This is a genomic window from Mesorhizobium sp. B2-3-5 (genome assembly GCF_006442395.1).
In the GTDB taxonomy this organism is placed as follows: domain Bacteria; phylum Pseudomonadota; class Alphaproteobacteria; order Rhizobiales; family Rhizobiaceae; genus Mesorhizobium.
Map to the genome: position 1 here is coordinate 1 of NZ_VFVX01000032.1, position 55,878 is coordinate 55,878.

The 55,878-nt window shown below is 60.7% G+C and carries 58 protein-coding genes and 4 tRNA genes (1 of these 62 only partly in view); 32 read left to right on the forward strand and 30 right to left on the reverse strand.

All coding sequences use genetic code 11. The features are described from left to right. Nucleotides 1-120: 120 nt before the first annotated feature. Nucleotides 121-564 carry a transposase gene (locus FJ958_RS25700; protein WP_140746946.1) on the reverse strand — a complete coding sequence of 148 codons (444 nt, stop codon included), beginning with the start codon at nt 562-564 and terminating at the stop codon, nt 121-123. Nucleotides 565-1,047: 483 nt separating this feature from the next. Here FJ958_RS25700 and FJ958_RS32225 point away from each other — a divergent pair, with 483 nt between their 5' ends. The 4 genes from FJ958_RS32225 to FJ958_RS25720 all read left to right on the forward strand — a co-directional run bounded on the left by FJ958_RS32225 (nt 1,048) and on the right by FJ958_RS25720 (nt 4,378). Continuing rightward, the gene (locus tag FJ958_RS32225; protein ID WP_246679759.1) at nt 1,048-2,421 is read left to right on the forward strand and encodes an integrase family protein; all 1,374 of its coding nucleotides are present in this window, start codon (nt 1,048-1,050) and stop codon (nt 2,419-2,421) included. An 85-nt stretch (nt 2,422-2,506) separates the two neighbouring features. Next, complete coding sequence (locus FJ958_RS25710) at nt 2,507-2,902, forward strand: hypothetical protein (protein WP_140746949.1); 396 nt, start codon at nt 2,507-2,509, stop codon at nt 2,900-2,902. A gap of 114 nt (nt 2,903-3,016) precedes the next feature. Further along, a complete protein-coding gene (locus tag FJ958_RS25715) occupies nt 3,017-3,811 on the forward strand; it encodes a GNAT family N-acetyltransferase (protein ID WP_140746952.1) in 795 nt (264 codons plus the stop codon). Nucleotides 3,812-3,997: 186 nt separating this feature from the next. Then, on the forward strand, nt 3,998-4,378 hold the full coding sequence (locus FJ958_RS25720) for a hypothetical protein (protein WP_246679760.1): 381 nt from the start codon (nt 3,998-4,000) through the stop codon (nt 4,376-4,378). Nucleotides 4,379-4,391: 13 nt separating this feature from the next. Here FJ958_RS25720 and FJ958_RS25725 read toward each other — a convergent pair whose 3' ends face one another. Further along, nucleotides 4,392-5,132, reverse strand: a complete 741-nt coding sequence (locus FJ958_RS25725) for a TetR/AcrR family transcriptional regulator (protein ID WP_140746958.1) — start codon at nt 5,130-5,132, stop codon at nt 4,392-4,394. A 240-nt stretch (nt 5,133-5,372) separates the two neighbouring features. Between FJ958_RS25725 and FJ958_RS25730 the strand changes: the two genes are divergently transcribed. From FJ958_RS25730 to FJ958_RS25760, 7 genes are all read left to right on the forward strand, one after another. After that, nucleotides 5,373-6,899 carry an efflux transporter outer membrane subunit gene (locus tag FJ958_RS25730; RefSeq protein WP_140746961.1) on the forward strand — a complete coding sequence of 509 codons (1,527 nt, stop codon included), beginning with the start codon at nt 5,373-5,375 and terminating at the stop codon, nt 6,897-6,899. 13 nt (nt 6,900-6,912) lie between these two features. Continuing rightward, nucleotides 6,913-8,148, forward strand: a complete 1,236-nt coding sequence (locus FJ958_RS25735) for an efflux RND transporter periplasmic adaptor subunit (RefSeq protein WP_140746964.1) — start codon at nt 6,913-6,915, stop codon at nt 8,146-8,148. 17 nt (nt 8,149-8,165) lie between these two features. Beyond that, on the forward strand, nt 8,166-8,855 hold the full coding sequence (locus tag FJ958_RS25740; RefSeq protein ID WP_140746967.1) for an ABC transporter ATP-binding protein: 690 nt from the start codon (nt 8,166-8,168) through the stop codon (nt 8,853-8,855). A 29-nt stretch (nt 8,856-8,884) separates the two neighbouring features. Continuing rightward, a complete protein-coding gene (locus FJ958_RS25745) occupies nt 8,885-9,997 on the forward strand; it encodes an FtsX-like permease family protein (protein ID WP_210243477.1) in 1,113 nt (370 codons plus the stop codon). Nucleotides 9,998-9,999: 2 nt separating this feature from the next. Beyond that, the gene (locus tag FJ958_RS25750; RefSeq protein ID WP_140746973.1) at nt 10,000-11,178 is read left to right on the forward strand and encodes an ABC transporter permease; all 1,179 of its coding nucleotides are present in this window, start codon (nt 10,000-10,002) and stop codon (nt 11,176-11,178) included. 141 nt (nt 11,179-11,319) lie between these two features. Further along, nucleotides 11,320-11,922 (forward strand): VOC family protein, encoded by a 603-nt coding sequence (locus tag FJ958_RS25755; protein WP_140746976.1) that lies wholly within the window; start codon nt 11,320-11,322, stop codon nt 11,920-11,922. A gap of 133 nt (nt 11,923-12,055) precedes the next feature. Then, a complete protein-coding gene (locus FJ958_RS25760) occupies nt 12,056-12,448 on the forward strand; it encodes a response regulator (RefSeq protein ID WP_140746978.1) in 393 nt (130 codons plus the stop codon). A 26-nt stretch (nt 12,449-12,474) separates the two neighbouring features. Here the strand turns inward: FJ958_RS25760 and FJ958_RS25765 are convergent, their stop codons facing one another. Next, nucleotides 12,475-13,062, reverse strand: a complete 588-nt coding sequence (locus tag FJ958_RS25765) for a recombinase family protein (protein ID WP_348642222.1) — start codon at nt 13,060-13,062, stop codon at nt 12,475-12,477. Nucleotides 13,063-13,261: 199 nt separating this feature from the next. On the opposite strand from FJ958_RS25765, the gene FJ958_RS25770 reads away from it, so the two are divergent. From FJ958_RS25770 to FJ958_RS25780, 3 genes are all read left to right on the forward strand, one after another. Beyond that, nucleotides 13,262-14,002, forward strand: a complete 741-nt coding sequence (locus tag FJ958_RS25770) for a hypothetical protein (protein ID WP_140746981.1) — start codon at nt 13,262-13,264, stop codon at nt 14,000-14,002. Between the two features lie 31 nt (nt 14,003-14,033). Next, the gene (locus tag FJ958_RS25775) at nt 14,034-14,435 is read left to right on the forward strand and encodes a hypothetical protein (RefSeq protein ID WP_140746984.1); all 402 of its coding nucleotides are present in this window, start codon (nt 14,034-14,036) and stop codon (nt 14,433-14,435) included. A 141-nt stretch (nt 14,436-14,576) separates the two neighbouring features. After that, the gene (locus FJ958_RS25780) at nt 14,577-14,855 is read left to right on the forward strand and encodes a DUF2285 domain-containing protein (protein ID WP_140746987.1); all 279 of its coding nucleotides are present in this window, start codon (nt 14,577-14,579) and stop codon (nt 14,853-14,855) included. Between the two features lie 127 nt (nt 14,856-14,982). Here FJ958_RS25780 and FJ958_RS25785 read toward each other — a convergent pair whose 3' ends face one another. Both FJ958_RS25785 and FJ958_RS25790 read right to left on the reverse strand, forming a co-directional pair. Next, a complete protein-coding gene (locus FJ958_RS25785; protein WP_181176521.1) occupies nt 14,983-15,588 on the reverse strand; it encodes a hypothetical protein in 606 nt (201 codons plus the stop codon). Next, the gene (locus FJ958_RS25790) at nt 15,561-16,928 is read right to left on the reverse strand and encodes a ParB/RepB/Spo0J family partition protein (protein ID WP_140746993.1); all 1,368 of its coding nucleotides are present in this window, start codon (nt 16,926-16,928) and stop codon (nt 15,561-15,563) included. Before FJ958_RS25790 ends, FJ958_RS25785 begins: the two co-directional genes overlap by 28 nt. A 422-nt stretch (nt 16,929-17,350) precedes the next feature. Between FJ958_RS25790 and FJ958_RS25795 the strand changes: the two genes are divergently transcribed. Continuing rightward, on the forward strand, nt 17,351-17,938 hold the full coding sequence (locus FJ958_RS25795) for a hypothetical protein (protein WP_140746996.1): 588 nt from the start codon (nt 17,351-17,353) through the stop codon (nt 17,936-17,938). A gap of 197 nt (nt 17,939-18,135) precedes the next feature. Continuing rightward, entirely contained in the window at nt 18,136-18,543 is a 408-nt protein-coding gene (locus FJ958_RS25800) for a hypothetical protein (protein ID WP_140746999.1), read from the forward strand. Nucleotides 18,544-18,987: 444 nt separating this feature from the next. On the opposite strand, the gene FJ958_RS25805 is transcribed toward FJ958_RS25800, so the two are convergent. Next, entirely contained in the window at nt 18,988-19,695 is a 708-nt protein-coding gene (locus tag FJ958_RS25805; protein ID WP_140747002.1) for a hypothetical protein, read from the reverse strand. A 353-nt stretch (nt 19,696-20,048) separates the two neighbouring features. Here FJ958_RS25805 and FJ958_RS25810 point away from each other — a divergent pair, with 353 nt between their 5' ends. After that, nucleotides 20,049-20,273, forward strand: coding sequence for a hypothetical protein (locus FJ958_RS25810; protein WP_140747005.1), 225 nt, complete (start codon nt 20,049-20,051; stop codon nt 20,271-20,273). A 33-nt stretch (nt 20,274-20,306) separates the two neighbouring features. Here FJ958_RS25810 and FJ958_RS25815 read toward each other — a convergent pair whose 3' ends face one another. Next, complete coding sequence (locus FJ958_RS25815) at nt 20,307-25,583, reverse strand: ATP-binding protein (RefSeq protein ID WP_140747008.1); 5,277 nt, start codon at nt 25,581-25,583, stop codon at nt 20,307-20,309. Between the two features lie 296 nt (nt 25,584-25,879). Between FJ958_RS25815 and FJ958_RS25820 the strand changes: the two genes are divergently transcribed. The 3 genes from FJ958_RS25820 to FJ958_RS25830 all read left to right on the forward strand — a co-directional run bounded on the left by FJ958_RS25820 (nt 25,880) and on the right by FJ958_RS25830 (nt 28,895). Further along, entirely contained in the window at nt 25,880-26,164 is a 285-nt protein-coding gene (locus FJ958_RS25820) for a hypothetical protein (RefSeq protein WP_140747011.1), read from the forward strand. Further along, nucleotides 26,164-27,063: a nucleotide-binding protein gene (locus FJ958_RS25825; RefSeq protein ID WP_140747014.1), complete on the forward strand. Its 900-nt coding sequence runs from the start codon at nt 26,164-26,166 to the stop codon at nt 27,061-27,063. Before FJ958_RS25820 ends, FJ958_RS25825 begins: the two co-directional genes overlap by 1 nt. Before the next feature lie 95 nt (nt 27,064-27,158). Next, nucleotides 27,159-28,895, forward strand: a complete 1,737-nt coding sequence (locus FJ958_RS25830; protein WP_140747016.1) for a hypothetical protein — start codon at nt 27,159-27,161, stop codon at nt 28,893-28,895. Between the two features lie 83 nt (nt 28,896-28,978). Here the strand turns inward: FJ958_RS25830 and FJ958_RS25835 are convergent, their stop codons facing one another. Continuing rightward, nucleotides 28,979-29,335 (reverse strand): DUF2958 domain-containing protein, encoded by a 357-nt coding sequence (locus FJ958_RS25835; protein WP_140747019.1) that lies wholly within the window; start codon nt 29,333-29,335, stop codon nt 28,979-28,981. 9 nt (nt 29,336-29,344) lie between these two features. After that, nucleotides 29,345-29,560, reverse strand: a complete 216-nt coding sequence (locus FJ958_RS25840) for a hypothetical protein (RefSeq protein ID WP_140747021.1) — start codon at nt 29,558-29,560, stop codon at nt 29,345-29,347. 928 nt (nt 29,561-30,488) lie between these two features. On the opposite strand from FJ958_RS25840, the gene FJ958_RS25845 reads away from it, so the two are divergent. The 4 genes from FJ958_RS25845 (at nt 30,489) to FJ958_RS25860 (ending at nt 36,083) form a co-directional block, all read left to right on the forward strand. Beyond that, complete coding sequence (locus tag FJ958_RS25845) at nt 30,489-31,361, forward strand: phage integrase N-terminal domain-containing protein (RefSeq protein WP_140747024.1); 873 nt, start codon at nt 30,489-30,491, stop codon at nt 31,359-31,361. After that, complete coding sequence (locus FJ958_RS25850) at nt 31,361-31,663, forward strand: hypothetical protein (RefSeq protein WP_140747027.1); 303 nt, start codon at nt 31,361-31,363, stop codon at nt 31,661-31,663. Before FJ958_RS25845 ends, FJ958_RS25850 begins: the two co-directional genes overlap by 1 nt. Nucleotides 31,664-31,941: 278 nt before the next feature. Continuing rightward, entirely contained in the window at nt 31,942-33,666 is a 1,725-nt protein-coding gene (locus FJ958_RS25855) for a type IV secretory system conjugative DNA transfer family protein (RefSeq protein ID WP_246679762.1), read from the forward strand. Next, nucleotides 33,663-36,083: a M48 family metalloprotease gene (locus FJ958_RS25860; protein WP_140747030.1), complete on the forward strand. Its 2,421-nt coding sequence runs from the start codon at nt 33,663-33,665 to the stop codon at nt 36,081-36,083. The genes FJ958_RS25855 and FJ958_RS25860 overlap by 4 nt, the downstream gene beginning before the upstream one ends. Nucleotides 36,084-36,093: 10 nt before the next feature. On the opposite strand, the gene FJ958_RS25865 is transcribed toward FJ958_RS25860, so the two are convergent. From FJ958_RS25865 to tuf, 7 genes are all read right to left on the reverse strand, one after another. Further along, complete coding sequence (locus FJ958_RS25865; RefSeq protein WP_140747033.1) at nt 36,094-36,543, reverse strand: hypothetical protein; 450 nt, start codon at nt 36,541-36,543, stop codon at nt 36,094-36,096. Between the two features lie 21 nt (nt 36,544-36,564). Further along, nucleotides 36,565-36,879 carry a hypothetical protein gene (locus FJ958_RS25870; RefSeq protein WP_140747036.1) on the reverse strand — a complete coding sequence of 105 codons (315 nt, stop codon included), beginning with the start codon at nt 36,877-36,879 and terminating at the stop codon, nt 36,565-36,567. Nucleotides 36,880-36,917: 38 nt separating this feature from the next. After that, on the reverse strand, nt 36,918-37,982 hold the full coding sequence (gene mobQ / locus FJ958_RS25875; protein WP_140747039.1) for a MobQ family relaxase: 1,065 nt from the start codon (nt 37,980-37,982) through the stop codon (nt 36,918-36,920). Between the two features lie 222 nt (nt 37,983-38,204). Continuing rightward, complete coding sequence (locus FJ958_RS25880) at nt 38,205-39,419, reverse strand: site-specific integrase (RefSeq protein ID WP_140747042.1); 1,215 nt, start codon at nt 39,417-39,419, stop codon at nt 38,205-38,207. 111 nt (nt 39,420-39,530) lie between these two features. Further along, nucleotides 39,531-39,606, reverse strand: a tRNA-Trp gene (locus FJ958_RS25885). 375 nt (nt 39,607-39,981) lie between these two features. Beyond that, nucleotides 39,982-40,467 (reverse strand): group II truncated hemoglobin, encoded by a 486-nt coding sequence (locus FJ958_RS25890; protein WP_140747044.1) that lies wholly within the window; start codon nt 40,465-40,467, stop codon nt 39,982-39,984. A 392-nt stretch (nt 40,468-40,859) separates the two neighbouring features. After that, complete coding sequence (gene tuf, locus FJ958_RS25895; protein WP_010909256.1) at nt 40,860-42,035, reverse strand: elongation factor Tu; 1,176 nt, start codon at nt 42,033-42,035, stop codon at nt 40,860-40,862. A gap of 294 nt (nt 42,036-42,329) precedes the next feature. Here tuf and FJ958_RS25900 point away from each other — a divergent pair, with 294 nt between their 5' ends. Next, entirely contained in the window at nt 42,330-43,217 is an 888-nt protein-coding gene (locus FJ958_RS25900; RefSeq protein ID WP_140747046.1) for a DMT family transporter, read from the forward strand. Nucleotides 43,218-43,443: 226 nt separating this feature from the next. On the opposite strand, the gene FJ958_RS25905 is transcribed toward FJ958_RS25900, so the two are convergent. Continuing rightward, nucleotides 43,444-43,701 carry a GlsB/YeaQ/YmgE family stress response membrane protein gene (locus tag FJ958_RS25905; protein ID WP_140747049.1) on the reverse strand — a complete coding sequence of 86 codons (258 nt, stop codon included), beginning with the start codon at nt 43,699-43,701 and terminating at the stop codon, nt 43,444-43,446. A gap of 129 nt (nt 43,702-43,830) precedes the next feature. On the opposite strand from FJ958_RS25905, the gene FJ958_RS25910 reads away from it, so the two are divergent. Then, nucleotides 43,831-44,283, forward strand: coding sequence for a YidB family protein (locus tag FJ958_RS25910; protein ID WP_140747051.1), 453 nt, complete (start codon nt 43,831-43,833; stop codon nt 44,281-44,283). Nucleotides 44,284-44,355: 72 nt separating this feature from the next. On the opposite strand, the gene FJ958_RS25915 is transcribed toward FJ958_RS25910, so the two are convergent. Together FJ958_RS25915 and FJ958_RS25920 are read right to left on the reverse strand one after the other, a co-directional pair. Next, nucleotides 44,356-44,429, reverse strand: a tRNA-Gly gene (locus FJ958_RS25915). 91 nt (nt 44,430-44,520) lie between these two features. Next, nucleotides 44,521-44,605: transfer RNA gene (locus tag FJ958_RS25920), tRNA-Tyr, on the reverse strand. A 200-nt stretch (nt 44,606-44,805) separates the two neighbouring features. Between FJ958_RS25920 and FJ958_RS25925 the strand changes: the two genes are divergently transcribed. Continuing rightward, the gene (locus FJ958_RS25925) at nt 44,806-45,654 is read left to right on the forward strand and encodes an RNA methyltransferase (RefSeq protein ID WP_140747054.1); all 849 of its coding nucleotides are present in this window, start codon (nt 44,806-44,808) and stop codon (nt 45,652-45,654) included. A gap of 132 nt (nt 45,655-45,786) precedes the next feature. Here FJ958_RS25925 and FJ958_RS25930 read toward each other — a convergent pair whose 3' ends face one another. From FJ958_RS25930 to gcl, 3 genes are all read right to left on the reverse strand, one after another. After that, nucleotides 45,787-46,704 carry a 2-hydroxy-3-oxopropionate reductase gene (locus FJ958_RS25930; protein WP_140747057.1) on the reverse strand — a complete coding sequence of 306 codons (918 nt, stop codon included), beginning with the start codon at nt 46,702-46,704 and terminating at the stop codon, nt 45,787-45,789. Between the two features lie 190 nt (nt 46,705-46,894). Beyond that, a complete protein-coding gene (gene otnI / locus FJ958_RS25935; protein WP_140747060.1) occupies nt 46,895-47,692 on the reverse strand; it encodes a 2-oxo-tetronate isomerase in 798 nt (265 codons plus the stop codon). A gap of 9 nt (nt 47,693-47,701) precedes the next feature. Then, nucleotides 47,702-49,483: a glyoxylate carboligase gene (gcl, locus tag FJ958_RS25940; RefSeq protein ID WP_140747063.1), complete on the reverse strand. Its 1,782-nt coding sequence runs from the start codon at nt 49,481-49,483 to the stop codon at nt 47,702-47,704. A gap of 215 nt (nt 49,484-49,698) precedes the next feature. Between gcl and bhcR the strand changes: the two genes are divergently transcribed. Then, entirely contained in the window at nt 49,699-50,517 is an 819-nt protein-coding gene (gene bhcR, locus FJ958_RS25945) for an HTH-type transcriptional regulator BhcR (protein WP_140747066.1), read from the forward strand. A 213-nt stretch (nt 50,518-50,730) separates the two neighbouring features. Next, nucleotides 50,731-51,165 (forward strand): hypothetical protein, encoded by a 435-nt coding sequence (locus tag FJ958_RS25950; RefSeq protein ID WP_140747069.1) that lies wholly within the window; start codon nt 50,731-50,733, stop codon nt 51,163-51,165. A 75-nt stretch (nt 51,166-51,240) separates the two neighbouring features. Here FJ958_RS25950 and FJ958_RS25955 read toward each other — a convergent pair whose 3' ends face one another. The 3 genes from FJ958_RS25955 to FJ958_RS25965 form a co-directional block, all read right to left on the reverse strand. Continuing rightward, nucleotides 51,241-51,546 carry a BA14K family protein gene (locus FJ958_RS25955; RefSeq protein ID WP_140747072.1) on the reverse strand — a complete coding sequence of 102 codons (306 nt, stop codon included), beginning with the start codon at nt 51,544-51,546 and terminating at the stop codon, nt 51,241-51,243. Nucleotides 51,547-51,771: 225 nt separating this feature from the next. Continuing rightward, nucleotides 51,772-51,996 carry a hypothetical protein gene (locus tag FJ958_RS25960; protein WP_140747075.1) on the reverse strand — a complete coding sequence of 75 codons (225 nt, stop codon included), beginning with the start codon at nt 51,994-51,996 and terminating at the stop codon, nt 51,772-51,774. Nucleotides 51,997-52,213: 217 nt separating this feature from the next. Then, nucleotides 52,214-52,381 carry a hypothetical protein gene (locus FJ958_RS25965; protein WP_140747078.1) on the reverse strand — a complete coding sequence of 56 codons (168 nt, stop codon included), beginning with the start codon at nt 52,379-52,381 and terminating at the stop codon, nt 52,214-52,216. A gap of 277 nt (nt 52,382-52,658) precedes the next feature. Here FJ958_RS25965 and FJ958_RS25970 point away from each other — a divergent pair. After that, nucleotides 52,659-52,734: transfer RNA gene (locus FJ958_RS25970), tRNA-Thr, on the forward strand. 32 nt (nt 52,735-52,766) lie between these two features. Then, nucleotides 52,767-53,255 carry a hypothetical protein gene (locus FJ958_RS25975; protein WP_140747081.1) on the forward strand — a complete coding sequence of 163 codons (489 nt, stop codon included), beginning with the start codon at nt 52,767-52,769 and terminating at the stop codon, nt 53,253-53,255. Nucleotides 53,256-53,293: 38 nt separating this feature from the next. Here the strand turns inward: FJ958_RS25975 and FJ958_RS31690 are convergent, their stop codons facing one another. Together FJ958_RS31690 and FJ958_RS25980 are read right to left on the reverse strand one after the other, a co-directional pair. Then, complete coding sequence (locus FJ958_RS31690) at nt 53,294-53,470, reverse strand: hypothetical protein (RefSeq protein WP_181176522.1); 177 nt, start codon at nt 53,468-53,470, stop codon at nt 53,294-53,296. Between the two features lie 10 nt (nt 53,471-53,480). Next, complete coding sequence (locus FJ958_RS25980; RefSeq protein ID WP_140747084.1) at nt 53,481-53,864, reverse strand: hypothetical protein; 384 nt, start codon at nt 53,862-53,864, stop codon at nt 53,481-53,483. Nucleotides 53,865-54,026: 162 nt separating this feature from the next. Here FJ958_RS25980 and FJ958_RS25985 point away from each other — a divergent pair, with 162 nt between their 5' ends. Beyond that, complete coding sequence (locus tag FJ958_RS25985) at nt 54,027-54,212, forward strand: hypothetical protein (RefSeq protein ID WP_140747087.1); 186 nt, start codon at nt 54,027-54,029, stop codon at nt 54,210-54,212. Here FJ958_RS25985 and FJ958_RS25990 read toward each other — a convergent pair. From FJ958_RS25990 to FJ958_RS26000, 3 genes are all read right to left on the reverse strand, one after another. Further along, complete coding sequence (locus tag FJ958_RS25990) at nt 54,209-54,436, reverse strand: hypothetical protein (protein ID WP_140747090.1); 228 nt, start codon at nt 54,434-54,436, stop codon at nt 54,209-54,211. The two genes, FJ958_RS25985 and FJ958_RS25990, sit on opposite strands and share 4 nt — an antisense overlap. 14 nt (nt 54,437-54,450) lie before the next feature. Further along, the gene (locus tag FJ958_RS25995; protein WP_140747093.1) at nt 54,451-55,155 is read right to left on the reverse strand and encodes an SOS response-associated peptidase; all 705 of its coding nucleotides are present in this window, start codon (nt 55,153-55,155) and stop codon (nt 54,451-54,453) included. Nucleotides 55,156-55,382: 227 nt separating this feature from the next. After that, nucleotides 55,383-55,878, reverse strand: the 3' portion of a protein-coding gene (locus tag FJ958_RS26000) for a hypothetical protein (protein WP_140747096.1). 1,046 nt of this gene lie beyond the right edge of the window; the window shows 496 of its 1,542 coding nt (coding positions 1,047-1,542); its start codon lies off the right edge, out of view; it ends in the stop codon at nt 55,383-55,385.

Below are 55,878 nucleotides of genomic sequence, written 5' to 3' on the forward strand. Positions count from 1 at the left end.
CGCCGCTGAACGGATCGGCGCTCATCGTCTCGCGCACCAGCGCGGCCAATCCCTCAGCACCCTTACGGAAGTCCACCTGCTTCGTCGCCACCATGACCTTGACCGCACCCGTCGGCCCGATCACGACGTAGCCTTCAGCGCGCGGATCACCGCCGCAACAGTCCTGGCGTCAGCGCCACGGCCGACCCGCATGGTGACGCCGTCGATCTCCAGTTCGATCATGCCGGCATCGCGGGCGGCGTTCCGTTTGCGTTGTGGCTGCCGTTTCCCCGTCGGTTCCGACTCCGGAGCCGCCACCACTGCCGGCACGAACAACGGTTCCGGTGCCAGCGTTTCCGCCAACGGCACACGAGCGGCCCGACGCCAGGCAAACAGCTGCTGCGGGGACAATGCATATCGCCGGGCCACCGCACTCACAGTCTCGCCGGCATCGTAGCTTTCCGCCACGATCCGCGCCTTCTCCTCCGGCAGCCATTCCCGCCGACGACCGGAACCCGTGAACACCTCGAACCGGCGCGCAGGCTCGGGATCGCTGGATTTAAGCGTAAGCTCTGAAATCGTCATGTGTCGAAGCCCTCAAAGGCTCCAACATCCTCGCTCAGGCCGACCTCCGAAAGGTGCCGCCGGAACAGCGCTTACTTTTGGTGGGTAATTTCATCCGAAGAACATCCAGCGCCACTCTTGAGTGTGTGCTCGCACAGTTCACAGCTGACCTTGGGTTTGAGCAATAGGCGCAGATGCTCGGGTGTGTTCCAACGCCAGTCCGGCGGTTTCCACATACGAGGTCAAAGCCCCGGTTACATCAAAGTTACATGGTGAATAAATAGCTGGGCAAATTCCGTCTAAGTGTATGAAAAAATTGGTGGGCGGTATAGGATTCGAACCTACGACCCCTACAGTGTGAAGGCCATCCATACGATAATACGGTATAATCGAAATATGTAATCATTTGTATTTTGGCTCATTTTTTGGTCGTTGGTATTCATCATTACTTCACTTCCCATGTAACATTTGCTATAAATTCGTTACATGGAAGTTACATGAAATATGCCAAAATTATTCTTTACCGATGACCTTGTTTCCATCGCAGATTGCCCCTCCGAGAAGGACCAGGAAATCTATTGGGATCACCCCGTCGGACGGGATGGTCGTATTCGCAATGGCTCCGTCTCCGGTCTGGGTCTGCGGGTCACCGCATTAGGACACCAATCCTTCGTCCATGCCTACCAGTTCAATGGCAAACGGTACCGCAAAGCGCTTGGATCCACCATCGTGCTCAACGTTGCGTCCGCGCGCCTGCTGGTGGGCCAGCGGCAACGCCAGTTGGAGGCTGGCGAAAACCCAGACTTTGATGACCGCGACACGCGGCGAGCCCACCTCCTGACCGTACGGGAAGCAATCGACCGCTATTGGGAAACCCATATCCAGACGCTCTCTGCTGGGTATCAGACTAATTTCGCCATGTTCGTGGCCGGATGGCACCGGAAACGACCAAAAACGTCGTCACGCCGCGGTCACAACATCCGCAAGCCCTATCAAGATTTCGGGTCGATATTTGCGGACCGGCCGTTCTCCTCCATCAAGCCGTTGGACGTTGAGCGGTTTCAGAGGCAGTTCGCCTCGGGGTACAGTCACAACGGCGCGCTTATGCACGTCACGGCCCTGTTCAATTGGGCCATCCGCATGCAACTCGTCGACATGCGCAATCCCTGCAGCCCGATCCGCGCCCGCAAAGTGGTACGCCGCCGCCGGGACTACTCCACCGAACAGATCCGGCAGATTGCGGCCCATATCTTTTGTCCCGTGTTCGAAGTGCCGCCCGACACGGCGAGCCTGGAAGGCTTCGCCAGGCGGGACATGGCATTAGCCAAGGGCAATGTGACCACCGCCAACGACCAGACGCAGGAGCTCTGCAATTTCATGGGCATCCTGTTCCTGACCATGGCCCGCCCCAGTGATCTGGCCAAGGCGGAATTCGACCATTTTGATTTGGAGAAGCTTGTCTGGCACAAGCACAACACCAAGGGCATCAAGCTGTCGCGTTCGCTCTATGAATACGCCTACCGTTCGGTGCCGATCCACTCCCGGGTTGCCGATATGGTCGAGGCCCAGCGCCTTCGCTGGCCTGAAAGCAAGCTATTGTTTCCGTCGCATACCGACATGACCCAGCCGCGCGACAACTTCCGCAAAGGGCTGGACAGGTTCAAGGCCTTAGCGGGAGTACCCGACTACTTCCAATTGTACGACCTGAAGCGGATCGCGATTTCGCTGATGCTGACTGGCCAGGGCGTGTCGCACGAAGCCATATCCCACTACGTCGATCACAAGGGAAACCTTGAAACCACCATGATCTACGACCTCGGCCTGGTGGATCCGCTGCGCCCGGTGACCGAACGGCTGGGTGTCCTGCTCGGCATCTAGCGCTTGACGTCATTTTTCCTGTGTGAGGCAATGGGCCTGGCGGCAATCTTCAACCGCGCCCAATCCCACAACGAAAGCCATGCCCATGGAAGCCATGCAGGCGCTTGTGCTGACCAACGCCCAACTGCGCGACATGCTGACGGAAGCCGCCCGCGAGGGTGCGAGCTTGGCGGTTGCATCATTGCGTGCTGAGCTCCACCAGAGCCCCGACGACGCTGCCCTCCAAAAACTCCGTGCCTACCTGGCGGACTCGTCCTCCGTTGCCAATCCACAAGACCAGTGGGCGCATAGCGGCCTCATCTGCCAGATCGAACCGACGCCGCGCGGCAAGCCGAAATCTGCTTCGTGGTTCATGAAGTTCTGCCGTGAAACCGGGCTTAACGAGTGCTTCACCCGTCCAAGCGCTGCATTTGGTCGACGCAGGGAATGGGCTTTCACGGATATTAAGCTGGCTTGGGATACCTATTACCGCAGGCGGTAGCAACGAACGCCTTCAAGTCCATTGACCTAGCCAGAGGCCGGCGTCTTCAATAACAGCGCAAAAGCAGCTAGGCCTCCGCCCGCAGCAGAAGCTCGCTCAAACAGGATTGAAAGTATGTTGGGTCTGTTTGGAACTGAACATCAACGGGCGCTGCAGCAGCGCACCCATGAAATGAGCAATTGGATCGCGGCGACCCCCGGCATCTACAACGCCGGACGCTTCATGGGGATTGATGATCCGGACACTCAGCCCTGGAGCGCGATGGAGTCGATGCTGGGGCGGGACGGACTCCTGGGCCTCAGGATGATCACACCGCAGCAGGTCGCCAAGTTTTTTCCATTGCTGGAGGCTGCGGGTTGCCGAATCGACACCTGGGATATCTTTGTCGGCGAGCCGCAGGACGCTGGCGTGCAGGCACAAGCCATCGTCGACGGGGAAATGCCTGTCGGGATCGCGATCCGACCGCCGCTCGCGGATGCGGAAAGTGCAGAAACCCGTGAGGTCCAGCAGTTCCTTGCCGCGAGTGGCCTCGCGCCGTTTCCCGGAACGATGCTGGCGGTCCGGCCTCCCTTGGGAAAGACGATCGTGCTCGAGGACGAAAGCGGGGCAATAGCCGCGACCGGCCACGCCTATTTCCCCCACAACACGCATAGCCCGTTTCACAAGCATGCCTGGATCGGCTTAATCGCCGTTGCCGAATCCTGCCGCGGCAGGGGTCTCGGCCGCTACGTCAACGCCCTGCTCGTGGATTGCGCGTTCGGCGAGCTCGGAGCGCGGGCCGTCTATGAGATGGTCGGACCCTCAAACGCGACGTCCCGGCGGATGGTCCTGGGCTGCGGTCTGCACCTGGCGCCGGACCTTCGCTGCGGAGTTGCCGTGCCGTCAGATGCGGCAAGGTTCACGCGTTAACGGTTAGCCGCCAAGCTGTCTCCCCACGAGGAACGGCATCGTATCAATTTGACGGACGTCCAGAGGGGTGCTAGATAATGCAACGACATCGTTTCATTATCCGCTACGGCGCGAGTCCGAGCAACGTCTATGAACCCCGCTTACATATCGGCCGTTTCGGCACTGGCCGGCTCCTCGATCGGGGCCATGGCTTCGATCGCCGCCACCTGGCTGACCCAAGCCTCCCAGAACCGAAGCCAGCGGTTCCTGCAGGAGCACACGCGGCGGGAGCGGCTGTTTGGTGAGTTCATCGAAGAAGCCGCCAAGAGGTATGCCGACGCCGTCGTCGGCGAACCCAAGACGTTCGTCCCGCTCTTCGAGCTTTACGCCATCCTGGGGAAGCTGCGGCTGTTTGCATCCGACCCCACGCTCAAGGCCGCTGACCGGGTGATGGGAACCATCGGGGTGGCCTATCGCAGCCCGTCCATGGATCCTCCCGATCCCGACAACCCGGACGGCTCCCGCTATGATTTTCTCCGGAATTTTACGGATGCCTGCCGGTTTGAACTGATGGGGATCGCGCCCTGAGGGTGGTCGAGGCCTAGGCCGGACCCTTGCGGTGGCTGTCGGCCGGGCCCGCCGTGGGCACCGGCTCACCGGGTTCCGGCGGTTGGCGACATGCTGCCAGGAAAAAGGCCACACCCTCCCGGACGTGGGTCGGCAAGTCCGCGCGGAGCTTTTCCAGCGGCTCGCCGAGGAGCGCACGCATCAGCACGCGGGCGACAACCAGGTCCGCGAAGAACCGGCCGCTCGAGGGAAGAAGCTCCGGGGAAAGGCGCGGATAATCGTGGGTCTCCTCCGAGTGAGCCACTGTCCCGAGCGCGTCCATGATTGCCTTCACGCCCTGGGCGCGGGCCTGACGCCCGAAGTTCGACAGCTGCGGCAACCGGCGAGCCTCGGCCGCGGATAACTGCATGAAAGCAATATTGTCATTGTCGAGCAGGCGCTCGAGGACGGCGAGGCCGACGCTGACAAGCCGCTCCTGGAGGGTTGATCCGGACGGCGCGAAGTCCTGGAACCGCGCGACCACGGTAGCGGCATTACGCATGCCGACGGCGGCGAACAACTCTTCCTTGGAATGGAAGCGCGCGTAGATGGTGCGCTTTCCGGCACGCGAGAGCCGGGAGATCTCATCGATGCTGGCGCCGCCGAGCCCATACTCGAGGAAGACGGATTTCGCGGCATCAAGGATACGTTCGTCAACCTCATGGGCGAGGTCGCGCGGCGGCCGACCCAGACGCACGTCGTAGCCTGCCGTCCCCCCTTCTGCCCCCTGCGCCATCGATACCTCTCAACATCTGTTTGTAAGACGCGGGCATGTGGCCGGCATCGTCCTTGCGCCCTTTGTAGCGCGCTTGCGCGGGCTTGTAAATAAAAAGGAACGGTATCGTTCATTTTTGTTGACGACCTTCCGGAGCCGTGTTAGCCAATAATGCAACGGCATCGTTTCATTATGGTCGACGCCTCAACAAAGGACCCGATCCCATGCCGCAATGCAGCTCACCAGATTGGCCAGCCAGCCATGCGTAGCCCTGCCCATTCCGTCACCGCGGCGCGCCTGAGCGCGCTGCTGTGCACCACCTTGCTGGGTGCCTGCTCCGTGGGTCCGGACTTCCTGCGACCGGCGTTGCCGGAAGCGGCGGGGTTCACGTCAGAGAGGCATGGCCCCGCAGCGTTTGCAGCTGCCGCTCGGGGCGTCGATGCCCAGCAATTCCTGCACGGGGCCGACGTGCCGGGACAATGGTGGAAGCTGTTTCACTCGCCGGCGCTCGACGCCTTGGTGGACGAGGCGCTGGCAGCCAATCCCGATGTGGCGGCGGCGCAGGCGGCGCTGTTGCAAGCCAACGAAATGGCATCAGCCGGCCAGAGCGATCTCTTTCCGACGCTCAGCGCGAACGGTTCACACACCCGCGAGGAGCAGCTCGGCAACCGGACGCTGGGGGTCAGCACGGCCTCGCTCAACGTCTCGTACGCGCTGGATGTGTTCGGTGGCGCGCGCCGCGCGGCGGAATCCGCCGAGGCCCAGGCGGATTATCAGCGCTTCCAGTTGGAGGCTACCTACCTCAGCCTGACCACCAATGTGGTCAATGCAGCGGTCGCCATCGCCTCGCTTACTGGCCAGATCCAAGCCACCAAGGACGTCATCAGGGCCGAAACCGACCAGCTCGGCATGATGGAGGAGTCCTTCAAGGCCGGCGCCATCGCCCAGCCTGACCTGCTGACGCAGCAGTCGACCCTTGCCCAGACCCGCGCGCTCCTGCCGCCGTTGGAAAAGCAGCTTGCCCAGGCGCGCAATCAACTGATGCGGCTGCTCGGACGCTTCCCCAATCAGGACAAGGGCGAAACCTTCAGCCTCGCGGCGTTGAGGCTGCCCAAAGATCTTCCGGTCAGCCTTCCGTCCAGGCTCGTCGAGCAACGGCCCGACGTCAGGGCGGCGGAAGCGCAACTGCACGAGGCGGGTGCCGATGTCGGGGTGGCGATCGCCAACCAGCTGCCGCAGTTCACCATCACGGGCGACGTGGGCAGCAACGCGGCCAGCCTCGACAAACTGTTCACGTCGGGTACGGGTGTCTGGAGCCTCGCCGGCTCGGCCGCCCAGACGCTGTTCGACGGAGCGGCCCTCGAGCATCGCAAGCGCGCGGCCGTTGCCGCCTACGACGGTGCGAAGGCGCAATACAAACGCACCGTGCTTTCCGCGTTCCAGGATGTCGCCGACGCGTTGCGGGCGTTGGAAGCCGATGCCGATACCCTCGACGCCCAGATCCTGGCGGAAACGGCCGCCCGGGAAACCTTCGAGCAATCCCGCACGCAATACCAGCTTGGCGCGATCACCTATCTCACGCTGCTCAATGCCGAGCAGACTTACCAGAATGCCATGATCAACCGCATCCGGGCGCAAGGCGCCCGCTACAGCGACACGGCGGCGCTGTTCCAGGCGCTGGGCGGTGGCTGGTGGAACCGCACCGACGTCGCGCCCGAGAGCAACGGCAGCTCGGTTCGTTTTGCCCTGCCGCCTATCCACGAAATCAAACTACCGGGCATCCGGTGAAGGAGTCCCAGCCATGAAACACGACAAGATTGATCTTCTCGACACCCTGCGCATCGATCGGGTGCCCGAGGTAATAGCTGCGCCCCGCACGATTTCCTGGTGGAGCACCATCGCCGTTGGCGTGGTCCTCTTGACGGTGCCGTTGGCGTTGGGTTGGTCCGGCCTGCTGGGCAAGGAATTTCCCGGCGTATCGTTTCTTCAGTCGACACCCTCCGTTCGCGTCGCCACCGCACAGCCGCTTGCGCAGCAGAGTAGTGCCACTGCAGGGACCGCACTCCTCAATGCCACCGGCTACGTGGTTGCCCGCCGGGCGGCCACGGTCGGACCGAAGGTCGCCGGCAGGTTGAAGGATGTGCTGGTGGACGAAGGCATGCATGTCGACGCCGGACAGGTGATTGCCCATCTCGATGATTCCAATGCCATTGCCGATCTCAACCAGGCCAAGGCGACACTTAATCAGGCCATGGTTGCGGCGACCGACGGCCGACCGGCATTTGAGCGTAGCAAGGCCCTGCTTGCTAAGGGGCTGACCAGCCAGGAGGCATTCGATACCGCCAAGGCGACCTACAACCAGGCAAACAGTGCCGTGGCCGTCGCCCGGTCGGCCGTGGCGGTCGCCCAGCAGAATCTCGACGACACCGTCATCAGTGCGCTGTTCGCGGGCGTGGTGACGGTCAAGGCGGCGCAGGCCGGCGAGATCATCTCGCCGATGTCGGCAGGCTCCGGCTTCACGCGTACCGGTGTGGCCACGATCGTCGACATGGACTCCCTCGAGGTCGAGGTCGACGTCAACGAGAGTTTCATCAACCGCGTCACTCCGGACCAGGGCTGCAAGGTCACTCTCAACGCTTATCCGGAATGGCAGATCCCGGGCCACGTGATCGCGGTGGTGCCGACGGCCGACCGCACCAAGGCGACGGTCCGGGTGCGGGTCGGGTTCAACATCAAGGACCCGCGGATCCTGCCCGAAATGGGCGCCAAGGTGGCCTTCCTGGCCGATGCCAAGGCCCAGCCCGAGGAGGCCCCGCCGTCCGGCGTGATCGTCCCGCCCGAGGCCATCCTGTCCAGCGGCGCCGAGAATGTCGTCTTCGTCGTGCGCGACGATCACGTCGAACGGCGGACGGTGAAGCTGGGGGCGCAGGCAGCCGGCAACCAGGTCGTGCAGTCCGGGCTCACGGCCGGCGAAACCGTGGCCGTGACCAATCTCGACAAGCTGTCGAACGGACTCAAAGTCAAAACCGAACAATGAAATCAGGAGATCACCAAGTGACTGAAGCAATATCACTGGTCAATGTCGTCAAGGCATACCGGCGCGGCGGGGAGACGGTTGAGGTCCTCCACAACCTCAACCTCTCGATCCCGGAAGGCGAATTCGTCGCCATCATGGGCCCCTCCGGCTCCGGCAAATCGACGCTGTTGAACATCATCGCCGGCATAGACCGCGCGAACTCCGGCGCCGTGACGGTGGCCGGGCACAGGATCGACCAGATGTCCGGCAGCGAGTTGACCCGCTGGCGGTCCGCCAACATCGGGTTCATTTTCCAGTTCTACAACCTGATGCCCGCCTTGAGCGCGGAAGCCAATGTGGAGCTGCCGCTGCTGCTCCTGCCGCTCTCCAAGGCAGAGCGCCGGGCAAGGGTTGCGGCAGCCCTTGAGATCGTCGGACTGTCGGAGCGCGCCCGCCACAAGCCGTCGGAGCTTTCCGGCGGCCAACAGCAGCGCGTCGCGATTGCGCGCGCGCTGGTTTCCGACCCGCCGATCCTGGTCTGCGACGAGCCCACCGGTGACCTCGACCGCGACACCGCCACCGAGGTGCTCGAGCTCCTGCGCGCGCTCACCCTGCGACGTGGCAAGACCATCATCATGGTGACCCACGACCAGCGTGCGGCCGATACCGCGACCCGCCAGTTGCATGTCGACAAGGGCCAGCTGGCCAAGACGGAGTTGGCCCTATGAAGTACCTTCCCCTCATCTGGGCGGGGCTGATGCGCAAGAAGCTGCGCACCGTGTTCACGCTGCTCTCCATTCTCGTCGCGTTCCTGCTCTTCGGCATGCTGCAGGGCGTCAACGCCACCTTCAGCCGTGGTGTGGAGGGCGCGCACCTCGATCGCCTGATCGTCCAGGGCAAGGTCAACATGACCGACCAGTTGCCGCTGGCTTACCGCGAGCGCATCGCATCGGTGCCGGGCGTCACCGGCATCACCGTCGCGAGCTGGTTTGGCGGCTACTACCAGGACACCAAAAACAGCATCTTCTCGTTCCCGGTCGACGCAGCCACCTACTTCGACCTGTTCCCCGAGATCGTCCTGCCGAAGGCCCAGCTCGAGGCGCTGCAAAAGACACGCACCGGGGCGGTCATCGGCCGCAAGCTGGCTGAGACCTACAATTGGAAGATCGGCGACACCATCCCCATCAAGTCGACGATCTGGACCAAGGCGGACGGCACCTCCAACTGGGAATTCCAGGTCGTCGGCATCTTTGAAAACCCGCAGGATACCTCGCAGGAGCAGCGGCTGTTTTTCAACAACGACTATTTCGACGAGGCCCGGGGCTTCGATAAAGGCCTGATCGGCTGGTACAGCGTCCACATCGACAATCCCGCCCACGCCGGCGCGGTGTCCAAAGCCATCGACGACCTGTTCGCCAACTCCGACCACGAGACGAAGACCGTCACGGAGAAGGAGTTCACCCAATCGTTCCTGAAACAGCTCGGCGACATCAACTTCATCGTCAGCGCCATCATCGGGGCGGTCTTCTTTGCCCTCCTTTTCCTGACCGGCAACACGATGATGCAGTCGGTGCGCGAGCGGATCCCGGAGTTCGCGATCCTCAAGACCATCGGCTTTCCGAACCTCACGGTCCTCGCCCTGGTCGTGGCTGAAGGCCTGGTGCTGTCGATCATCGCTGCGGCCCTGGGGCTTGCAGGTTCGGCCGCAGCCTTTCCGCTGCTGGAGGGTGTCGTCGGTGTCGCCCACCTGCCGGCCAGCGTGCTGGCGCTCGGGCTGTTCTATGCCGTCCTGCTCGCCCTGGTAACCACGTTGCTGCCCGGCCTTCGAGTTGCGCGGCTCAATCTCGTCGATGCCTTGGGAGGACGCTGATCATGCTCAGACAAGCCATTGCTGTAACTATCCTGAACCTCAAGACGCTGCCCACGCGCTTCTGGAGCTCGTTGGTGATCATCCTCGGGGTTGCGGGGGTCGTGGGCGTGGTCGTCTCCGTCCTCGCCATGGTGACCGGACTGAGCTCGACCATGGCCCATGCCGGGCGTGAGGACCGCGCCATCATCCTGCGCGGCGGGTCCGACACGGAACTGTCGAGCACATTGTCTCGCGATGCGGTGAATATGATTCTCGACGCGCCGGGCATCCGCCGGGGCGCCACGGGACTGACCCTCGGTTTCCCGGAAGTGGTGCTGATCCTGACCCGCCCGATGCGGAACGGCGGCACCGACGCCAACGTCACACTGCGCGGCGTTGGTTCGCAGGGGCTCGCCCTGCGGCCGGAGCTCAAGCTTGTGCAAGGCCGCTGGTTCAAGCCGGGGCTGCACGAGCTGGTGGTCGGCAAGAGTGCCCAGCGCCAGTTTGCGGGCCTCGACGTCGGCAGCCAGATCACCTTGCGCGACAAGGAGTGGACCGTCGTCGGCACGTTCGAGAGCGACGGTGACGCCCATGAATCCGAGATCGTCACCGACGCCGATACCGCGCTCGAAGCCTACCAGCACACGCTGTTCCAGAGCGTGACCGTGCAGCTCGAATCGCCGGCGTCGTTGCCGCAACTCGAGGCCGCCCTGACCGCCAATCCGCAGCTATCGGTCGAAGTGCACCGCGAGACCGAATACCTGGCCAAGCTCTCGGCGAACCTGACCAAAATGATGACGCTGATCGCGACCGTGGTCGGCAGCATCATGGCGATCGGCGCCGTGTTCGGATCGCTCAACACCATGTACTCGGCGGTCAGCGCGCGAAGCCGGGAAATCGCGACGTTGCGGGCCATTGGGTTCGGTGGCGTGCCGATCGTCGCCTCGGTCATGACCGAGGCGATGGCGCTCTCGCTGCTCGGCGGCGTGACGGGAGCGGTCACCGCCTGGCTGCTCTTCAACGGCCACGGCGTCAACGCCCTGGGCGGGAACTTCACCCAGCTGGTGTTCCGTCTCACCGTGACACCAGGACTGATGCTGCAGGGCATCAGCTGGGCTCTTGCCATCGGCTTTCTGGGCGGGCTGCTTCCTGCTCTGAGGGCCGCGCGGCTGCCGGTCGTGGAGGCGCTCCGGACGCTCTGACGAGGACAGCGGCCTGTCGGCGCTTGCCCGGCGGCCCCGAGTTCAGAGCCACACCACGCCGGGTCGCCTGCCGCATCCCGAGGGCGACCTGCACCCTAAAATGCAACGATAGCGTATCTTTAACAACCAAGGAAGACTGCCATGAATACCGAACAGATCGCCCACCCGAAGCTCCAGCACTTCGGCCTCACCACCTCCAACCTCAACGAAATGATCAACTGGTACCGCAAGGTGCTCGGCATGACCGTCAACCACCGCGCGCAGATCGACGGCCCGCAGAACAGCCCGTGGTTTTCGGCCGCGTTCGTCAGCAATGACGAGTGCAATCATCGCATCGCAATGTTCGAGATGCCGGACCTGGAGGTCGACCCGGACAAGAAGCGCCATGCCAGAATCCAGCACGTGGCCTTTGCCTACAACACGCTCGACGACCTCCTCGGCACCTACCTCCGCCTGAAGGGAGAAGGCATCCTGCCGGTGATGGCGGCCGACCAGGGCATCCAGATGGTGCTCTACTACTGCGACCCGGACCAGAACAGCGTCGAGCTCAACGTCAACAACTACAGTGATGAGTGGATCGCGACCGAGCACCTGCGCACTGCACGGTCCAACCTTGCTTTCTTCGACCCCGAAAAATTGGTGGCGGCGCGCAAGGCCGGCGCATCTCCATGGGAGCTGCATGAACGGGCCGTGGCGGCCGAGTTTGCGCCCGACCAGCCCTACGATGGCCGCAAGCTGCTCTGACCGCGCATTCCGGGGCGGCCTGGCTCACCGCAGGGCCGCCCCGGCTGACTTAAACGCCCGCCAACCTTGGCTGGCTTTCATTAGATGTAACTGAAATAATCGGGCTGCGTTGGGGCGAGCCCTATGGGGTATCATGACAACGAATGCGGTTCTTGTGGTCGAAGACGAACCTTTGATCCAACTTGACCTAGAAACGGCTCTGGTGGAGGCGGGCTTTGACGTTGTCACAGCTAATAGCGCAGCCCAGGCCATCACCCTTTTCGACGCTGGTCCTCAAAGGTTCAAGGCTTTGCTAACCGACATACGGCTGGGCCCGGGCCAGACCGGATGGGACGTCGCCCGCCATGTCCGAAGGGAGATTCCGACCTTTCCGGTTGTTTATCTGAGCGGCGATGGAGCCATCTACTGGGGATCTGAAGGGGTTCCGAACAGCATCATGATCAGCAAACCCTCCTTTCTCCCCCAGGTGATTACAGCCCTGGCTACGTTACTCAATGAGCAGGAACCTTCACCTGATGCTGTGTGAGGCGGCACCGCAGAACCACAAACGTCTTATTGGGACCGCCGACATAGGCGAGAAATTGTGCTGCGACTGACGTGATACCGATTCGCAATCCCGCATACATCTTCTCCCGCCTTCAGTCGGTCTAGCACTTCGCCTTCCTGCTGGGCGGTGAGTTTGGGCTTGCGGCCAAATTTGACCCCTCTCGCCTTTGCGCGAGCGCGCCCGTTCGAAGTGTTTTCCAGGATCCTGCGTCGTTGCCATTTGGCGGCCCATCCGACTAGGAACAGCATCAGATCGGACATCTCTGACCGGGTGTCGATAAAGGGTTCGTCGAGGAGACATAAATCCGCGCCGGCCGCTGTGACGGTTCTGAGGATATTCAGCATGTCAAACGGATCCCGTGCCATGCGGTCGCTAACGACAGCTTTCACCACGTCCCCCGGCCTGAGCGCCCGCAAGAGACGCTGCAGTTGGCGCCTGTTCGTATTTTTGCCACTGCGCTTTTCGCAGAAGATTTTCTCGCAGCCAGCTGCCTGCAAGCGCTCGATCTGAGCGGCCAAATCCTGGCCCTCAGTGGAGACGCGTGCATATCCATACCTCACCGCTCGTAGCTCCGCCCCGTTTTCAGAAATCACAAGTTTTGCAATATCCCTGCCCTGAGATTTTTGGGGACAAATCGGGATTAGGTCACGGCCTTTTGCCTAAACTTTGCGCAAAAAAACCAATCTGCCGTTAGTTAGCGATAGCTTATGTTCTCGCTCAAAACTTGTGATTTCTGCGTAAACGTCTCGTCTCTCCACACCAATAGGTGCACCCTTGAGACGCAGCGCAGGCTTGTCTTTCGTCAAGATTGGAATCCTTTCGACGTGCAGCCTGTTGGCGCTAGCGGTTATGCCTGTTGTCGGTCAGGAAGGACTCTCGCTGGACGTAACCGTTCCAGCCGTCACCCGATCTTCCGAGCTGTTCCGCCCGAATGGACAGCCAGCGGACTTCCTCGGCGTGGGGCTGACCCAGACGGTCGGCGATGTACGGAAGATCCTGACCGGTCAGAACTTCTCCCATGAAGATTCGTCGACCGTGTTCCTGCTCGAAGAGGACTACTTCACCGTCGAGGTTGTGGCCACAGGCCCCAATCGTTACCCCACCTACATCATCTGGTCCGGACCGGAGGACACCACCGCCAGCCAAAGCGTGAGGGTGGAATTCTCCTCGCCGCTGACGGGCCAGCGCTCAACGGATGTCCGCCGCTTCGTCAGCTATAAGGACGGGCGAGGGCCGCTACTGGAAACGCTCCGCTCGGCGATCATCGCGAAATACGGCCCCCCGAGCTTCGACAACAAGACAACGATGCAGTGGTTCTGGAGCAGCGGCCAGCTTGTCAGATCCGATGCTCATGACAAGCAGATGGCGATCACCATGGATACCCGTAGCGATTACGTGAAGGGTGTCACCTACACTCTCGCCGATGATGCCGCGAGAAAGGCCAATTGGGACCAAATTGCCCAATTTCAGAAGTCCGTAGAGGACGGCGCAAAGCAGGTCCGCGACGCGCACGCCACCGCCCCCAAACTCTAGAAGTACGTTCCACAGCCAACGGAGGAAGATTGTGAATATGATTTCGTGCGCCCAAACCCTAGGCATTGCCGCTGTTGCCGCCAGCCTGTTGGCCGTCGCCCCGGCATCTGCCAAGGACATTATCGGCTTTATCGATCAGGAGATGGCGCAGGCCACCCCCAAACACTTCCTCATTCTTCACAACAAGCAAGGTTGGGCGTCCAACACCATCGACACCATGAGAGCCAGGCTGGGTGCCAAGACCTTCGTATACGACTATCAGACCTATAATGACGGGGACCGGCCGAAGGACATAGCCCGCCCCTTCAACTGGTCCGACTACGGTGCGGTGTTCTGTTTCGGGCAGCACCTCGATTGCGAACTGGTGAGATCGCAAGCCCTGCAAAAAGGCTTCGAAGGCGATTACTTCGACGCCGATCTGAGCAAGCGATAGGGATTACGGAGCCTGCGCATCTCCCCGAAAGGAGCGTATGCCTAACAGACGCGACGGGTCGGGTGAGATGTGCCGCCAGGAAAAGGCACCATTCCATACGGGAAGTTTTGCCTTGGCGGCGGACCGACGTTAAAACGCCGAATGCTCAAGCCGCTTCTTGACCCAGATGTTGCCGACGAGGCACCGACTTCTCCAATCCTGACCGGATATGATGAAGAGCGTTTGCTGACCTACATCCGCTTGCTCGACGCGGCCGCAGAAGACGCCGATTGGCGGGAAGTTGCCAAGATCGTTCTGCACATCGACCCGGCGTCCGAGCCCGAACGCGCTTTCCGGGCCTGGGAGACGCATCTTGCGCGTGCCCGGTGGATGACGACGAACGGGTTCAAATATTTGCTGGCAGGTGGAGCGCCGCATTAGGGCGGGCGGGGAGCGCGAGGGGCGGGTTCGGGGCGCCCTCGCCTAGCCTCGGCCACTCGCTCGACTGAGGGCGTTCGGACACAAAAAACCCGGAGCAGCGCTGCCCCGGGCCGAGGTCTGTGGCCTCTTATTCGGCGGCGAGCGCCATCTTTTCGCGGCTTTCGCCTTCCGGGGCGACCGGCATCCGGAGGGCTGCGGGGAGCCAACCCTTCCCGTCCAGTTCCTTTTCGGCGTGCAAGACGCTTTCGGGTTTGGGGGCGCGTTCGACCGCTTTCGCGGCGTCTTCCGCACAGCCGGCCTCGCGCATCACGCCTGCGATATCCGCCTTGGACAACCTCGACAGGAATGCCGCGTCCGGCGTCCACCACAGGCGCATGTCCAGCCCCACTGCCACGGCCATCAGGTCGGCATGGGCGATGCGTTCCTTTCCGGTTTCGTGGCGGGCCACCACGGCGTTGAGGTTGGCGGCAGTCGCCAGCGCCAGCAGGTCAAGCAGAACCGCCTGCGGCTGCGCCACCAGCCAAGACCAAAGGTCGGCAGGGTTCCCGGGCAGACGGTGGCTCCAACCCTCCACGGCTTCATTCCAGCCCGTCAGCGCCCGGCAGGCATCCGGCTCCTTGATGGAGGGAACAAGATTGCGGCGCTGGCCGGTGATTTCCACCGCAGACTCGATGCGCCCGTGGTGGTAATCGTAGAACACGCGGCTCACCAGCGCATGCAGGATGGCAACCAAGGCCACATCTGGACGCCCGGCCAGTTCCACACGCAAGGCTGCGTTCGAATGGCGGTCAGTTCCTCGGTGAGGGCCGCCGACATGCCGGTAGCCTCGGTTTCGGGCATCTCCTCCTGCCCCGCCTCGTCGCCCTCGTCTTCGTCATTGCTGTCGGCCCCCTCCAAGACGGCTAGTGCCTTGCGGTCTTCAGCCTTCACCAGCCCCGGCGTCACCTGCAACGTGCCATCGTACGAGATCGACACAACACAGCCTGCCAGCGCCATCTCCTGCGGATCAAAGGCCTCTGTTGCCTTCTGGATGGCCTCGATGCGGCCTTCCAGCGCATGCAACTTGGCCTCGTCGGCCTCGATTTGCGGATCGCCCTCGGCATAAGCGTCGATAGCCCCGGCCAGTTCGTCATACTGCCCGGCCAGAGCCGACAGTTCCGCTTGCTCGGCCTCGGTCGGGTCACGCCGCACCGCATGGATGCGCCCGAACCCGCCGCCATGGATGAAACCGCTGTCGAGGCTGATTTCCACCCACTTCCAGCCCAACGGACGCACTTCGCCTGCCGCCGCCTCGAGCCGGTCACCGGCCAGCTTCACCAGCAAGGGCCGGTCGGTCAGGAAGGTCAGGCCATCGTCGGCGAACAGGTCGCGAAGCACCCCGCCCCCCGCCGCCTCATAGGCCTCAATGCCGACAAACTGAGCCAGCCGGTCAGTGCCGCGCACATGGGCGCTGGTCAGGAACGAGCGGATGTTGGACGGATTGCGGCTCCAGCCATCCTGCTCGAACCACGCGGCCTCCTGCGCCATGTGGTCGTCGCACACGGCGAGGGCCTTGGCCTGCTCAAGGGTCACTTCATCGGCACGCATGGCATCGAGGATGCGCGGGGACAGGCTGGCGAGTTTGAGCCGCTGGCGCACCGTCACCACCGACTTGCCAAAACGGGACGCGATGTCTTCCGCCGCCATGCCCTGTTCCACGAGGTCGCGGTAGGCAATGACCTCGTCCACCGGATGCATCGGCTCCCGCTGGTCGTTCTCCGCCAGCGAAATCTCGGTATCGCTGCCTTCCTCCCGCAGAACAGCCCTGACCGGATAGTCTTTGGTCACGGCTACGCCCTGCACCGTGCGACCCTCGTCCAGCAGCAGCCGCAGCGCCCCCAGACGCCGCCCTCCGGCGACAACCTCGAACTTGGCTCCCTTCGGGGCCTTGCGGGCCACAAGGTTGTGGATGAGGCCGTGGGCCTCGATGCTGGCCGCCAGTTCCGTCCTCCCCGCCTCGGAATTGACGCGGCGGACGTTGGCCTTGCTCGGCACCAGCTTGCCAAGCGGGATGGTGATTTCATTCATGTTCATGGTCTTGCTCCTTGTTGGTTTCAGAGATTGACCTGAAGGGTTCAGGCCTCCCTGAACCCCTGCCTCGCGGCGAGCAGCGGGGAGCGAGGGGGCAAGCCTCGGCGGCGGAGGGGTATCCCCGGTCTGCACGGAGCGAAGCGGAGGAAGATGGGGGAAGCCGCCGGCGAGGCTTGCGGGGAGAGAGGGCCGCGCGCCTCTCTCCCGGCTGCGGCAAACAAGCGCGTAGAAGACCGAAGCCCCCTAAAGTTACAAAGGACACGATTGCGCTTGCGGTGCTACTGCGCCGCCACGGGCTACCTACCCACATTGGGCCTGATGGTGCGGAAGGATTAAGGGCCGCTTTTGCTCACACTTGCGGCGGCCTTGCGCTGTCGACGTTTTGAGCCATATTAAAGGCTCCGATTCAATGCGAGGATTCTCGTTTGAAAGCAAAATCAGCACCGCCCAATCCCAAGAAAACGTCTCGACAGGGCATTGTCGGGGGGAAGGTCATCGAGGCATTGATTGAGGGTACTAAAGTAATTGATTCCGCTGGCCGTATTATTGGCCGATCGGGTAATAGCAAATCGGCCTTCACAAGCGCGAAGAAAATCAAGAAGAGACCTAAAGACGACGTCATCGCGATTACGACAAATCACGGTAAGAGAATTGAGATCCATTCAATCAGAGCTAGCCAGTCGGTTGCTTACGATGCCCACCTGATGTATCTTGATCCCACAACTTCTCCGAAGGGCAAACGCATTGGCCTTTCGAAGGGTTATACTGCTGAGCCCTTAAAACCCAAAGGGGCAAAGAAAGTGCAACCCGATTCCGTTTCCGAGCCTGAAAAAACTGATTCCATGCCCCGGCATATGATTGATATGGCTGCTCTTTTTGCAGATATTGATAAAGTGAATTCGCGCAAAAAGCTGAAACAACTCGCCGACATGACCGTGGAAGACTTTGACAAGGAGTGGGGCCTAGAGCCCGGCCCAGAAGAAGAATTCGTCTCGTTTGGTAAAACAAAGTAGCCCTCCGGGGCTACTTTAGCGTCTTGGGGGGACTATTGGAGGGGCGGTACGTTACGGCCTATCACGGCACAACGTCGGATAGGGCCATTTCCATAATGGCAGGCAATTTTAGGTTACTCCCTCGTGAGGGATCTTGGCTGGGAACAGGGTTCTATCTGTTTTACCGCGCCCCAGGTCGAGCAGCAGAGTGGGCCGAGATGGTGGCTCAGCGTCGGTCGCGCGTGGCCCCCGGTATCTCTGCGGCCGTCATCGAATGCCAAGTCGACCTCACCAACACCATAAATTTGCTAGACAGTACCGGTGGTCACTGGGACGCCCTCCAGCGGCTTGCCGCAAACACCATCTCGACACCCCGACAGTTGGGACCGGAAGCCATGGTATCCGATCCCTCCAACACACGACTCTACCGAAATGTCGACGACAACGATCTGGTCAATGCGTACGTGACGATATTGCGCCGACGGCGGCCGGTGTCGAGTATTATGGCGGCTTTTATCGAGGGAAGGCCGGTCTTTTCGAGCTCCTGGCTGTACGACCACTCGCACCTTTGCATTTCAGTGCTTGAGAAAAATGCCATCCGCAGCCGCAAAATCATCATTCCATGAGGCCTGTCTGCTGGCAGCGCAGGCCCGTGCACACCAATTCCCCTCCCCGGTCAATTCGCATAAAGAACATGTGCGTCACGAGGCCGTAAGACTAGAGCCGAGATATCTCTCCCGACCAAAAAAAGGGCGCACAAGGCGAAAGCACCGAAATGCCCGCCAGCGGGACCAAGCCAGTTCGGTGCTGGAGAAAGTTCGTGGCCCTGAGACCGGTTCAACAAGGGTGGCCTAAGGAGCGTCAGCATAGCGCCGCCGCAGGCGGGACGCGGGACTGACCGCCCCCGGCGAGGGGTGCTAGCACATAGGCCTTTTCAATGGGCAACAAAGTTCAGTATAGCGGCACAGCCAACCTTTGGTTCCTCTCGGCTGCGTTTTCGGGTCTCGTTCCTGGAAGGAGAGCCACACCGGCAATCGGCGCGTATCGTAGCAATGCAACATCGAGAACATTCATAGACTCACAAACACGTTGGAAAGTACCCTGCGGGCGTCCTCGTCGCTACATCCGTTGGTAGAGTGGCGCAATACGGCCGATGATGTATAGGACAGATTCTCAGACTTCTCCTGAATAGTAATCAGTCCTTCCAAAAGATCGTTTGCAACGCTAACCACAGTTCTGAATATGAAGAAAGAATTTATATACTCAGACAATCCAGACATTACGATATAGTCTCCCTGATGGAATACAAATCCATCAGCTTGCCTTCTTTCTCCTCCAGTAAATACATTTGCCAAAAATATCGGAAAGAACGGAGTATCACTGACTACAATACGTATCTTCCTTAGGCTTAAATTAGGATCAGCCATTCTGTGAAAAACATCATACTTTCCGGAAAATCTCTTTATCATTGATTGAGATTTCTCATCTTCTTTCATTTCCTGAAGAGAGAACCGGTAATTGTTGATATACTCTATTTGGTCTAGACGAGGCAGCTTGTCTAAAGCTCGGTCCAGCAAGCCGAGCTTTACAAGGGTGGCATCTTCGGCCGCTTTTGGATCATGTATCCAATTTCGGAATGTCCTGGGCTGAATCCCAACGCTTTTAAGGATTGCATAAACGTGGGACGTCCCTTGGGCGGCTATGTGCTTTTGAATTTCCTGCAACTTATCCGCGACGGTGTTAGCCTTCATTCGCGTGATTAAAGTCTGCCTTGCCACCTTCCACCATCTCCGCCAGCGCCAAACACATTCCTACCATGCTCCGGGAATTATTGCCAACCGCTTGGCAATAATGCTCGCTCGGTGACATTCGTACCGTGCAACGAGAAAATAAACCTCGTTTAACTTATTGAATTTATTTAATAAAATGTAATCTTGGTATCGACATAGGCAGAAAGCCGGCGCAAAATAACGCATCGAGAGGGATGCAACCCTCTCGATGCTGCATCGCAACATAAACGGTTGTAGATGCTTCCGTGATGTGAGCACGGCACTGTTTTGTACGCCGATATCGCGGATGCGTCAAATGGATACAATCTAGGATTGTTGCCTTAGTCTACTAAGGAGGTTGTATGAGCCCTATTGATCTTCCGCACGAAGGTGAGCCTGTCGTCGAGGACGACATGCCTCCATCCAACAGTATCCGGCCCCGTGAGGGCGACGGCATCACCGATGGCCATCCGAACCACCGCCGGTCGCGGATGCCGAATGACCTGGCCACGCTCCTCGCAATTTTGAGGTCGCAGCCGACCCCGCCCGAGCCCGACGAGTGGGGCAATCAATCCGAAGAGGATTAGTATCTGGATGCCGGCCGCGTATGCGGCCGGCATTTACTGCAGACCGTTTCTGAGAAATTCAGGTTGTGATTCGGTTCGCTGGATGCCGCGAGCGGCAGTGCTTAGGACCTGGAGCGAGCCGCGTTCGGCCGCATGACTCGCGGCAAAAAGTTCTTCGACCTCCCGCGCTGAGGTCACACCCGCTTGAACCAGAACGTCGAGGCTATCAACCAAGGCCTTTGCCTGACTCGAATCCAGCAATCCTACAGCCCCATCTGCAAGGACATCCTTCAACCAGCGGCAAACACGGCCGCCAACGTCTCGGCTGACCCAGAAGCTCGTGTCAGGCCCATAAGCCGAGCACCACGCTCCCAAACACTCAAGCAAATACGGCAACAGATTCGGACGCCGCGATGTCTCGACGAGGTCGAGGAATAATACGGCCAGATAGCCTGAACTGGAAGCACCTGTGACCAGGCCGGTTAGCGTCGGCATGACAGCGTCAAGGCCATCCCAGTTGTCAGGAACGCTGGGGCGACGTGTTTGGAAGATGCCAGATCGCTGGAAGAACATCGCCGTCAGCGCATCCGCGGCATGGATCTCGGTGGTAAATTCCTTCCTCCAGTTCAAATGCTGGTAATTCCGCGTGTTCTTCAACCGCTCGGCCAACGCGATGCGCATGGCCGCCGGATGGGCTGGCTTTGTCGCATTGGAGGACAACACGGCTCGGTCGAAGCCTCTGAGGAGGCTGGCCATTCCGTCATGGAACGCCTCATCGCCGAGTTCGGTGATGGGCTGGACGAAGCTCTTCATCGCCTGCTGGTTCGGCAGAGCCGCACACAGAATCCCAAGGTAGTCGTAGAACGTTCCGTTCCAGGTAAATGGCCGGCCCTCGGGCTCGCGCTCCTCCTCGTCCGACGCGTTGGCCGCGAGGGTCCATGCCATGAGATGCTCCGTCAGCGGCACGAGCCAGCCTAGCAACGTGCCAACGGTCAAAGGAACCAAGTGGGATACGATTTCGGCCAATCGCTGCTCGCTGGCGTAGGCGTCAGGCGGTTCCGCGTACGGCTTTCGGGGCTTTTCCGCCGTAAAGCCAGGCAATTGGAGATAACGTCTGGGGCGCGTGAGCCACGGGGGAAGCGTGGGCCAACCTGGTTCCTCGCCTCGGCCGGAAAGCCAAGCGAGCTCGGCGGCAACAGCCTCTTCAACTCTTTGCGCATGCGCCTGTTCAACTGCTTGCTTCTCCGACACCGTATCGCGGCGACGCGGATAACTTGAACTGGCCAGCATGATGCGGATGATGGCAGGCAGTATCTTGTCGGTCTTCCAATCCAGAAAGGCACCGCCCAGCGCATTTGTAACCGGCAGGCTGGGATTGGCGGCCAAGGCCAGCAACTTGTCCCGGACGGCAGCTGTCGGATTCTCGCGATAAATCGAGATCAGCCCAAGAGCCGCGATTGCGACCTTGTCGTAAACAATCTGGTTATTCCCATGGCTTTCGCGAGAGGCGCCCTTGGCGGCTCGATCCAAAATTTTCTCAGCCCATACAAGCACTTCGGCGCGATCGCGTTCTCGGTAATCGCGCGCGGCAAGCGCTGCGGCCATGACAATTGCGCGCCGGTCCCACTCGGCATCAAAGTCATCGCGGTCGGCGTCATCGGGAACCGGGGCGAGGTCGTCGGGCTGTTGCTTCGCCCACGTAATGCCATCGGCGACAATCTCCAGAGTGGAGCGTCCCGGATCGGTCAAGGCGAGCTCAATACCGGCACGGCTGTTGAAATGCCGAGTGCTTGCCGCCACCTCTGCGTTCTTTTCGGCGATCAGCCGCTGTTCGTCCGGCTCCGGCACATATTGGAGAAACCCTGCTGTCGAACCATCTTCATTTTCATAGCTTCCGGATTGCCAGTTGACCGGATCCATCATGCGCACGGCGCGATTTGCCAACGCATGCAACCCTTGGATCGGATCCTCGCCGTCCGGCGGGCGCTGCCAGATTTCGTTCCTGGCCTGCTCAAGCGACTTGCGAAGCGCCTCGGCCAGTTCGGGTCTGGCGTCGAACACGTAATAGGGAAACCCCATCACCAGCCGAGTTCTGCGGGAGGGACGTGCGTCAAGATCGGCACGTTTCACTTTCGCGGTCGCCGGCTCCCGCTCAGACGCGAGGAAGCGGTCGACGCCAGTGATATCCCGAACGTGGCGATGCTCATCGAGCTTGAGAAGTTCGGGGGCTGATGCCAGTGGCCAGGCCACGTCGCGGAAAATCGGCCAGTGCGACAAAACGAGGTCAACGGCCACCGCCAGGAAGGCAAAGCTCGAACCATCCGGCCCCAATACATCGTCGAGTACTTGGCTTGGAGCCACTCCCGCCTCGATCCGGCTATGGCCCCACGCCTCCAGTGCCATCAAAGCCGACGTGATCATGCTGCTCGGAACAGGGACCCGTGGCCAACCATAAACGCTGGCATCGCCCTCGAATGATTTTGAGCCTTGCGGAAACGCGATCATGACCCGGGGGAACGGCACGCGTTCCTTGGCATAATGCCTGCGAAGCCAGTCGGTCGCATGTTCGACGATGCGGCGAACCAGCCGCAAACCTTCATCGGGGGTCTGTTCGAGGATTTCGAGGAACGGACCTTGGCTTGGCGAGGCTGGCATAAACAAATGCTCATGAATGCCGAATGGCCTCAAATCCCGAGAATTGCTGTAAAAGTCCTGCCGTTTTGGCTTCTCAATCACGCCGCCAAGGAAGAAATCCACGAACTCGGCCGGCGCGGCCTTCGCAAGGGCGCCACGGCCCTTCAGCAGAGCCTCGAACTCTCGGTGCATTGGCTCGCCGGCATTCACGGTCGCAACGTATTTTCTTGCGGCCGCCGGATTGACCAATGCAAAGGCGCAAGCCGTCATTCGGACAAGCGCATGCGCATCGGTGATGTGTGGGATTGTGACGAGTGGCGGGATCTCCTCTCCGTCCCGAAACATGCGCGGTCGCACGGCCTCGTCGATCAGGGCGAGCCATTCGAACAGGATAGCAACAACCTCGGCATTTATGGGAAGCTGGAGCATATGGGTCGCCATCAGCCAGGCTCTGAAGGCGGTGGCGACTTCCGGGATCGTCGGATGCGGAAGCGATCGAGCATTGAGCGCAAGCCACGCAATCAGGGCTACCCATCCACGCCCCGACGGATACACGAATTCACTGGCTCCGGGCGGAACGGGCTGACCTGGTTGCGCCTTTACAAACACTTCGGCGTAAGTCTCTGTCTCGGCAATGATGATCAACCGGACCACATCACGCAGCACGCGGCCGTCGTCCGAAAGCAGTACCCTCATCATTGACTGCAAATATTGCGCAAAACGCTCGGAGCGCGGCAGGGCGAGCAGGATTGGCCGCCGCCAACTGCCGTGCGCGGTGTCCCCCGACACCAATTGGAGAACGTTCTGCCACCGAACCCCGGTTTCGTCGCCCTCCAGAGCAACGCGGGCGGCCATTTCCAGGCCACGGGACAAGGCCGCTGGCAAAGGGGCATCCTTGGCCAACGCCTCAATCCTTTTTGAATCCTCGTCCAGCATGAAGCCGAGGGTCCAATCCCGCAGCACATCGTGTCGGAACGCGACTTCCGCGCCGCGGATTTCTTCGCGGATGGCATCAAGGCGCAGCAGTTCCGCCACCACGGCGGAATCGAGGCTGTCAGCTTTCGAGGCGACAAGTGTCGGCTCCGCCAGAAGATCGGCTCCCATCGCGCGCAGTGCTCTCAAGCGCGCCCACCGGCCAGAATCTTCACCGCGACCGCCGCCGTAATTCCACCAGAGACGGGCCAGGTCAATTTCAGACGAAATCTCGGCCAGCTGTCCGGCGCTCAACGCAACCATGCGCGAGAGGTAGAACAGGTTTCTGGCAATGCTCTTGGCCGGATGGTCTTTCTCCAAGAGAACGGCGAATGCCGCGTTCTGCTCCGACAGTTGCTCGGCCTCGTCGTCTGAGATGTCCGGGACCTTTAGCACCGCCACATCCGGCAGCAGTGCCGGCGGAAGCACCGTCTTCCAATCCGAACTTGCTTCATTGCTGGTTACGACCGCGTGCCAGCCTGGGTATTTCGCGACGGCGGCCAACAGGTCGGTGACGGTCGCCCGCTCCTTCTCGTCGTCGACCTGATCGATATTGTCGATGAACAGCGTGGTACCGCCGCCCGCTCCAAGTTCGTTGAAGAATTGATCCGAAGGAACGGTGCAGCCGATTTCATGGGCCATCCGCGGCCAACCACCCGGCACGATGCGCCCGTTCCGCAGGACGATGATGCGTCCCTCTGGTCGCAGAAGTTCGGCCAAGTGCTTCAAAACGGACGATTTACCGGCGCCGGGAGCACCTACAATGTTAAGAACGCGCGTCCGTCCCAGCGCCTCACAGGCTTCTTCAATCAGCGCAGTCCGAGCGAGCCGCACACCACCGACCTCGTTACCGATCTCGCCGAGCGCCAACTGGGCGCTGTCGGCCAAGAGGGCCATCACCCATTTTAAATCGGCGGCATCGCCAAACCGGAACCCCTCTTCGGCTGACAGTATGCCGATGACGTCGGTGCGCGTGCGCGAACCGCTTCCCCTGGCCGACGCCTCTGCGTCAACGATCAGGTGGGACCAAAGATCACCCGCGCGGCTGGCCTGATCAAATGCCAGCACAAACCGACACCGTTCCCGAGCCCTGTGCTCATAGTCAGACCCGACAGCCTCAAAATCGAAAACGAGCACCTGAAACCGGCGCAGCAAACGCCACACCGTTTCATCGTCAGTTGGCGCCCCATGCCGTTGGAGATTGTCGGTGAAGACTTTGACGAAGCTGCGCATCGGGTCGGAGGCGAAGCCTTTCCGCCTGATATTTCCCATAAAGGAGGCGGCGTCAGGTCGTTGCCGTGCCCAGTGCAGGACCTCCTGGACCGCCTGCTCAATTCGCGTGGTCGTGCGCGCGATAGCCACTGCCGTCTCATATCGTTCGGCCTCGAACGCTGGCTTCAGCGATGCTTGCCAGACCTGTCCGACAACGTCGACGAACTCGTCGTCGCTTGCGGTGAACGCCAGTGTCCGCTTGGCCTGGATTTCGAGCGTCGCCTGCGAACCATCCGCATTCGTTGCATGTATGACGATGTCATCAAGCGGATGCCCGGCGATCCTTTGCTGCAGGGCGACCGACTGCACCGTCGCGCCGACAAGACCACGCGGCTCACCGCCGGCCAGCATGCACAGGGTGTAAAACGCCCCTACTCGCACCTCAAACTGCCCGCCAGCGTTGGCGCTGGCGGCGGGAGGAGCGATCGGCGACTCTTTTTCGATATCAGACACAGGTCATTCTGTTCTTGATCTGTTCGAGACGCAAGGGATGGTGTAACCTGCCCTGTGGAAACGTCCTCGTCGGCATGGAATCTGCGTCGATAGTGGCGCGCCGTCGAACGACAGGTTCTATGGCGGGCTGATTTAGCGACCACGCTCACTTCGCCCAATCATCGAACACTAAAACCGTTAAAACGACCTCATTGCACTTGCCAAATCAGCCTTCCTACACGGATAATCAGTCATTTGTTCGCTGCCGAAAGCAGAGAAACACCAATGACTCAGCCAAATCAAGAAAGGATATTAACTTGAAAATCCAAGGGCTCGATGCGCTAACTAAACAATTTGACGACGCCCAAAAGGCGATTGCAGAGCTAGATGGCGAGTTGGGGGTGGTCAACTTCAACCCGCAGGATCCCAGCAGTATTGAGGCTGCAATAAAGGCGATCGAGGCGATCATCGACGCCAAAGTTCAACCCTATGCATCCAATCCAATCGTGGCGACGATGGTTGAAGGTATGAAGGAACAATACCGACAGGGCATAATCGACCGTGCTGCAGCCGCACGACTGGGTGAAGGTTCAAACGACTAATGGCGACCGACCTTTTTGCGCAGATCAACAACGCAGTGCTGGACCTACAGGGTGCCGAATATCAGTCTTTCGAGCGGCCGCTGAAAGTGCTGGGACGTTTACTGAACCACGCCGATTTGGAGAGTGCCAACAAGAAGCTGACAAAGGGGCTGGATCTTGACGCATTTCTAGACAAACAAGAACGCAATGGCGGCATGGTCGGAAGCGATAAGATTTTGTGGCCCGACGATGTCGAGCAAGGTCTAGGTCTCACCTTCTTGCTCATTGGACGTTTTGCCGAAAAGCCCGATTTCCTTATGGATTTCGGGCATACATTCTATTACTCCGGTAATAACCTCAGCTCATCGATCCATGCAGTAACCCGTCAACTCATCATTCCCTTTGTAAGAGACTACAAAGCCTATATCCTGAACAATGAGAGCCTTAAAACAGAGCTTGTTGTGCCGGACTCCAACAAGGTGTTCATCGTTCACGGCCACGACGAAGCGGCTCTTCAGAGTTTGGCCCGGTTTCTGGAGAAGCTGGGACTTGAAGCCATCGTGCTCAAGGAGCAGCCCAACCAAGGCCGTACCATTGTGGAAAAGTTCGAAGCCTTTGCGGCCGAGGTTGGCTTTGCCGTTGTGTTGCTCACGCCAGACGATGTAGGCGCCGCCGTTTCCACCGCCGAGCAGGCATCAAGAGCACGTCAGAATGTCATATTCGAGCTTGGCTTCTTCGCCGGCAAATTGGGCCGCGGCCGTGTCTGCCTTCTCCAGAAAGGCCACATCGAAATTCCTTCAGACCTCTCGGGGGTCATTTATACCGAGCTCGATAGCGCGGAAGGATGGAAGGCGAGACTGGTGGCAGAAATGAAAGCGGCAAAGCTCGATTTCGATGCAAACCGGCTTTGGCGGGATTAATCCATCGGCCCCAGGGGAATGAACGCTAGCCCGCAATCTGCCTTGGTCGATGGCGTCTGCGTCGAGGCCTTCCAAGCACATCCAAAGGGATGCTGATGCTACAGATCGTCAGTGGTAAATTCTACACAGATGAGACGCGCCGCCGGAACATTATGCGCGGCACGCTCTACAGCAACATGCGACCGCCGTGGCGTTGCGAGCGCATCGAAACGGCGGCGGGTTCCTTGCAACCTTCCACTGCTTTCCGTGGCCTGCGCACCCTCTCTTACGAAATCGTCGAGGAGTATGAAGGCGCCGAAGGCACTGGCGTTCTTGTCTCCATTGGGGTCGATCCATTCCTGAAGGATTTCGCCTCAATCGCGTCCTTCGCTCTCAACGTGATCTGCACGCCGGATCCCGACCTTTTGCGGCGCCTGGTCGGCGACCAGCCGTTGTCGCCAAGCACAATATCGCCGCCCCGGACGTATGTTGCCCGCGTCTTCGACAGCGAGGTCAATATCAGCGAAGTGGACCTCGATCAGCTCAAGGGTTTCATCCAGGAATTGATGGCGCTGAAGCGGAGCGACTACCTTGCAGCGGTAGGAGCGATCCGCACCTATGTGACCGGTCTCCATCGGATCGGCGATGACATTGACCTAGCCTACACGCTGCTGGTCGCGTCAATTGAGTCTCTGGCCCAGAATTTCAAAGGACCGGATGCACAATGGGACGACTATGATGAACGTAAACGTACGGCCGTGGACAAGGCCCTGAAGGGGGCAGTTGAAGAGACTGGGGACCGAGTCCGCAAGGCATTGCTCAAGGTCGAGCATATCGGCTTGGCTCGTCGGTTTCGGTCATTTGCGCTTGAGAACCTCTCTCCCTCGTACTTCAGACAGGAGGCGGAAGGCCAAGTGCGCCCGGTAGGTAAAGCAGACCTGATCGAGGCAATCTCGCAAGCCTACACGATCCGGTCCAAATACATACACACCTTGGCTCCGCTTCCGAAACAGATCAGTAATGTCTGGGATTTAGGGGAAACAGCGAGCCACGACCGCCGACCTATTTTAACCTTGAATGGATTGGCGCGCATGGCCCGCCACCTCATTTTTGCCTACGTGCGCAATGGCCCGAAGGTCGAAAAGGAAAGCTATCGCTACCAAAGCGATTTCCCAAACATCGTCCAACTCGAAATGGCCCCCCAATATTGGGTTTGGCAGCACGAAGGATTCCGGCCTGACATCGCACGTCAGAAGCTGGGCGGGTTCCTTAGCCTGATCACCTCCGTCCAACAGAAGGTTCCCGACGCGACACTAGTGGATATTCGGGACCTGCTTCGCAAATACGAACTTCTGATCCCTCGGGCGAAGGCCGCCCACCGACTGCCCATGGTCGCACTTTATGGACTTTTCCATGTCCTCGTCAGGCAGGAAGACCGCCTTCCTGACAGTTCAAAACTAGTCGAACGCTATGACAAGCTCCTTGAGCCGCCATCCCTTGAAAGCCTCGCCGTGCGGTTCGCGCTATCCCGAGACGTCGAATGGCCTGCTGATGAAATCGCGTTGCTATACGACGGATACTACAAACAAAAATATCAGAAGAGTGGCCTGAAACTGCCGGATCTTTATGAGACGGCATTCGCGCTGACACTGGCCGAGGCGCACCGAGAGGACGGCAACATATCCGCTGCCACCAAAACTCTTCACGGTGCGATTGATAATCAGCCAAAAGCCAAAGCGCTCCAAGTCGCCCTCGAGGCTCTGGCATCCAAAGCTGACGCTCCGATATTGTGGCGGGCGTTGCTTCTACCGGATGCGATAGCGCGCGCCCCCGCCCCGCCCGCACCAGACTAGCAGAGGCTTTGGCAGTCGCCCTCAAGAGCCGACGGTAACCGACACAACGCCAACGCCACCCGAGGCGGCGTTGGCAATCGTTCTCAGCCTTGGATGCGGCCAAGTCGTCGAGCCTCCTCGGCATAGGCCGACAGCGCTCCCTCCGGTTTGAAATGCCGGTCACGCTCGACCGGCAGACCGAGGCGGCCACGCACCGAAGAAAGCTCCGTGAGACTGACGCTGCCGATTTCCGGGCAACCGAGCCCGAGGTCACAGAGACCGAAGGCGGTGTCCGGGTCTTCCGGATCAATTTCAGTCAGAAGCCAGGTCGCGCCGGCATCCGGCGTGAACAGTTTGACGACCGGAACAAAGTCGATTTCGCCGTCCGTGCCGCGGAGAGGAAGCTGCTGGCGACCATTCGCCAGCAGCTTGTTCCGCAGGTCTTGGGTCAAGAGCTGCATGGCGGCCTCCTATTCTTCGTCCTTGGGGGCGCGCAGGACGATGCGTCCGTCGAGCGGCAGGGCATCGAGGAGGAGCGTGCCGCCTTCGCCGTCATCGTGGGCGAAGAAGGAGCCGATGCGGGTCCAGAAGCCCTTCTGGCCGTCCTTGCCGTCGCGCACGGTATAAGCGTGGTAGATCGGTGACTTGGGCTCGGGTTTCGCCTGGGTGTTGCGTTTGAGGGTCATGGTCTTTTCCTTTGGTTGATTGGGTTCTGTCCCGGAGGACGGTTCCAAAGGAGACGGCGTGCAGGGCTGGCTTGTCCCCAACACGGGAGCGCAGCGAAGGAGCGGGCAGGATCGGGACAAGACGGCCGCGCCGGCTAAAAGGGAACAGTCTTCACCTCCGGACAGACCATCGACGGCAAAGCCATGACCAGCCGCATCACCGGACGAGCCGAGACCTCCGATAACGCCATTCACCTGCGGCCAAGGCGGGCCTGCCGGCCTCAACCGGCTGGCACACTCCCGACCACACGGGAGGTGGCACGGTCCTGCTCAACGACTGCGGCCCTTGGGCCTCCATGTACCGCGCCGAATGCAAGACGTGGGCAAGCCAACAGCGTTGGCCCGGCACGCGGAGGGGCGTGGCGGGCTTGGTCGGACGTGGGACGTCCGACGATGCCGGCGCGGCGGTCTGTCACTCGCCAATGCATTGGGGAGTGACAGACCGCCCCCGAACCCCCGGTGGACGTGGGATTAGCGCAAACGCCGCCGCATGACTCGCAAATGACGCCGCGCTTCGCTCGGCGACGCGACAATCATTTCCAGCGCGACACGCTGGCCATTAGCAGGCGACACCGTCCACTATCCCGGCAGGCAAAAACTGCCTGGACCATCTCACCCGACCATTTCCCCAACCAAAGGAGAGCACAATGTCTGCTCATTGCATACGTGCGCCGCCGCGGCGGCCACACCTCCGGTTTCAACCTCTCGGTAACCGGACGCCCAACAGGGCAAACCATATCGGCCAGCCATCAGGCTGGCTCGGGAGGCTCGTACCGTAAAGTAGACTACGCATTCCGGCCATACCGTGAATGATCTTCACGGGGTGACACGATCTACGGACGTGCATCGGCCATCAACACTCAGCCAAAACAAAAAAGAAGCGAGCAAGATGGACGATCTAACCATGGACCTGGTGCGGCTGTGCCACCGCAACCGGGACGGCTCTTACGGCACTCAAAACAACCGCCGGCGCGGCCTGTCCGCAATGGCCATTGACCTTGCGGATCTCGGCTACAAACTGCCGGCCGCCGATTCCCTCAAACCCAAGCATATCGACGCCCTGGTCGAACGGTGGCACGATTCCGATACCTCGGACGCCAGTATCCGCAACCGCCTCACCTGGCTGCGCTGGTGGGCGGAGAAGGTCAACAAACCCAACGTCGTCAATCGCGACAACAAAACCTATGGCGTCGCCGAACGTGGCGAGGTCACGCGCAACCGCGCCCAGACCCTCGATCACGCCAAGCTTGGGACCATCGAATGTCCGCACATCAGGGCCTCGGTTCTCCTCCAGGCGGCGTTCGGACTGCGACGGGAAGAAGCCATGAAGTTCCAGCCGCAAGCGGCCGCCCGCGCCGACCATATCGCCCTCCAGGCGAGCTGGACGAAAGGGGGCCGCGCACGGACCGTACCCGTGACCACACTCGAACAGCGGCAAGTCCTCGAGCACGTGCTGCGCCTGATTCCGGGCGCCGGCTCGTTGATCCCGGCAGAGATGAGCTATGTCGAACACCTCAAGCGGTTCGAGTATCAGACACTCAAGGCGGGGCTGCGCAATACCCATGGCCTCCGCCATGGCTACGCCCAGCAACGCTATGCGGCGCTGACCGGCCAATCCTGCCCGCTGGCCGGCGGCAAGCGCTGGGCCGACATGAGCGGAAATGAACGTGCCACCGATCGGTCGGCGCGCCACAGGATTTCTGCCGAGCTCGGCCACGGCCGCCTGAAAATTACCGACACCTACCTGGGGAGTGCCTTCTGATGAAACGCGCAGAGGGCAATTTCCTGATGGCTTCCACCACGAGGACCAAATACGCCGAAACGCTGTTCAAACCCGCGACGGTCTCCGCCGCCATCGATGAGGCGGCCATGCAAGGCCATCGGCACTACCGCATCGTCCAGGAGTTCCCGTTTGACCTTTCCGACACGGAGGCCGCCAGGGCGCTTGAGAAATGGCTCGATTCCGAGCAGTTCGAATACGTCTGGCGTCCGACGCGTCTCGAACAGGATGCATATCGCCCGTCGATTCTGGCGGAATACCCGGAACTTGAGATCTCCTGGTGAAATAGGGGAAACGGCAAGTCCAGGGACCTTGAACACTGGGGCGTTCGCCCCGCAACAGGTATTGGGATGTCCATCCCCTGATTCTAGTTTCTGCCTCCGCTTCCGGAGGCTTCCGGGAACAGCAGTTCTGCTGTTTTAAGCCAGCAATGACTATTCAGGTATAACGGTCCTCCGGCACGCTCGCGACCTCTCGCTGACTGGTTTTATTAGCACTGCTGGTGGGCGCGAGCCCTGTTGCATTCCTGGCCTTGCTTGTTACTCTCCCAGCGGGCTGGGGCATGGCGATGGGCGACTTTAAATTTGATCCCTTGGGCAATTTGTCCAAGGACATTTCGGATGGAATGAAGTGGGGCCAGTATGGCCTGAAGATCGGACGCAATATTAGGGGCAAAAGGGCGCGGAAGGAGGTCGACGACCTCTACGGCCCGGAGGTTGGAGACGCAGTGGAAGCTGCCATCCGCTCCGGCCGGGATCCAGGTCCAATCATCGAGCGCGCCAAACGTGAGCTCGAAGCTCGACACGAGCGCGAAGCGCAACTGGCAAATCCGCCACCCCTGTACGGATCGGCGCGCTGGGCTACGCCCCAGGAATTGCGAACCATCCCGAACGGCAAACTGTATCTGGCTGACCGTTCCGCCTTCGACAATCCATCATCGATTTTGCTGGGCGGCTACTCGGATGACGAAGGGAGTACCTCTCCCCAGTTCGTCCATTGGGATGATGATGGCCACCTGCTGACCATCGCGCCGACACGCTCCGGCAAGGCCGTCACCTCAATCGTACCAAACCTGTTGCGTTACCGGGGCAGTTGCGTGGTGCTCGACCCGAAGGGGGAGCATTTCGAGAAAACCTCAAAGTGGCGCAAGTCGATCGGGCACGAAGTTTATCGAATTGCGCCCTTCGACCATGGTTCAGGCTGGGAGCGCCATCGTTACAACCCCCTCGTACAGGTACGCACGGAAGCGGATGCCCTGTCCCTCGCGAGACAGATGTTTCCCCGCGATCCCAAATCGCCGGAGTTCTTCAGCGACGATGCATCGGGCTTTCTCGCTGCGGCGATCACCTATGTGAAACACAACGCGCCGCCCCATCGCCGGACCCTTGCGACCGTCTGCCAGTTGGCCTCTCAAAAAGGCCGGGACCTGCTGAACGTCGCCAGGAGACTCATGGAATTTCCGCTGACGGCTGACGCCGCCAAGGCGATCTTGGGAAAGACGCGGGACCGGGGTCTCCAGACCCTGGAAGCGACGCTGGAGAGCAAGCTCTCGCTTTGGCGCGACAGCGAAATCCAGCGCAGCCTCAGCGGAACGGACTTTTCCTTTGAAGACCTGAAAGACCGGCCAATCACCGTGTACATCGACATCCCGTTCGGGAAGATGGAGCCGTTCGCGCCGTGGCTACGCATTCTGCTGAAAAGCGCCCTCGATGCGATGGAGAGTAACCGCCGCGTACCGGATATTCCTGTGCTCTTCATCCTCGACGAGTTTCTGAACCTCGGCCCTTTCCCTGAATTTCGTGCGGCGATCCGCACCCATGCAAGCACGGGCATCCGCCTGTGGTTTTTCCTTCAGGACGTGATGTCGTTGCAGGAACATTATCCGGGCGATAGCTGGCAGCCTTTCCTGACCTGCGCCGTCAAGCAGTTCTTCGGCATCGACGACCCGATAACCGGTGAGCTGATCGGCAAATATGTTGGCCATGAAACCCTCGCCTACCTGAGCCGCTCCAGCGGTCACAGCGGTTCCTCCCAACTCGGGCGCTGGTACGGGGACGCGTCAGTGAATACCGGCAGTTCGGGCAATGATACCGTCCAATTCCTCGGCCGACCGCTCATGACGCCAGATGAAATTATGGCGCTGCTCTCAGGGTGGCAGCGTAACGGCTGGCGCTGGGGTATCAACTACGCGCGCGGCGCCCGGCCGTTCAAAACGAGGCTCGTGTCCTACACCGAGAGCGAAATTTGCATGCAGCGCATCGGCACCATGGCGGACGCCAAGCCATGACCCTTGCCACATCCATATTCGGCACGGAAAAGCGGTTGCGTCCTCTGATCAAGGCCGTCCTTGCCGTGACGGCCCTGCGCGTCGGGTGGCTAGCCATCAATGTCCATCAGCTTGACGCATTGTCCCTGGCGTGGGCCTTGGTCCCGTGGCCGTGGCGGATGTGGTCGCTGATTGTATGGGGACTTGATATCGCGCTGGTGTTCTATCAGCTCCGCGCCGGTATCCGCCTAGCCCGGGTGCTGCTCGTGCGCTACGCACCGCGTTCCACCGCCTTCCTGGGAGTAGCAGCCCACAATGCCGGCGACAGGCAACACCTGAGGCCGCGCAACCGTTCCTGGTTGCCGACAGCGCTGCAGCTTTCCGGAATCCTTATCCTGAGTTGCTGCGTGCTGAGTTGGGTTGCAGTCATGGTGTGGTTCCACGGATGGGTCCCCTTCGATTATTTCATGTGGAGCCCGTATTCCAACAGACCGCTGCAGGTCGGACTGGCCTTGTCGGTGCTCGGCCTGATGTTCGGTGGCCGGTACATCGCAAGTGCCTCGGGCCAGGTGCGCAACAGTTTCGGCGTAACGGCCATTGGGGATGACCATTGGCTGGTGGAGCGCGTGCACGGCCTTGCCGAACAGCTCAACCTGCCCAAGCCAGCCGTAGGCATCACCAGCGTCGTGAACGCATTCGCCATGGGCGCGAGGCAGAAGTCGTCCATGGTGGTGATCGGCACGCCGCTCCTGGCGTTAGAGCGGGACGAACTGGACGCGATCATCGGACATGAACTCGGCCACATCCTGCACAAGGACATTGCGCGGATGCAGTTTGCCGAAGGGTTCCAGCGCATGCTGGTCGCCGTGGTGAACATTCTGACGGTGTTCGGGATGATTTTCGCGGCGTCCGCCTCAAGGAAGCGCGCCAACGCTCGCCTGAACGCGCACCTCGCCTGGGGCACGGGTGTCGTTGTCCGGAAGACGATCTTCGTGGGCTCCGAGCTCGTCACCAAGGGGATTTCCCGCAATCGCGAGTTTCATGCCGATGCTGTCGGCGCGCACCTGACCTCCGCCGATGCGATGGGCCGCGCACTCAAGCGCATCCACGGCATGGCCGAAAAACCGACCGCACAAGAGCATCACTACGGATATCTCATGTTCCGGGGAGCGAACTTCGGCAACCTGTTTTCGACGCATCCGACCCTGCAAGCGCGTCTGAAGGCTCTCGACGTCCGCGCGACGGCACAACAGCTCGCCACTTTGCCGGCCGCAGAGCAAGCCGCTCCCAGCGCGCAGAGCCTGGACGACGTCCGGAGCGTTGCGCCGTCCCCCATGTGGATGAAGCTGGGCGCCATTCCAACCGGCGCAGCCCGGCAGGTCCGACGTGGCAGCGCGGCTTTTCGCGCCAAGATCACTACGCGACAACTGATGATGGCGGGAGCGATATGTATCGCTCTCGCCGTGGTGGCGCCGGCGATCGTCAATTTCTACGCTCTTGATCGCCGGTTCGATGACGCCCGGGTGTCAGCAGGTCACGCCTTGTCGTCATCGTGGGGCTGGGTGCTTTCTACGAAGGACGCGTGGTTCGGCGATGCCGGGTATGCGGAGCGCGTACGGCAGCTGGACGTTCGCGAGCGCGCGGTCAAGGCGGCAGAAGCGGCTCTTGCCGCCACCCCGAAGACCGCGAGAACGCCGGTGGTGGCGCCGTCCGTCGACGGCGCTACCCTCGCTGCGGCGATCACCGACCGCGACAAGGCCCGTGCGGACGTCAAGGATCTGCAGCAGCAGTTGGGCATTGCGAACGCCGATCGCTCCTCCCTCACAGCCCGTCTTGCCGCAAGCGGCCAGCCAGACCAGCAGTCCCAAATCGCATCCCTCTCTGACCGACTGTCCAGGATGACGGCCGACCGGGACGAAATGGTCCGGCAGAACAATGTCTTGCGCGAGGCAAACCTGGCGCTGAACGGACAGATCACGACGCAGGATACAGCCCGCGTCAGCTCGGACAGGCAGATCCAGGACCTCCAGAATCAGATTGCCAGTCTGACCACACATCCCTCCGATGACCCCGGACCTATCGAACTGCCCGTCGTGCGTCCGACGCCGCCGGGGCGGCAGGGCGGATATGGAGCGTTTGCGGTCGCGGGGAACGGAACCGTCATCCTCACGGATCGCAGCTTCGCAAGTGAGCAGGAGGCGGCGGATGCAGCCCTGGCCGAATGTGGCCAATATAGCGGCGGAAGCCAATGTGCGGTGAGGCAGACCTTCCGTCATACCTGCGCAGCGGTGGCCCGGGTTATCCCTGTCACAAGGCGGTCCCGATATGAACTGCAGCTGGAAGCGACAATCCAGGATGCCGAAGAGATGGCGCTTTCCGAATGCTTTCACCGCAATGGCCGTCCCTGCGAGGTGACACGACAGGTGTGCGTTCAGTAGTCGCGCGGCGCTATGAGCGCCGCGGGAACCAGTCGAGATGGTCGTCGGCAACGGGCTCGCGTTCCAGGTCATGCAACATGCGCTGCTCAGCCCTTTCGAGATCGTCGACCTGCGGCGGATTTTCCGACAGTGATTGTTTGAACCAGTCCAGGTGCTCGTCCCGGGCGACCGGGCTGGCCTCCTCCAACTGGTCCGTGAGCCGTTGCTCTTGCGGCTGCTCCTGCTCCTCGCGGATCAGGTTCTCCAAATCCTCGATCCGCGCCTCGGCCTTGCCGAGGTCGTACATATAGCCAAGCTGCGTGTTGTGGCGGTCCTGCAAAAAGGAAATCAACTGGCCGGGATCGCCACCAGCGGCAAGATCGTGGGTCGCGCGTTCGATGTCGTGGTCGATGTCAGCGATCGACTTATTCAGCGACTCCGCGTGTTGATGCAGTCGCTCCAGGTCGTCTTTTTTATCCATCGTGCGCTCTCCAGAAGCACGTTAGTGCTGGTAGTGGTAGGCGGCGACATGCTCCGGCTGGTCTTGCAACTCGACCATGAGGTAGGCGCGAAGCTTTTCACCCGAGCGCACGAGCTCCTCGGCCCGGCCATGGAAATGGAAAATACCTTCGTGCAGGTGCTTGGGGATATCGGCGGTCGTTTCGGCCTGCGTCTTGCGCATGGTCCAGTAGGCTAGGCGCTTGCGCCGACGGATCAGGTCCGTTTCCAGCCATTCCAGTTCTTTGCGCGTGGTTGCGCGCTGCTCGTCCGTGAGCTCACGAATAGCGAAAACAGAGCCTCCATACACCTTGGTCATACCATCATGATGGGGCGGCTTCCAGAATCCCGCAAGTCCTACCTGCGTTCGCGGTCCGGTTCGGACCATCGGTTGTCGTCCGGGCCGGCAGCCGGCTCCTGCCGGTCGGTATCGAGCCAGTCAAGGTGGTTTTCCCAGCGCTCCAGCGTCGGGACGTCTTCCGGTCGCGTCTTGTCCTCCAGCCAGTCCAGCATGTTCTCAGGAGCGAGCCGGTAGGCAGCGGCATCGTCTTCACCCATCTCAAGGGCGTTTTGGTGGTCCACGGTCGCCCGGGCGGCCTCCAGATCGCCCTGAGCGTGCGCCACCTCGGCCAAGGCGGGGCGATGCATATCGTCGAGCATCCGGCCCTCGGCGGCGGCCAACTCCCGCGGGTGGATCGGCGACCCATCCGGATCAGGTACCGGCAGGTCTTCATCAGGTTCTCTGGGTGCCATCTGTTCCCTCTCCCGTTGTGCGTGGATCCTGCGTGCCCGCCGTTCCTGCGGATTGGGGCCGCGGTGCCGTCCCGGCAATTGCTCCAGCTTGCGTTTGGAATAACTCCGGCTGTCGATGGTCACGACAAGCCCGGCCTTGCCCAAAGCCGCGTTGGCAATCCGCTCCCAAAGCGCGCGCGCCTCGGTGACGAACTGCTTCCCATCCGCGCTGCGGATCTTCAGCCCGAAACCTTCCGGGCCCACTACGCGGGTTGTCATCAGCATGTGAACATGGGGATTACGCCGGGCGCCGTCGTCATGAATCGCCATGTCCACCACGAACCCCTGAGCGGTATAGGCATCGGCCATCGCCCGGGCCACAACAAGCCATTCAGCGCGTGGCAACTCGATCGGCAAGGCGAACTCCACCTCCTTCGCCAATCGCGCGTCCTTGCGCTTCTCTGCGGCCTCTACGGCGTTCCAGAGGCGGGAACGTTCGGCCATCCATTCGGGTGCTCCGGCAGGCAGGCGGATTTCGCTCGCCACGACGTCCCGGCGTCCCCCGAAATCCGACAGGCGCTCCTCGGCTTCATTGGGCAGCACCTCGCCAGCGCGATACGCGGCGGCGGCCACGATGGAGCGCCCCTCGCTCCGGCTGATGTTTTTGACATTCAGATGGTAGATGGCCACGGGCCTCTCCACGGCTCGGACGGGGTTTCCAAAGGGGATCTCCCCCTTGGCGCAGCTGCCGGTTTTCTCCGGTTTGCGCCTCGCAACCGGTTAGAAAACCGAGCATGCATCGCCCCCCAATATTCCAATGCGTACACGTTGGGGCGATGCGTAGGTGCGCTGTACGCATTGCAACTAATTCCCGCGACATTTCAAGCTGACCGCCATGCAATTCTCGGCACCCTAGGTTTCAGTCTGCTCCACTCCTTCAGCCTTGGGCCTTCGAATGGGCCTGGGCTTCCGCACGTTGATGGCAGCCGCATCCAGGCGGTTCTTGAGGTGCACCGCATAGTGCTTCTCGATCATCTCGACGCTCGTACGGCAGTTTTTGGCGACCTGGTAGATGTCAGCGCCTTCAAGCAGCCGAAAGCTGATGTAGCTGTGGCGGAGGGAGTAGAGCGTGCGCCGGTTGCCCTCCCGGTCGAGCTTCAGCCCGATCTTGTCGAGGATGCCGTTGAACTGCTTCTTGTGGTCGACCGGAAACAGGCGGTCTGTAGGCTTTGGGCTGTTCCTGGCCACCATCCGCTCGAACGGGAACACAGCGCCGGATGTGCTTTTGCAATACCCTACCCCGCGCTTGCCGCGGACCTGAATCTCCAGGATTTTCTGACCGGTCGCCGCGTCCTTAACAATCTCGACGTCCCGGTACTCGAGCCAATTTGCTTCGTCTGGCCGGACACCGGTGTTGGCCAGGAAAAGGATCTTGTCGTGAAGCTGCTCCGCCAGCCACACACGATACGCTTTCTCGCCCTCCTTGGCCTTCTTGCTGGCTTTACGCGCGTTTTCGGCATGCGCGCGCGTCGCTGTGTAGAGCTGCTTGTATTCCTCGGGCGTGAACCAGGCCCTGTGCTCCACCTTGGAGGATTTCTTGTAAGGCTGGGAGATGTCCGGCAGGTGCGTGAGCCACCGGTGGCGCACGGCGGCTTTGAGGACCAGCCGCAAGGTCACGGTCTCATGGTGGAGCGTGCTGCGGGACGGCAGCTTCTTGCCTTCCGCAGGCGTCATCCGGGAGACCCGATACTCCTGGACCGTGCCGGCATTGATCGTTGAGAGCCCCATGCCTCCGAAGAATGGCACCAGATAGGTTTTGATGCGGCGATAGTGGTCTTTCACCCACCGCGCATTGCGCTCCCCCTCGGTGAGCACTTCGTATTCTGCTTCGAACTGGTCGGAAGCGTCCTCGAACGTTTTCTCGGTAACCAGCTCACCGCGCCGGCCTTTGTCCTTGAGCCCGAAATACCAGTCCTCGGCCCAGTCCTTGGCCTTGGAGAGGCTCTCCTCCTTGGTGCTGACCCGCCAGTTTTTGCCTTTGAGATACGTCGAACAGTGCCAGATCGGGCTGCCGTTGCGCCGATAGACGTGAACTTTGCCTTCCAGAATCGTGTGCTTTTCCGCCACCGCCAGACACTCCCTGCGTGCGTGCAAGTTTGTGTAAGAGATGTGTAAGGCTAGTTTCGGCTTCGTTGCGCCGCAACGCGATTTTTAAGTGCTTGATTTCCTTGGAGGAAATGGCACGGGCAGCAGGGCTCGAACCTACGACCTGCGGTTTTGGAGACCGCCGCTCTACCAACTGAGCTATGCCCGTAACGCGGGCTGCTATTCCACAAAGCGGATGAGAACTCAAGTGCCCTTTTGAGGCATAACCGTCCAAGGCGAGGATTGTCCCGGCGCAAACCACAAGGCCCATGCGCGGATAAGGATTTCTCGCGCGAAAGTCCAATGCAGGACAACGCTCACCACCCAGTTGCGCTCGTAAGACCGCACGTTTCGCGCCAGCAGCGGCGCGCGAAGCAACCTGGGTATAACCCGATGGCAGATGGGCAATCAGCATAAGCACGATACGGGAAGGTGCCGGAGTTTGCAGGTATTGCGCAGCTTCAGAGTCTTGGCGAAAGCAGGCAGATCATGTCCCGCCGCCGGCGATCAATGCCGGCAACCTGCGCGGTCTGTTTCGGCACGGCTACGATTTCCCAGCTGGCGGCTTGTACGGGCCGCCAGGCACGCCCCAGCCCCAGGCCGGCATCGGCTCGGTCTCCGGATCGCAGGTCTCGCCGAGATTGGAATTCATCTTCGCCAATCGCGATCCCCATTCGACATAGCCCATGAAGGCGGAACGGAACTCGGGATCGTCGGGCAGGCCGACCTCGTCGGCGGCGTCGGCCAGGAGGTTGATCCAGCGCCGGCGCTGCTCCTCGGTCAAATGCTTGCCCAGATGGTGCATGACCATCTCGCGGTGGCCGCCGAACTTTTCGCTGTAAGTTTTCGGCCCGCCGAAAACCTCGCCGATGAAGGCCGCGACATGCGCAGGATGATCCGGCGACATGGCCTTGAAGACAGGCCCGACGATCGGGTCCTTCGCCACTTTGTCGTAGAAGGTTTCGGTCAGGCGGTTCAGCACCTCGATGCCGCCTGCCCATTCATACAGTGTTGGAACGTCCTGGCTCACTCTCGATCCTCCGCCGGCCCCTGCGCTGCCAACGGCCACGATAGCGGCAAAATCGAGCGTGGCTCAACCTGCCTCCATGGCCAGTTTCCGATGTCACGCGCGCTTCACAGCGCCAGCGCGCGAGTTGATCACTCCAGGCAGCCACCGGCATCCAAGCTGTGGCCAGCAACTGACGCAGCTTCTGCAGGGGCTGGCTTGTGATTGCGCCTCGCACCGAGATTCCTTGCGGGCACTCCTGGCAAGCTCCCTCGGAGCACCCTGCACTCCTTGCCGCGATGGGGCTTGCGGCAGCTTTGGGAGTGAGACGCAGTTCCTAGGGCACGCTGCGCCGAAAACAAAAAAGGGCGGCCCGAAGACCGCCCTTCCTTACCGAACCGGCAGCGCCAGATCGATTACTCTTTGATGGTGACGACGATGCCGGCACCGACGGTGCGGCCGCCTTCACGGATGGCGAAGCGCAGCTTCTCTTCCATGGCGATCGGCACAATCAGCTCGACATCGACCGTGATGTTGTCGCCAGGCATCACCATCTCGGTGCCGGCCGGCAGCGACACGATGCCGGTCACGTCGGTCGTGCGGAAGTAGAACTGCGGACGGTAGTTGGTGAAGAACGGCGTGTGGCGGCCACCTTCGTCCTTGGTCAGGATGTAGGCTTCGGCCACGAACTTCTTGTGCGGCTTCACCGTGCCGGGCTTGGCCAGAACCTGGCCGCGCTCGACGCCTTCACGGTCAACGCCGCGCAGCAGCGCGCCGATGTTGTCGCCGGCCTGGCCCTGGTCGAGCAGCTTGCGGAACATCTCGACGCCCGTGCAGGTCGTCTTGGTCGTCGGACGGATGCCAATGATCTCCAGTTCCTCGCCGACCTTGACCACGCCGCGCTCGACGCGGCCGGTGACGACCGTGCCGCGGCCCGAGATCGAGAACACGTCTTCGATCGGCATCAGGAACGGCTTGTCGAGCGGACGGACCGGCGTCGGGATGTAGGCGTCGACCTGAGCCATCAGCTCGCGGATCGCGTCCTCGCCGATCGTCTTGTTCGAATCCTCGAGCGCGGCCAAAGCCGAGCCCTTGACGATCGGAATGTCGTCGCCGGGGAATTCGTTCTTCGACAGAAGCTCGCGTACCTCGAGCTCGACCAGTTCCAGCAGCTCGGCGTCGTCGACCTGGTCGACCTTGTTCAGGAACACCACGATCGACGGCACGCCAACCTGACGGGCGAGCAGGATGTGCTCGCGGGTCTGCGGCATCGGGCCGTCGGCGGCCGACACCACCAGGATTGCGCCGTCCATCTGCGCGGCACCGGTGATCATGTTCTTCACATAGTCGGCGTGGCCGGGGCAGTCGACGTGCGCGTAGTGGCGGTTGGCCGTCTCGTATTCGACGTGAGCCGTCGAGATCGTGATGCCGCGCGCCTTCTCTTCGGGCGCCGCATCGATCTGGTCGTAGCGCTTGTACTCGCCAAAATACTTCGTGATCGCCGCCGTCAGCGACGTCTTGCCATGGTCAACGTGACCAATCGTGCCGATGTTCACATGAGGCTTAGTGCGCTCGAATTTACCTTTTGCCATAGTCTCTTTCCTTGGACGGCCTGGACCTTCAGTTCAGTCGAATGCGGGGCGATTAGCGACAAAGGCCAAAAAACACAAGCGTCTTTTGGCCGGGTGCGGTCTCACTCGGTCCGAACCAGCGATCCGATTGCGGGGATATGGCGCTGATATAGGAAGGCTCGGGACAAAATGGAATGGGCGCGGAGCCGACTGATCGAAGCCGGCATCGCGCTCTGGTCCCCGCCAATCACTGTCTGGTTCACGGCCAGTTGATGGCCCATTGCGGCCGCTGGCGAGGTCTGATTTCCTGACGGGATGCCTTTCCTTCCGACGACCGTTCGCGGCCCGCTTTTCATGATCGTCTCGACCGGATCGTATCTGGTCAACGATACGATGATGAAACTTGCGACCACTGGCCTGCCCTCCTACGAAGTGCTGTTCCTGCGCGGCGCGGCCGCAACACTCTGGGGCTTCCCGTTGCTGTTCCTGCTTGGCTACGGCAAACAGATCCCCCTGATCTTCGACAGGCGCGTGCTGCGCAGGAACCTGCTCGAACTGGCGGCGATCCTTTGCTATGTCGTGGCGCTCGCCAACATGCAGATCGCGGATTCCACCGCGCTTGGACAGATCACGCCGCTGCTGATGCTGGTCGGCTCCTCGATTCTGTTCGGCGAGCGTATCGGCGGCCAACGCATGGCGCTGATCGGGCTCGGCTTCATCGGCGCCCTGATGGTGGCGCAGCCGACCATGCAAGGCATTTCGGTCTACGCCCTGCTGGCGCTCGGCAACGCGACGCTGTCAGCCGCGCGCGACCTTGTCGGCAGGCGTGTGCCGACAGAAGTGCCCGGGATGATCGTGGCGATTTCCGCCGTCGTGGTGGTGCTGATCGGCGCTGGTGCGGCACATCTGGCCTCCGAGCGCTGGGTCATGCCAGAGGCACGCCACCTGCTGCTGATGGCCGGCGCCGGGTTTTTCCTGATCTTCGGCCACTTCTTCATCTTCATGGCCTACCGCGTCGGGCCAACCAGCGCTGTCGCCCCGTTCTACTACTGCTTCACCGTCTGGGCGGTCATTTCGGGCCTGCTGGTGTTCGGGCAGCTCCCCAACACGCTGGCGATCTGCGGCATCCTGCTGGTGGTCGGCAGCGGGCTGACCATCGTGTCCCTGGATCAGCGCCGACGCCGGCTGACCGTGGTCGCTTGACATCGGCACCCGAGCGCTTGCCTTCCGCAGTTGTTGCAGCTTGATTGAGTTCCGATGCCGAAACGCAAAGCAGCCATTCGCTTGTCGGCTGGGTGGCGTCATCGCCGGAACGGTGATCTTCTTCGTCGCGGCCGACGCCATCTTGATGCCGTAATGGCCGCAGCGCGGACACGCAGCGTTCCTTACCGCTCAGAAATAACCGTCCTGGCAGACCGGTGGCTGACGCCTAGAGCGTCCGGCTCCCGCTGAATTGGTGGTAGGCCCACAGCACGACCACCGCGCCAACCACAGCCACGATCAGGCTGTAGATGTTGAGGCCAGTGACCCCCGACGCGCCGAAGGCGCTGAAGATCAAGCCGCCGACAATGGCGCCGACGATGCCGAGCACGATATCCATTATCATGCCCTGGCCGGTCTTGTTGACGATCTTGCTGCCGATAAAGCCGGCGATCACGCCGAGAACGATCCAGCTGATGATACCCATCTTTTCCTCTCCATCCCTTGCAACCCGACATTTTCATATGATTGTCAAAAGCTCAAGCCAGCTTGAAATTCCGCCTGCATGCGTCATTCTTGGAGATGGGCCGGGCTTGGTTGAGATGGAGGATCCACTATGGGACTTTTCGACAACGCCGTTCCCGGCGGCAACATCACCAAACCGCTGATGATCGCGCTCGGCGCGTTGCTGGTCGGTAAGATGCTGAGCGGCAGAAGCGCCGAACAGCCGGACCAGCAGCCTCAAGCGCCCGCTCCGACCGAAGCCAACCCCGGCGACGGTGGCTTGCTCGGCGGTCTGGGCGGCCTGCTCGGCAAGCTCAGGGACGCCGGCCATGGCAACGTCGCCGATTCCTGGGTCGGCACCGGGCAGAACCAGTCGATCAACGCCAATGATCTGGGTGCGGCACTCGGGCCGCAGGTCATCCATGAGATCGCGCAGCGCACCGGCATGGACGAGCAGGAACTGCTCAGGCAGCTTTCCACCGCCTTGCCGGGCATCGTCGACAAGCTGACGCCAAACGGTCAGGTGCCGCAGCAACACCAGGTGGCCTCCGCGTTCAACAGTTAACGCACGCATGCCCTGAAGCGCTGCGCGCTTTGCCGTGCAGCGTTGGGTCTAGCGATGATGAGGAAGAGAATCTGGAGCGGGTAGCGGGAATCGAACCCGCATATTCAGCTTGGAAGGCTGCTGCTCTACCACTGAGCTATACCCGCGCCTTGCACTGAAGTACCGGATTCACCCGAAAAGCGCCATGCGCTTTTCGCCTCCGATGCTTTTCTCGTTTCAGGGCTTCCGGGCCGGCAGTGGTGGAGAGGGTTGGATTCGAACCAACGTAGGCTAAGCCAACGGATTTACAGTCCGTCCCCTTTAACCACTCGGGCACCTCTCCAGTCTGCCGCCGGAGCCATGCAACGAGGCATTCACGCCGATCCGGACCCGAGATAGATGTCTTCTCCGAAATCAGCGAAGCGCCTTATGGCGGCAAGGCCAGTGGGTGTCAACCGCGCTGGAAGGGTTTTTCGATGTTGTTCGCCGGCTGCGGCGACGGGCCATATCCCTGGCCGCGGGACCCAGCTATAGAAGCCAGCCATGAGCAACAAGACCAACACCCCGAAAGACACCCACTACGCCAAGCTGCGCCGCGCCCATCGCGACGAGAAAAGCGGCGGCGCGCCGGCGTTCCGGCCGCGCCAGCCCGTTCCGCCGGGCGAGAATGCCGCCGATGGCCTGGTCCGACTTTATGGCCTGCACACGGTGCGCGCAGCACTCGACAATCCGCGCCGCAAGATCCGGAAAATGCTGGTGACGCGCAATGCGGCCGAGCGTCTTGACATAGCCGACCTCGCCGCCCTGTCCTTCAAGGCGGAACTGGTCGAACCCAGGGATATCGACAGGATCACCGGTTCGGACGCCGTCCACCAGGGCGTGCTCATCGAGGCCGAACCGCTGAAGCCCAAGCGCCTCGACGCGCTCGGCGACACAAGGCTGGTGCTGGTGCTCGACCAGGTCACCGACCCGCACAATGTCGGTGCCATCCTGCGCTCAGCGGTCGCCTTCGGTGCCGGCGCGCTGATCACCACCGCGCGTCACAGCCCGCAGGAATCAGGCGTGCTGGCGAAATCCGCCTCCGGCGCGCTGGAGCATATCGACCAGATCGAAGTGAAGAATCTCGCCGACGCGCTCGGGCAATTGCACGAGGCCGGCTTCCAGACGATCGGTCTTGATTCGGACGGGCCAGCGGAAATCGAGACCAGCTTTGCCGGCGACCGGATAGCGCTGGTGCTCGGCGCCGAGGGCAAGGGCCTGCGCCAGAAGACGCGCGAGACCGTGACGACACTGGCGCGGCTCGACATGCCCGGCGCCATCCGCTCGCTCAACGTGTCGAACGCTGCCGCGGTCAGCCTCTATGCCGCGCGGGCATTTTTGAAGCGCGGCTGAGCGGGAAGCGGCAGAGCCGCCTGCCGGGAAGGTTACGAAACGAGAAACGGGTTCCGGCGATATCAGCCGAAACCCGTTCTTGGGCAGGGCAAGAGGTGGCGGCCTGGGAACGTTATACCGCCCTCTCTCGACCTATGCCGCTTTGCCTTTGACTTCAGCTGCCGCGCTGCCAACCTCGAAATTGGCCATCCGCTCCAGCGCCCGGACCAGGGCCGAGTGATCCTCCTTGGCACCACCATTGGCCGCGCAGGAATTGAACAGTTGCTGGGTGGTCGAGGTGCTGGGCAGCGACACGCCGAGCGCCTTGGCGCCTTCCAGCGCCAGGTTCAGATCCTTCTGGTGCAGTTCGATGCGGAAGCCCGGCGCGAAGGTGCGCTTGACCATGCGCTCGCCATGCACTTCTAGGATGCGCGAGGCCGCCAGCCCACCCATCAAGGCTTGCCTGACCTTTGCCGGATCGGCGCCGGCTTTCGACGCAAAAACAAGCGCTTCGGCGACGGCTTCAATGGTCAGCGCGACAACGATCTGGTTGGCGACCTTGGTGGTCTGGCCAACACCGTTCGGCCCGACCAGGGTGATGTTCTTGCCCATCTTCTCGAATACCGACCTGGCGCGTTCAAATGCCTTTTCCTCGCCGCCGACCATGATGGTGAGCGACGCCGCCTTGGCGCCGACCTCGCCGCCCGAAACCGGCGCGTCGAGATAGTCGCAGCCGAGATCATTGATCTTCCCAGCGAATGTCTTGGTCTCGATCGGCGAAATCGAGCTCATGTCGATCACCAGCTTGCCCTTGGAAAGGCCGGAGGCGACGCCGTTCTCGCCGAACAGCACATCGGCCACCTGCGGCGTGTCGGGCACCATGGTGATGATGATGTCGGCAGCCTCGGCCACGGCCGCATGGCCTGTGACGGTTTTCAGGCCTTTGGCCACGAGATCCGCCGATGGCTTGGAGCGGTGGTCGCTCGCGATGACCTTGTAGCCGGCGTCGAGCAGATGCCCTGCCATCGGCGCACCCATGATGCCGAGGCCGATGAAGCCGATGGTTTCCATTGATTTCCTCCTGAAGGTCTCTGTTCAAATCTATCGAAGGTCGGCGCTGCCCCTCATCCGCCTGCCGGCACCTTCTCCCCGTGAAAGACGGGGAGAAGGGACAAAGCTCCAGCGCCGGCGCCCCCCTCTCCCCGTTCTTCAGGGGACAGGGTAAGGTGAGAAGCGGCGCCGACGGTGGTTGGAAATCCGCCTATGCCGCCGCGCTTCCCTGCCCGGCGAACTCCCGGAACCAACCAAGTCCCTGCTCGGTCCCCGCCTTCGGCTTGTACTCCGCGCCGATCCAGCCGGAATAGCCGAGGCGGTCGATGTGCTCATAGAGGAAGGGATAGTTGATCTCGCCCGTCCCCGGCTCGTGACGGCCGGGATTGTCCGCAAGCTGGATATGCGCGATGCGGCCGAGGTTTGCCTCGATTTTCCGGGCGAGATCCCCCTCCATGATCTGCATGTGATAGATGTCGTATTGCAGGAACAGGTTTTTTGAGCCGACACGATCGATGAACGCCAGCGCCTGCTCCGAATAGTTCAGGAAGAAGCCTGGAATGTCGCGCGTGTTGATGGGCTCGATCAGCAGCCTGATGCCGGCCTGCTCCAATTTCTCGGCCGCGAAGGCGAGGTTTTCGGCAAAGACGTCTTCCAGCACCTTACGGTCGACACCGGCCGGCACGATGCCGGCGAGACAATTAACCTGCTCGCAGCCGAGCGCCTGCGCATAGATGATCGTCTTGGCGATGCCCTGGCGGAATTCCGGCACGCGGTCGGGCAGCACGGCGATACCGCGCTCGCCCTTGCCCCAGTCGCCGGCGGGCAGGTTGAACAGGACCTGCGTCAAGCCGTTCTTCTTCAGCCTCGCGGCAACCACGTCAGGCGCATGATCATAGGGGCCGATATATTCGACGCCCTTGAAGCCGGCACGGGCGGCTGCGTCAAAACGGTCGAGGAAATCATGCTCGCCAAAGAGCATCGACAGATTGGCTGAAAAACGCGGCATTTTTTTCTCCTAGTCCAACATGACAATCGCGGTCGGCGCGTCTTCCTGATGTTCGGCAAGGTCCTCGAATTCGGTGATCTTGTCGATCTCGGTGCCCATAGAGATGTTGGTGACGCGTTCGAGGATGAATTCGAGCACGACCGGGACCTGGTGTTCCTTCATCAGCCGCTGCGCTTGCTTGAAGGCGGCGGCGAATTCCTCGGGCTTGCGCACCCTGACCGCCTTACAGCCCATCGCCTCGGCGACGGCGACATGGTCAACGCCATAACCGGCTTCGGGGTCGTCGGCGCGGTTGATGTTCTCGAAAGCAAGGCTGACTTCGTAGTCCATCGAGAAGCCGCGCTGCGCCTGGCGGATCAGGCCGAGATAGGCGTTGTTCACGACGACGTGGATGTAAGGCAGTCTGTGCTGCGCGCCGACCGCCAGTTCCTCGATCATGAACTGGAAATCATAATCGCCCGATAGGGCCACGATGGTGCGGTCCGGATCGGCGGCGCGAACGCCAAGTGCTGCCGGCAGCGTCCAGCCAAGCGGGCCGGCCTGGCCGCAATTGATCCAGTTGCGCGGCTTGTAGACATGCAGGAACTGCGCGCCGGCAATCTGCGACAGGCCGATCGTGGTGACGTAGGTGACGTCGCGGCCGAACGCCTTGTTCATCTCCTCATAGACACGCTGCGGCTTCAGCGGCACCTGCTCGAAATGGGTTTTGCGCTTCATCGTCTTCTTGCGGCCCTGGCATTCCTTCGCCCAGCCCGACCAGTCGCGCAATTTGCCAGCTGTCTTCCACTCGGTGGCGACGTCGAGCAGCACCTTCAATGCGGCACCCGCATCCGAGACGACGCCGAGGTCCGGCGCGAAGACGCGGCCGATCTGCGTCGGCTCGATGTCGACATGGATGAATTTCTTGCCCCTGGTGTAGACGTCGACCGAGCCGGTGTGGCGATTAGCCCAGCGGTTGCCGATGCCGAAGACGAAGTCGGCTTCCAGCATTGTCGCATTGCCGTAGCGGTGCGAGGTCTGCAGCCCGCACATCCCGGCCATAAGCCGATGGTCGTCAGGGATCGCGCCCCAGCCCATCAGCGTCGGGATGACCGGCACGCCCGTGATTTCGGCGAATTCGATCAGCAGATCCGACGCATCGGCATTGATGATGCCGCCACCGGCGACGATCAGCGGCTTTTCGGCGGCGTTGAGCATGATCAGCGCCTTTTCGGCCTGCGCGCGCGTCATCGCCGGTTTGAATGGCATCAGCGGCTCATAGGCCTCTATGTCGAACTCAATCTCGGCCAGTTGGACGTCGACCGGCAGGTCGATCAGCACTGGACCCGGCCGCGACGAGCGCATCAGGTGGAATGCCTTCTGCAGCGCCATCGGCACCAGATACGGTTCCATGACTGTGACCGCCCATTTGGCGACAGGCGACGCGATCGCGGCTATATCGACGGCCTGGAAATCTTCCTTGTTCAACCGCGCTCGTGGCGCCTGCCCGGTGATGCACAGGATCGGAATGGAATCGGCGGCGGCCGAATAGAGACCGGTGATCATGTCGGTGCCCGCCGGACCCGAAGTGCCGATGCAGAGCCCGATGTTGCCTGCCTTGGCGCGGGTATAGCCTTCGGCCATGTGCGAGGCGCCCTCGACGTGGCGGGCCAGGACATGACGGATCGTACCCCTCGCCTTCAGCGCCGAATAAAGCGGGTTGATCGCCGCGCCCGGCACACCGAAGGCGCAGGAGATGCCTTCTTTTTCGAGAACGAGAACCGCGGCATCGACAGCGCGCATCCTGGCCATTTTCCGGCCCTCCACAGGGGTTGTCATTTTTGGACTGGCTGAGGATGTCAGCAAGCCGGCTATTTTTCAATTTTTTCAGAATATTTTTTCATTTCTAGAAAACGGCCGCTATTCATTGATCTTATTTGCTTTCCGGTTTTTCAGGAATTTGCGTACCGATAGCGGTGGAAAACTTTTTCATTTCCTTGTTCGGCGAAATCGGTGACAATGGAGCTATGGAAACCGTCGAAAAACGTCAGCGCGGCCGGCCACGCGCCTTCAACGGGCCATCCGAGGCCAATTCCGTGCAATCGCTCGATCGTGCCTTGCGCATCCTGGCCATCGTCGCCGAGGGCAGCGGCCTGTCGCTGAGCGAGATATCAGCGCGAAGCGGCCTTGCGGCCTCCACCGCCTACCGCATGCTGACGACGCTCGAAAACCACGGCATGGTCGAGTTCGACACGAGCGACCAGTTATGGTCGATCGGTGTCGAGACCTATCGCATGGGCGCGGCGTTCCTGCGCCGCCGCAAGCTGGTCGACCGCGCCCGCATCGTCATGCAGGAATTGATGGAGAACACCGGCGAGACGGCCAATCTCGGTGTCGCCGAGGATGATTGCGTGGTGTTTGTCAGCCAGGTCGAAACGCATCAGGCGATCCGCGCTTTCTTCCGTCCGGGCACGCGCAGTCCCTTCCATGCGTCGGGCATCGGCAAGGCGGTGCTGGCGCATCTCGAACCGGAGCGGGTCGGGACCATCCTGCGCAAGGCCGGTCTGCAGCGTTTCACCGACAAGACGCTCTCCGAGATCCCGGCCCTCGCCCACGACCTGGCGACGATCAAGCAGCGCGGCTGGTCGGTCGACGACGAGGAACGGCATCCCGGCATGCGCTGCGTGGCGGCGGCCATCTTCAACGAGTTCGGCGAACCGATCGGTGGCGTCTCGGTGTCGGGCCCGACCGTGCGAGTGACGCCGGAGCGGCTGGCCGAGATCGGGCCGATGGTGCGCAACGCGGCCGCCGAGGTGACCAGGATGATCGGCGGGACAACGGGCTGATCAGCAAGCGTCCCGCAGGGCGGGGCGCTCCTGGTCGCCGCCTCGACGATTCGAGCAGGATTTGCCGGCACAGGCCGCTCGCGGCAAAGATAAAGACAGTGATAGACATGGAGTTGGCGCGCTGGACGCTCATGGGATCGTGGTGCATCGTCGGTTGCCGCGCCAAAGGCCGACGACAAGCGGCGTGATTGGAATGCATGCGGAAGGGCAGGCATGAGGGAAACGGTTCCGCTTCTGCTTGCCGCTTCGCTTTGCGGATGCGTGGGGGCAGCGCCCAAACCCGATCCTGGGGACCAGCGCGTCAATCCGATCCCGATCTCGCTTGCCCTGGAGGAGATCATCACCACCGGCATTCGCCAGCGCCTGGAGGACCCTGCCTCCGCCAGGTTCGGAACTATTCTTGCCGGCGAACGGACCCTCAACGGCCACCGGGAGATCGTGGTCTGCGGCCATGTCAGCGTCAAGAAATCTTCCGGCAACCATGGAACCGACGAACCTTTCGCTGCCAAGATCTATCCGGACGCGGGAAGTAGCTTCGAGTTCGTCGCGATGGGTGACCAGTCGCCGAATGCGAGCCTCCTCATTGGCGACACCTGCCGTGCCGCCGGATTAGCGATCCTGGACTCCAAACTGAAGGCTAGTCTCTAAACACGGCCTTCCGGCGTTCAAACGAGGAAAAGGGGCCGCGTGCAGCCCCTCTTGCCTGTGTTGGCACACCTCCTCTTAAAGCCGGCAGTAGTGGCTGTAGCCGTCGTGGCCGATATAGGTGTCAGAGTCCGGATCGTAACTCGAATAGCGTTCGAAGCAGCGGCGTACATGCCAGGAACCGCCATCTTCGTCGACGTAGACAGTTCGCGGCTGCTGCTGGGCGAGAAGGCTGCCGAGGACGAAACCGCCAACACCGGCGGCGATGCCGATGCCGAGGTCGTGGTGATGCGAGTGAGCCGCCGAGGGCTGGACGGTGCCGACCAAAGCGGTGGCGGCGACAGTGGAGGCGACGAGGCCCGAAACGAGTATGCGCTTGAACATGACGATCTCCTTGGTTCGTTGACCGAGGCGATCCATCCGCCTCTTGATCATCTGTCGCGATGACAAGGAAAAAGGTTCGAAAGATTTTTCGGGCGGACAAAGATCGACCAGCTCGATGTGGCCACATGGCGCCAATTATCAACGATGATATCGGCGCATGGCGGCATGCGGACGCAAGAAGGGCGGCCGAAGCCGCCCTTCTTCGATCGCACCGTCAGGCTATGTTCAGTAGACGATGATGTGATGGTGATGATGGTGGTGGTGATGATGGTGCCACCAGTAATCCGGGTAATCAGGGTAATCCGGGTAGTCTGAATAGTACGACCAATCCTCGTAATGATGATGGTGATGGTGCATACCGTAAGCTGACGACGTCTGAACCGTGGCGACCAGCGCGCCTGAGGCGACGAAAATGGCAACGAGAGCGGAAGTGAGCGTGCGCTTGAACATGATGATCTCCTGGATCCTTGACCGAGGCGACCATTCGCCTCTGGAGATCAGTCGACGGAGTGCGGCAAAAGGTTCGAAGGTCGGGAGATTTTTCGGCTGAGCCGGAAAAAGCGAGTGGTGAGTAGTGAGCAGTGAAGAGAGGATCACGAACGTCGGATCACTACTGACTACTGACTACTGACTACTGACTACTGACTACTGACTACTTCCTAACCTCTCATCCCATGCCGGTGATATGGCGAAGCCAGAAGGCGAGCGCGATGAAGCCGACGATGGTGGTCACGCCGGTCCAGTCCACATTGGCCTTCTTCACGTCACTGATGAGCTTCACCAGCAGCATCCAGGCGATGACGACGATCGGAAGAATGATGACAAGCCTGATCATGCGACACTCCAGTTCGAAGCGATTGCACCTGCTTTAATGTAGGAAGCACGTTTGCGGATTTCAGCATGCGGCCCACGCGTCATCCACCAGGGTACGAAGCCGAAAAACGGAGTTTTGTCTTTACTGGCGCGACAAATATGCTAACGGGGCGCCATGCCCTTGTAGCTCAGCTGGTAGAGCAGCGGTTTTGTAATTCGCTGGATCAATCGGCTAAGCTATTGAAAAGCCGTGATGTTTCTCAAAACCGCGTTTCAGGGGTATAAGCAGGGGTAAAAGTGCCGCGTTAGCTCAGTTGGTAGAGCAACCGCCTTGTAAGCGGTAGGTCGAGGGTTCAAGTCCTTCACGCGGCACCACTCGGCATTCTTTTCCACCACGGATCAAGGCAATGGATTGGTCGCTTGCAATTTCGTTCGTGGCACTTCTCATCTCGATCTTTGTCAGTGGCTGGACTGTCTATCGGGATGTGATCCAAAAGCCTCGGTTCCGAGTGACCGCCTCCGTCAAATCGATCGTACAACCGCATCACGATCCTATAGGGCCTGACTTTTGGGTTCAAGCGCTGAACATGGGGCCCTTGCCAAACAGAGTTGGCGTTGTCTTTGCCCGACCATCTTGGTTCAATCGAAAGTTCCGCAAAGCGCAGAGCGCGTTCATTACCCACGACTTCGATCATTTGGGCTCAACGGCGAAGGGACAACGTGTCGAGGTGGGTGACACCGTCAGCTTCGTTTTTCCATTGCACGGGGATTTCTTGTTTCGGAATTTCGCCCAAATGGGCGTTGTGGATGGCTACGGGCGAGTTCACTGGTGTAGCCGGAAGAACTTTAAGGCGGCAATCGCGGATGCGAAAAAGTATTTGCCCGACACCGCCTGATGCCGACGCTCAGAGTGACGTGTCATCTTAGCGTTCCGTCAAACGTATTTTTCGCCTTCGCCGCGATGTTCGAAACAGAACCAATGCGGCTCTTGCTTGGGTTTCGCAAAGCCCCAACCGCCGTCCTTTCCGCAGCCGGGATGCTCGCAATAGTGGCTCTGAATGCCCGGTCGTGTCGCGTGTTCCGGTCGCGGCAATCTGATTTCGTCGCTCATGGCGATTACGTCAGTCGACAAATTCAAGCATGAGATACGGCGGTATTTGATCTGCCGGCCAATCGGCACAACAGGCATTGATAGCGGCTTGGTTTGCCTCCATCCAAACTGCAGCGGCGTCGTTTTCGTCTTCGGTCGGCTTACCGTCATCAGGAAAGCTGGCGTCGTCCCAACCCTCCAAGGCAAACATTCCATCTGCTGCTTGCTCGGCTGAAACGCCTGCAATCGCAAAGACCTTCTCAGCCGCTTCGATGCCGCGTTGTATTTCCGCTCCGCTCGCTCCGGGGATGTCTAAGCGCAGTGCCATTGTTGCCTCCATCATCGGGCGTTCAATGTTCATCGTCGCAGTGAACAAAAACGGAACAAAATTGTCAAGGTCGAATTGACTCGGCAAGGAATGCCTTCCTATTCGTACCTTATGCCCGAGCAACCGCCTAAGCGCCGCACAACCATCTGGTTCCTTAGTTCCGCCGTCCAGCACGGGCAGTTGGTATGGGTTGATTGCGGGTATTGCCATGATCGCTACGGCCGGCGCTATTACGATCCAAGCGACCTCATGAAGCTCTTTGGCGATGTCGATGTGAACAGCATCAGCCGCGCGATGAAATGCGAGCGGTGCGGTCGAAAAGACAACATCGAATGCGATGTCATCGTGCCCGCTGCGGCCGAGCGCGAGCGGATGAAGGTGCGCCGGCTGGTCAAAATACAGGTTCGGAAAAGCCCCGTGTGGCGCGATGACTAGCCGCGCATGCGACGGACATAACGTGCCGATCTATTAATGGCGATAGCTACACCTAAATACGCAATGCAAAATAAAAAGCTCCACCACCGATATCCCCAACTTAGATCAAATATATTATCCGCAATCACGCACAAGGAAATGATGACGCCAACTGCAATCATGGCTATTGAAATCACGTGGAAGATAAAAGCAATCGTCGCTTTGTAAGAAGCACTGGCGCTCATGGTGTAAAAGCCATTTAAAACAGCGAGCCCTGGGCTGGCGGTTGCTGCGGGAATTTGATCTGTGTGGCCGGCTTCTCGATAATTACCAGCGCATCATCGGCGGCCGGCCGCTGCATGTGCCTGGCTTCCGACCACGGCGCGGTCAACCACGTCTCGGCCTCATCGCCGGTTGTCAGGATCACCGGCATTGCCTTTTCATGGATTGGTGCGATCAGGGCGTTCGGCTTGGTCGTCATGAAGCCGTAAAGCTCGAAATCGCCCGGCCCATCCTTGACCCTGCGGACACCCTGCCAGCGCGTCCAGAAACCGGCGAAAAAGAACAGCGGCCGATCCTCGCCACGAGCAAACCAATAGTTGCGCTGAATGCCCGTCTCAGGGTCTTTGTCGTTCGGCGTTGGGCTAGGCTCTGCGAAGCTCGTCACGGGTACGACGCAACGGCTTTCGACACCGACATATTGCTGCCAGTGGGCATATTGAGGGTTGCGAATGTTGGTCGTGCCGTAATCGGCTTTGCCCTTCACTCGTTCTATCGGCGTGGGCATTCCCCAAAGCAGTTTCGCTAGCTCGCGCTGACCATCGGGCGCGTTGCGCACAACTGGCCCCGGCATGTTGGGGTAAACGTCAAGGGACGGTTCAAGGTTGCCCATGATATCCCGCAACGTGCTCGTCCATTCGCGGATGGCGTCTTGGCTGGTGGTGATGTTGTAAAGATTGCACATACCTTCGAATGTGCATCAACTAAACGCGGTTCGCCAGTGGCGGAGAATTTACCCCGCCGCTTCCCCTGCCCGCCCCGGTTGAGGTGCCGACACCATCGAATCGTTGAATTCGCTACGGTTTGTCGTCGGCTTGGCCGCGCTGGCGTCTGTTTGAATGTTTGCTGCTCTACCTAGTCCGGGTCGCTGACCGTCGGTCTTATCCGCCTGCCGCCTGGAGGATGCATTGACTAGTTGGAAGCGCGGTCGAAACCCGGGGACCCATAGATGCGTATCTCGCGGCCTTCAAAAGCGGGGCGGATGTCGAGAATACCCAACGTAAGATTGCTTTGGTTGATCTCTCGTTCAAAATCAGCTTGCATTTGCTTTTCTAGAGCCTCGGCCTCTCCCGTCACTGCATAGCTTTCGACTACTCGTGGCTGCCCAAGTCCGAAGCGTCTTTGAGGGCCGGTCGCGTCCTCACTGATCACTGGCCGCTCGACGATGGCGAAGAATCTCACTGAACCCACTGCAACCCGAGCAGAATAAATCAGCCGCTCTGCACCGACGGGCACTCTCTCGATGTCTGTAAATTCAAGGTCGCACGTCGCCCCGTTTACAGCGACTATCTCTTGGAAACGCCAGAGTTCGCCCGCTGCTTCTGCCACCTCTGCAATTGATATTTCTATTTCATCTGTCGCGAGCGACTGCAGGCACAACAACACTGGGTATAGCCCGCGCCAAATG

Coding starts and splice junctions, on each gene's coding strand:
- bhcR (WP_140747066.1), top strand. CDS start 49,699: ATGGAAACCGTCGAAAAACGTCAGCGCGGCCGGCCACGCGCCTTCAAC.
- FJ958_RS25900 (WP_140747046.1), top strand. CDS start 42,330: ATGCCTTTCCTTCCGACGACCGTTCGCGGCCCGCTTTTCATGATCGTC.
- FJ958_RS25905 (WP_140747049.1), bottom strand. CDS start 43,701: ATGGGTATCATCAGCTGGATCGTTCTCGGCGTGATCGCCGGCTTTATC.
- FJ958_RS25865 (WP_140747033.1), bottom strand. CDS start 36,543: ATGGATAAAAAAGACGACCTGGAGCGACTGCATCAACACGCGGAGTCG.
- FJ958_RS25995 (WP_140747093.1), bottom strand. CDS start 55,155: ATGTGCAATCTTTACAACATCACCACCAGCCAAGACGCCATCCGCGAA.
- FJ958_RS25700 (WP_140746946.1), bottom strand. CDS start 564: ATGACGATTTCAGAGCTTACGCTTAAATCCAGCGATCCCGAGCCTGCG.
- FJ958_RS25850 (WP_140747027.1), top strand. CDS start 31,361: ATGAAACGCGCAGAGGGCAATTTCCTGATGGCTTCCACCACGAGGACC.
- FJ958_RS25790 (WP_140746993.1), bottom strand. CDS start 16,928: ATGAACATGAATGAAATCACCATCCCGCTTGGCAAGCTGGTGCCGAGC.
- tuf (WP_010909256.1), bottom strand. CDS start 42,035: ATGGCAAAAGGTAAATTCGAGCGCACTAAGCCTCATGTGAACATCGGC.
- FJ958_RS25960 (WP_140747075.1), bottom strand. CDS start 51,996: ATGTTCAAGCGCACGCTCACTTCCGCTCTCGTTGCCATTTTCGTCGCC.
- FJ958_RS25710 (WP_140746949.1), top strand. CDS start 2,507: ATGGAAGCCATGCAGGCGCTTGTGCTGACCAACGCCCAACTGCGCGAC.
- FJ958_RS25835 (WP_140747019.1), bottom strand. CDS start 29,335: ATGCAGCTCTTGACCCAAGACCTGCGGAACAAGCTGCTGGCGAATGGT.
- FJ958_RS25985 (WP_140747087.1), top strand. CDS start 54,027: ATGAAGCTCTTTGGCGATGTCGATGTGAACAGCATCAGCCGCGCGATG.
- FJ958_RS25910 (WP_140747051.1), top strand. CDS start 43,831: ATGGGACTTTTCGACAACGCCGTTCCCGGCGGCAACATCACCAAACCG.
- FJ958_RS25855 (WP_246679762.1), top strand. CDS start 31,942: ATGGCGATGGGCGACTTTAAATTTGATCCCTTGGGCAATTTGTCCAAG.
- FJ958_RS25735 (WP_140746964.1), top strand. CDS start 6,913: ATGAAACACGACAAGATTGATCTTCTCGACACCCTGCGCATCGATCGG.
- FJ958_RS25860 (WP_140747030.1), top strand. CDS start 33,663: ATGACCCTTGCCACATCCATATTCGGCACGGAAAAGCGGTTGCGTCCT.
- FJ958_RS25870 (WP_140747036.1), bottom strand. CDS start 36,879: ATGACCAAGGTGTATGGAGGCTCTGTTTTCGCTATTCGTGAGCTCACG.
- FJ958_RS25755 (WP_140746976.1), top strand. CDS start 11,320: ATGAATACCGAACAGATCGCCCACCCGAAGCTCCAGCACTTCGGCCTC.
- otnI (WP_140747060.1), bottom strand. CDS start 47,692: ATGCCGCGTTTTTCAGCCAATCTGTCGATGCTCTTTGGCGAGCATGAT.
- FJ958_RS25800 (WP_140746999.1), top strand. CDS start 18,136: ATGGTGGCTCAGCGTCGGTCGCGCGTGGCCCCCGGTATCTCTGCGGCC.
- FJ958_RS25965 (WP_140747078.1), bottom strand. CDS start 52,381: ATGATCAGGCTTGTCATCATTCTTCCGATCGTCGTCATCGCCTGGATG.
- gcl (WP_140747063.1), bottom strand. CDS start 49,483: ATGGCCAGGATGCGCGCTGTCGATGCCGCGGTTCTCGTTCTCGAAAAA.
- FJ958_RS25990 (WP_140747090.1), bottom strand. CDS start 54,436: ATGAGCGCCAGTGCTTCTTACAAAGCGACGATTGCTTTTATCTTCCAC.
- FJ958_RS25845 (WP_140747024.1), top strand. CDS start 30,489: ATGGACGATCTAACCATGGACCTGGTGCGGCTGTGCCACCGCAACCGG.
- FJ958_RS25725 (WP_140746958.1), bottom strand. CDS start 5,132: ATGGCGCAGGGGGCAGAAGGGGGGACGGCAGGCTACGACGTGCGTCTG.
- FJ958_RS25810 (WP_140747005.1), top strand. CDS start 20,049: ATGAGCCCTATTGATCTTCCGCACGAAGGTGAGCCTGTCGTCGAGGAC.
- FJ958_RS25745 (WP_210243477.1), top strand. CDS start 8,885: ATGCGCAAGAAGCTGCGCACCGTGTTCACGCTGCTCTCCATTCTCGTC.
- FJ958_RS25730 (WP_140746961.1), top strand. CDS start 5,373: ATGCGTAGCCCTGCCCATTCCGTCACCGCGGCGCGCCTGAGCGCGCTG.
- FJ958_RS25975 (WP_140747081.1), top strand. CDS start 52,767: ATGGATTGGTCGCTTGCAATTTCGTTCGTGGCACTTCTCATCTCGATC.
- FJ958_RS25750 (WP_140746973.1), top strand. CDS start 10,000: ATGCTCAGACAAGCCATTGCTGTAACTATCCTGAACCTCAAGACGCTG.
- FJ958_RS32225 (WP_246679759.1), top strand. CDS start 1,048: ATGCCAAAATTATTCTTTACCGATGACCTTGTTTCCATCGCAGATTGC.
- FJ958_RS25760 (WP_140746978.1), top strand. CDS start 12,056: ATGACAACGAATGCGGTTCTTGTGGTCGAAGACGAACCTTTGATCCAA.
- FJ958_RS25830 (WP_140747016.1), top strand. CDS start 27,159: ATGCTACAGATCGTCAGTGGTAAATTCTACACAGATGAGACGCGCCGC.
- FJ958_RS25840 (WP_140747021.1), bottom strand. CDS start 29,560: ATGACCCTCAAACGCAACACCCAGGCGAAACCCGAGCCCAAGTCACCG.
- FJ958_RS31690 (WP_181176522.1), bottom strand. CDS start 53,470: ATGAGCGACGAAATCAGATTGCCGCGACCGGAACACGCGACACGACCG.
- FJ958_RS25955 (WP_140747072.1), bottom strand. CDS start 51,546: ATGTTCAAGCGCATACTCGTTTCGGGCCTCGTCGCCTCCACTGTCGCC.
- FJ958_RS25720 (WP_246679760.1), top strand. CDS start 3,998: ATGGCTTCGATCGCCGCCACCTGGCTGACCCAAGCCTCCCAGAACCGA.
- FJ958_RS25825 (WP_140747014.1), top strand. CDS start 26,164: ATGGCGACCGACCTTTTTGCGCAGATCAACAACGCAGTGCTGGACCTA.
- FJ958_RS25930 (WP_140747057.1), bottom strand. CDS start 46,704: ATGGAAACCATCGGCTTCATCGGCCTCGGCATCATGGGTGCGCCGATG.
- FJ958_RS25780 (WP_140746987.1), top strand. CDS start 14,577: ATGCTCAAGCCGCTTCTTGACCCAGATGTTGCCGACGAGGCACCGACT.
- FJ958_RS25715 (WP_140746952.1), top strand. CDS start 3,017: ATGTTGGGTCTGTTTGGAACTGAACATCAACGGGCGCTGCAGCAGCGC.
- FJ958_RS25950 (WP_140747069.1), top strand. CDS start 50,731: ATGAGGGAAACGGTTCCGCTTCTGCTTGCCGCTTCGCTTTGCGGATGC.
- FJ958_RS25925 (WP_140747054.1), top strand. CDS start 44,806: ATGAGCAACAAGACCAACACCCCGAAAGACACCCACTACGCCAAGCTG.